Below are 57,671 nucleotides of genomic sequence, written 5' to 3' on the forward strand. Positions count from 1 at the left end.
ATCGAAACCTCGGTCGGCCGACGTCGGATGGTGCCCACCTCGGAGGTGGGCGCGTTCGGTGGCGCCGAAGCAGCGGGCCGTCAGCGCTTGCGCACCGCGCCGAACTTCTGCAGTCGCAGGCTGTTGGTGACGACGAACAGTGACGAGAGGGCCATGGCCGCACCGGCGATCAGCGGGTTGAGCACACCGAGTGCGGCGATCGGGATCGCCGCCACGTTGTAGCCGAAGGCCCACACCAGATTCGTGCGGATGGTGCGCTGGGTGGCGCCGGCCAGGCTCAGTGCGGCGGGCACCGACCGCAGGTCGTCGCGGACCAGGATGACGTCGGCGGCGCCGATCGCCACATCGGTACCCCGACCGATCGCCAGCCCCAGATCGGCGGTGGCCAGTGCCGGACCGTCGTTGATGCCGTCACCGACCATGCCGACCGAATGGCCCTCGTCCTGCAGCCGCCGGATGGTCTCGACCTTCTCGTCGGGCAGCACCTCGGCGATCACCTCGTCCACACCGACCTCGGCGGCGACGGTGCGCGCGGCACCCTCGTTGTCGCCGGTCAGCAGGATCGTGCGCAGGCCCGCCGCCTTCAGCCCGGCGATCGCCGGCGCCGCGGAATCCTTGATGGTGTCGGCGACGGCGATCATCGCCGCCGGGGTGCCGTCGACGGTCACGTACACGACGGTGTCACCGCGCTCCTCGGCCTGCTTGCGGGCCCGGGCGATGTCGGCGGGGATCACCGAGGCGCGCCGCGCCCAGCGCGGGGACCCGACGGTCACCGTGCGCCCGTCGACCACACCGGTCACACCCCGGCCGGCCTCGGCGACGAAGTCGGCGACCTCGAGATGGTGCTGTTCGTCGACCGCACCGGCGATCGCGGCACCCACCGCATGCTCGGAGGCCGCCTCGACGGCCGCGGCCAGCCCCAGGATCTCGTCGGCGTCGAAACCGTCGGTCGCGAGTACCTGCGACACCGACAGCGAGCCCTCGGTCACGGTGCCGGTCTTGTCGAAGACGATGGTGTCGACCATCCGGGAGGTGTCGAGGGTCTGATAGCCCTTCAGGAAGATGCCCAGCTGTGCGCCACGGCCGGTGGCGACCATCACCGCGATCGGCGTCGCCAGACCCAGCGCACACGGGCAGGCGATGATCAGCACGGCCAGCGCCGCCGACACCGCACGGTCGGCCGGTTCACCGATCAGCAGCCACACCGCCAGCGTGATCAGCGACAACGCGACCACCACCGGGACGAAGACACCGGCGATCCGGTCGGCCAGCCGCTGTGCGCGCGCCTTACCGGTCTGCGCCTCCTCGACCAGCCGCATCATCGCGGCGAAGCGGGTGTCGGCGCCCACCGCGGCGGCCTCCACGATCAGCCGGCCGTCGAGCACGGTGGTGCCGCCGATGACGGCCTCGCCCGGCTCGGCGTCCACCGGCCGCGACTCGCCGGTCATCGCCGACATGTCGATGGCCGCGGTGCCCTCGATGACCAGGCCATCGGTGGCGATGGTCTCACCCGGGCGCACGACGAACCGCTGCTGCTCCTTGAGTTCTTCGGTGGGGATGCGCATCTCGCGGCCGTCCTTCAGCAGCACCGCCACATCCTTGGCGCCGAGCGCGGCCAGCGCCCGCAACGCACCGCCGGCGCGCGACCGCGCCCGCGCCTCGAAGTAGCGTCCGGCCAGCACCAGCACCGTCACACCCGTCGCGACCTCGAGGTAGATCGAGTCGCTGCTCCAGATCGCATCCCACACGCCGTGGGGTTCGGCGGTGTCGGGGTCGGTGGTGAACATCGAGTACAACGACCATCCGGTCGCCGCCAGCACACCCAGGGTGACCAGGGTTTCCATGGTGGCCGCGCCGGTCCGCAGGTTCTTGAACGCCACCCGGTAGAACGGCCACGCACACCACGTGAGGATGGGGGCGGCCATCGCCAGCAGCAGCCACTGCCAGCCGGTGAACCGCATCGACGGGACGACGGCGAAGACGATCGACAGATCGGCCAGCGGGACGAACAGCACCACGGCCACCGCGAGACGACGGAACAGGCGGGTGGCCTCGACGGCATCGGTGTCGGGCAGGGCCTGCGGCACGTTCGACCGCGGGGTGGCCCCGTATCCGGCGCCGTCGACGACGGCACACAACTCGTCGGTGCCGATCCCGGGGGCGGCGTCGATGGTGGCGACGCGGGTGGCGTAGTTCACCGACGCCTTCACCCCGTCGACCTTGTTGAGTTTGCGTTCCACCCGGGCGGCACAGGCACCACAGGTCATGCCGGTGACGTCGAGCTGGAGCCGGTGATCGGCGTCGGCTCCATCACCGGCGGTCCCGGCTGCGGTACCGGCGGGGTCGAGTCCGGCACGGTCGGTAACGCTGGTCACATCAACCTCGATCTCTCACGGCGAAAGCCGCGTACACATGCTTCCCCAGGATAGGTCGTCGGGCGTGCCGACCCGGTTCCCGATTGTGACCCGGATCTCGATTCGCGATAGGCCGATCGGTCAGCGGATGTGACGACGCTGCGCGGCGGCTGCGTCGATCAGCGACTCCCGGGCACGGGCCACACGCGAGCGGACGGTGCCGATCGGGCAGCCGGTGACCTCGGCGGCCTCCTGATATGACAGCCCCAGCACCTGGGTCAGGACCAGCGCCTCACGCCGTTCGGCGGGCAGTCCCTCGAGCAGCAGGTTGATCTCCACCAGGTCCTCCCAGCGGGCGCCGGCCCGCTGCGAGCGGTGGGCGTCGGCGGCGCTGACCCAGTCGACGTCGGCAGAGACACGGGGCCGTGACCGTGCGTAGCGGACCTCGTCGGCACAGACGCGCCGTGCGATCGACAGCAGCCACGTCTTGGCGCTGGACTCGGCGCGGAAGCGGTGGATGGACTTCACCGCACGCAGGTAGGTCTCCTGGGTGAGGTCGTCGGCGGTGCCGGAATGCCCGAGGTGGGCGACGAACCGCCACACGTCCTTCTGGGTGGCGCGGATGAACCGGCTCAACGCGGCGCGGTCGCCCTCGGCCGCCAGCAGGGCGGCGTGGGTGACCTCGGCGTCGTGGTCGGCAGCGCTGTCCATGGGACCCAACCCTAGCGGTCTGACCCGACGAGGCCGCGCCCAGGTCGGACCGGGCGCGGCCTCGTCGTGCGGTCGCATAGGGGGATTCAGTGCTGGTCGGACGATCGTGACGGCATGCCGCCGCCGAGCCCGAAGCCGCCCAGGACGCCGCTGTAGGTCTTGGCCGGCGGGCGGGCGAACTCGCCCGACGACGTGCCGGTGCGCAGCCCCATCGCCGCCATCGCGGCCAGCATGCCCACCCCGGCGGCCACCCCGTCGATCACCGGGGCCCCGATCTCGGCCGACATCCGCCGGGCCAGGTCGGCCATCCCGGCGCAGCCGAGCACGATGGCGTCCGAACCGTCGGCCACCAGTGCCTCGGCGCACGCCTTGGCCAGGACGTCGGCGGTGTCGGGGCGGGACTCGAGTTCCAGGACCGGGATCTCGCAGGCATGGATGCCCAGGCACTGGCGGCCGAAACCGTAGTGGCCCACCAGGTCGTGGGCCCGGCCGATGGTCCGCGACAGCGTGGTCACCACCGAGAACCCCCGCCCCAGCGGGGCGGCGAGATGCATCGCCGCCTCGGCGATACCCAGCACCGGCGCGGCCGCGAGTTCGCGGGCGGCGTCGAGGCCGGGATCACCGAAGCAGGCGAGCAGGTAACCGTCGGCATCGGGATGCGCGGCGATCGCGTCGAGCACTCCCGGGACCGCGAGCGCCTCGTCGTAGTGACTCTCGATCGATGCCGGACCCATCGACGAGGTGACCGCGACGACCTCGGCGCCGGACGGGGCGACCGATCGTGCGGCGGTGGCGATCACCGCGGTCATCTCGTCGGTGGTGTTCGGGTTGATGACGACCAGTTTCATGAATCCGAGGATGCTCCGGCGTTGTCGAGGGTCGCCTCGACGGGGGTGGTGGTGGTGCCGTCGGCGGAGACCGCGATGTCACTGGTCGAGGTGGCGGTGGCCTTGCCGTGGACGAACGACGCCGGTGCGAGTCGCATGCCCAGGTAGTAGAGGACCAGGCCGGCGGCGGCACCCATGAACCAGGTGAAGCTCGCCTGGAACGACGTGCCCCAGATGACGAACGAGATCGGCAGCAGGGAGGCCAGGATCACCGAGATCACCGCCACCGGGTTCCAGCCGTTGCGGTAGAAGTAGGCACCCTCCGGCTTGATGCTGAACAGGTCGTCGACGACGATCTTCTGCTTCTTGACCAGGTAGTAGTCGGCGATCAGGATGCCGAACAGCGGGCCGATCACCGCACCGAGGGTGTCCATCGTGTAGTGGATGGCCGACGGATTGTTGAACAGATTCCATGGGGTGATGACCACCGAGCCGACCGCGGCGATCATGCCGCCCATCCGCCAACTGATCTTGGTGGGTGCGACATTGGAGAAGTCGAAGGCAGGGGAGACGAAGTTGGCGACGATGTTGATGCCGATGGTCGCGATCGCGAAGGTCAGGACACCGAGCACGGCGGCGGTGGTGTTGTCGATCTGGTCGACGATGTGCACCGGGTCGGTGATGATGTTGCCGTCGGCGTCGCGACCGATCACGGTGGCACCGGCAGAGACGGTGCACACCACCAGGATCGAGAAGAAGAGGAAGTTCACCGGCAGGCCCCAGAAGTTGCCCTTCCTGACCTCGCCGAACGTGCGGCCGTAGCGGGAGAAGTCACCGAAGTTGAGCATCGGACCGGAGAAGTACGAGACCACCAGGGCGAAGGCGGAGATCATCGCGGTGACCGAACCCCAACCGACAGTGGGGGTTCCGGCGGACAGGTCGAAGCTGACGTTGTCCCAGCCCGCCTTGTAGATGAGGTACCCGGCCAGCAGGATCATCACGACGTACACTGCGGGACCACAGAAGTCGATGAACTTGCGGATGGTGTCCATACCGTTCCAGAACACCAGTGCCTGCAGCACCCACATCAGGACGAAGCCACCCCAGCCGACCCATGACAGACCGAGGAAGAAGTGGGAGCCGTCCTCACCGTACTGCGCCAGCGACGGCCAGAACTTCAGGGCGAGTAGACCGAAGGCCACCGACGCCAGGTAGGTCTGGATGCCGTACCAGACCACCGCGATCAGGCCGCGGATGATGGCCGGGATGTTGGCGCCCTTCACGCCGAAGCAGATCCGGGTGGTCACCGGGTAGGGGACACCGGCCTGCTGGCTGGGCTTGGCGACCAGATTGCACAGCAGGTTGACCGCGACGATGCCGACGATCAGTGCCACCAGCACCTGCCAGGCGGCGATCCCGAGTGCGAACAGGCTGCCGGCGAAGACGTAGCCGCCCACACTGTGCACATCGGACATCCAGAACGCGAAGATGTTGTACCAGGTCCACTTCTGCTCTTTGAGCGGCGCGAGGTCCTCATTGGTCAAGGACGGGTCGTAGCCGGGTTTGATGACGCTCTCACCGGCCGCGCTGTGGTGCGCGGTCGCGGCGGCCGAGTTGGCCGATGCGGTCATTGCTGTTCTCCTCGGGAAGGGTGATGAGACTGAGAACAACGTAAGGACGTCGTGTTTCCGGTTGATTAATCGCCGAGTATATTTTCGGTGACCGGCACGGCCTCGGATGCGGTCAGGGTGTTCAATTCACGCATGAGGATCGCGTACCCCGACGGGACCGAGCTGCGCCGCCCCCACGCGCTGGTGGTGTATCTGGTCGTCACCTTCCTGGTGACGTGGGCCGTGTGGCTGCCGCTGGTGGTGCGGGCGCAGACAGGCGGTCCCGATCGCGTCCCGTGGACGTTCTTCCTCGCCTCGGCAGGCCCGATCTGTGGTGCCGTCGTCGCCTCGTTGTGGGAGGGCGGTGCGTCAGGTCTGCGTGCGTGGGCGCGGCGCACCTTCGGGGTGCGGTTCCGGCCGATCTGGTGGGTGGCCGCCATCGGCATGCCCATCGCCTACTACCTGATCGCCTTCGGCGCGGCCGCCGTCGTCGAGGGATCGTGGCCCGACACCGCACAGTTCGGCATGACCGACAAACTGCCTGGTCTGGCCTGGCCGCTCGTGGCGGTGGTGTGGGTGCTCACGTTCGGTCTGGGCGAGGAGGCCGGGTGGCGCGGCTGGCTGCTTCCCGCACTCTCGCAACATATGTCGGTGTTCTGGGCGGCCCTCGTCGTCGCGGCGGTGTGGATCACCTGGCACATCCCGGCGTTCTTCTTCAACCCGGCATATCGGGACATGGGGGCCGGGATCATCGGCTGGATGCTCGCCCTGGTCTGCGGGTCCTATCTGCTGGCCTGGATGGCCTACGGGGCGGCGTGGAGCATCATCCCCGTGCTGCTCTGGCATGCGGGATTCGACCTGCTCACCGCCGCAGACCAATCCGCCGGGGTCATCGCCGCCACGGTCAGTGCCCTGGTCATGGTCCAGGGCGTCGTCTGTGCCTGGCTGCTGTGGCGCCGACGTCACGTCGCCGCGGCACCCGCCGGGTTCGGGTGACGCCCGGTTCGGTTGACGCCCAAGTTGATCCGGAACGGTGACGGCGACGTCCGGCGCCGCGCCGATCACCAGTCGTCGACGGCGTCGGTGCGGTGGGCCACCGACTCCAGGATCGCCGCCTGCAACCGCGAGTGGTGCACCTTGGCGATCTCGAGAATCAGTGCGGTGTCGCGCTGTCCGAAGGCGTCGAGCAGGGCTGCGTGGTCGTCGTTGAGTGCCTGCTGGGTGGCCTCGCCGACATCGCGCATGATCTGGGACGGTTCGGTCAGATTCCACGTCGAATCCAGCATCGACAGCAGGCGGGGCATCGCGCACGGGGTGGTCAGTGACGAGTGGAATCGCCGCGTCAGATCGTGAAAGGACTTGCCGTCGTGGAACTTCGTCGCCGTCAACAGCTGCTCGTGACACTCGCGGGCGGAAGCGATGGCGTCATCGTCGATCAGCTCCACCGCGCGTGCCAGGGCGGCCTGCTCGAGTACCCCGCGGACGAAGTAGATCTCCGTGAGTTCCTCGGCCGAGAGTGTGCTCACCCGATAGCCCGCATTGCGCTGGTGGACGACGAGGCCCTCGCCGACGAGGGTCTTCAGCGCCTCCCGGACCGGGATCGGACTCACCTTGAACACGTCGGCGACCTCGCCCGGCGGGATCTGGGTGCCCGGCGGTGCATCGCCGGAGAGGATGAGGCGCCGCAGTTCCTCCTCCACGTTCGGGTGTCCGCTGTGCGATCGCACTTGCGCCAGCCGGGTGACGAGGCGGTTGGGCATCCGCCGGCTCATGCGGTCTCCGATCCATCAGTGTCGGTCCCGTTCGGGTACACACCCTCGGTGACGATCCCTTGGTGGACGATCTCCTGGTGGACAAACCCTTGGGGGGCAGGGGCTTCGGCGGACATGCCGAGGTGTGCATGTGCCTCACGCGCCGACGGGTGGGCCCGAATCCAGTCCGCGATCGCCGCGGTCATCTGCTGCTGGTTGGCGCGGCGGACGATCTCGTGACCCTCGTCGCCGAACATCAGCATCTCCGCGGTCCGGCCGCGCGCCCGCAGCTCGTGGACGATCTGTTGCGACTCGCTCACCGGCACATTGGTGTCGTGGGCGCCGTGGATCACCAGCAGCGGGGCGCACACCTCGTCGATGCGGTGGATCGGTGAGAGATCTTGCAACAGTTCGCGATCGGACTCCGGGTGGCCGTACTTCGTGTAGGCGGCCACCGCGATCCACGGCTCGGTGTTGCGGAAGAACGACTCGAGATCGCTCATCCCGCAGATCGCGATGCCGGCGGCGAAGAGTCGCGGATGGAAGGTCAGACACGCCAGGGTGAGATATCCGCCATAGGACCGGCCGCTGACATACAGGGTGTCGGGATCGGCGATCCGGTTGTCGCACAGATAGTCCGCGCAATCGGCGGCGTCGTCGATCCCCGCGTACCGGCCGTACCGGTCATCGGCGTGCGAGAACAGGCGACCGTACCCCGACGAGCCGCGGACATTGGGGGCGAAGACCCCGATCCCGGCGTCGACGAGGGGCCCGAACAGGAACTGGTAGTCCGGGCGGGTCTGCGATTCCGGGCCGCCGTGGAAGTACAGCAGATACGGCGCCGGCCGGTCGGGTACGGTGGTGGACGGCCGGAACAGCCACCCCGACAACGGCATTCCGTCCCTGGCCGAGAAGTGGTGCAGTTCCGGGTGCAGCGCATGCGACGGCCCGGTGCCGGTCACGACATCGTCGGTCACCGGGGTCACCTCGCGGGTGGCGGTGTTGACCAGATGGACCAGCGGGGAATGCTGGGGACTCGAGACGGTCAGCGCGATCAGCGATCCCGCGGCCGAGATCGACAACTCCGAGGCCACCTCGCCGGCCAGCGGGATCGGCGGATGCAGCGTCTGGTCGGGAAGGGTCAGGATCTGCAGTTCACTGCGGCCACCGACGTTCCACAGCAAGGCGATGGTCGACTGGTCGTGGGAGACGGCGAATGCGTCCAGTCCGCTGTCGGGCCGCTCGGCGAGCACCCGGAAGCGGGTACCGTTCTGGCCCACCTCCACGCCGAGCAGGCGCGGATACTTGGCGTCGAAGTCGCTGCGCAACACCGCCTGTACTGAGTCGAGGTCGCGATCGGCGTCCTGCGGCGGGCCGACGAACACCAGCGACGCGTGATCGAAGCCCTGGTCGAGGATGTACCCGTCGTCGGTGACCGAGCCGGGGTCGTTCGGCAGCAGCGTCGACATCTCGATCTCGACGTCGGGGAGGCCGTCGGCGCGTTCACCGGCCGGGCGGCGCCGCAACAGCAACATGTCCTGGTAGCCGCGTGGACCCACCCGCAGCAGGGTGGCGCCCTTCCAGGAGTCGATCAGGGCGCCGCCGACGCGGATGTCGAGGGTCTCCACGGTGCCGGTACCCGGGTGTACGCGCAGCGAATGTGCGGTGCCGTCGGGTTCGGTGGCGCTGATCAGCACCCAGTCGGTGTCCCAGCCGACCAGGGTGACGGTGCCGAACGATCGGGCCGCGGGGGTGGGGCGTCGCAACGGGCCGCTCGGTTCGGCGTCGGGCAGGGTGGCGCCGACCCGGTGGGCGGTGTCGTCGTCGGGGTCGGTGGTGACCACCCACACCTGATGGTGCTCACCGCCGCCGGGTGCGATCTCCACGGCCAGCCACTGACCGTCGCTGGAGTGCACCAGTTTTCGGACCGGACCGCTCGACGGGACCCGCACCCACCGCAGCTCGCCGATCGAACCAGGGGACAGGACACGCTGTGCCGCACGCGGATACCCGGTTCCGTCGTCGACGATGTAGGCGAAGGCCGAGCCGTCCGGCGACACCGACGCCCCATAGGTGTGCCAACCGGTCTCGTCGAACCGGATCTCCGGATGGGTGAGGGGTGCCGCCGTCACCGCGATCCGGCCGTTCGTCCCGAACCCGCACCGGCCGAGATCGATTCCATGGACTGCAGCCACATCTCGAGGACGGCGACCTGCCAGAGCTCGTTGCCGTCGAGGGTGGTACGGATGCCGTTGGGATCGGCGAACAGCCGGTCGAGTGCCTCGGGGCGGTAGAGCGCGCGGTCGCGCGCCGACTGCGCGCCGAGGGTGTCGGTGACCAGGTCGAGCACGCCGCCTTCCAGATGCCGGATGCCCGGCACCGGGAAGTATCCCTTGGTGCGGTCGATCACCGCCGAGGGAAGCAGTGAGCGTGCACCCTCCTTGAGTACGCCCTTGCCGCCGTGGGCGAGTTTGAACTCGGCCGGGCAGCTCGCGGCGAGTTCGACGAACTCGTGGTCGAGGAACGGCACCCGCGCCTCGAGTCCCCACGCCATGGTCATGGTGTCGACCCGCTTGACCGGATCGTCCACCAGCATCACGGTGGTGTCGAGTCGCAGGGCGGCGTCGACGGAGGTGGCCGCGCCCGGTGCGGACTGGTGGGCGAGCGCGAATTCCCAACTGGGATCGTAATCCTGGTCGCCGGGCAGGTAGTCGTCGTTGAGGATGCCGGTGATGTCGGCGTGCGAGCGGTCGAAGAACACGTCCCGATAGGCGGCGGTGGTCTGCGAGCGCGGCACCCCGGCCAGCGGCGGGTACCACGAGTAGCCGCCGAGGATCTCGTCGGCGCCCTGCCCCGACTGCACCACCTTGATCGAGCGGCTGACCTCCTGGGAGAGCAGGTAGAAGGCGACGCAGTCGTGGCTGACCATGGGTTCGGCCATCGCCGCGACGGTGTCGGGGACGGCGGGCAGGAGACGTTCGGTGCCGATGTGGATCTTGTGGTGATCGGTGGCGAAGGTCTCGGCGATCAGATCGGAGTAGGCGTACTCGTCTCCGGATTCTCCTGCAGCGGAGTCGAATCCGATGCTGAAGGTGGCGAGGTCGTGTTGTCCCTGCTCGGCCAGGAGGGCGACGACCAGGGAGGAGTCGACGCCGCCGGACAGCAGGACGCCCACCGGGACGTCGGCCACCATGCGCCGCCGCACGGAGGTGCGCAGCGACCCGATGATCTCGTGCTGCCATCGCTGCGCATCCCAGTCGAGACGGTCGGGGTGCGGTTCGAAAGACGGTGACCAGTACCGTCGTTCGGTGCTGCGGCCGTCGCGGGTGATGGTGCGGACCGTCGCCGGCGGCAGTTTGCGGATGCCGTTGTACATGGTGTGCGGGGCGGGTACCACCGCGTGGAAGCTGAAGTAGTGGTGCAGCGCGACCCGGTCGATGGAGGTGTCGACGTCCCCGCCGGCGAGCAGTGCCTGCACCGACGAGGCGAACCGGAGCCGTCCCGGCGTCTCGGCGAGATACAGGGGTTTGATGCCGAGGCGGTCGCGGGCCAGGGTGACGGTGCCCGAGTCGGTGTCGGCGATCGCGAAGGCGAACATGCCGATCAGGTGGTCGACGCAGTCCGATCCCCATGCGTGATAGGCCTTGAGGATCACCTCGCTGTCGGCGTGGGAGAAGAAGCGGTAGCCCATCGACTCGAGCTCGTCGCGCAGTTCTTCGTGGTTGTAGACACAGCCGTTGAAGACCAGGGCGAGTCCGAGTTCGGCGTCGATCATGGGTTGTGCGCCACGCTCGGAGAGGTCGATGATCTTGAGCCGCCGGTGCCCCAGCGCGACATGGTTTTTCACGAACAGACCGGAGGCGTCGGGGCCGCGGGGCGTCATCGCCCGGGTCATCGCGTCCACCGCGGCGGTGTCCGGTGCCGTCCCGTCGAGTCGGATCTCGCCGCAGACTCCACACATGTGTTCGGTCCTCCTCCGTGTCGACGTCCCCTCAGGGTAGGAGGTTCGCGGGCGATTCGCGGGGTAGCCGCGTGCGCGGGTCGCCGATGCGACCGGTGTCACCGCGGCGGATGCCCGTCGGCGGGCGTCTGGCCGCCGGGGCAGCCGGACACCGCCGGGACGCCCCGCAACCGGGCATCGAGCCAGGTGAGCGCCTCGGGATAGCCGGTGACCGCGGCGACGAGGTGCTCACCGAAGACCTCGCGGTAGGTGGCGTTGGCCCCGAGCCGGCATTGCTCGGCGAACAGATTGCGCGTGCCGGCCGCGGGAATCCAGAACTCCTGCGCACCCTGATAGATGTACAGCGGTGTCCCGGATCGGCGGTCGGACGTCTGTGTGACGCGGTAGATCTGCTCGGCGACGGGGGAGTGGAACGGATCGGGATCGGTGCTCAGCAGCTGCATGGGCAGGAAGGTGCCGCCGGCCAGCGCCTCGGGGAGGGTGCAGACGTTCTTGAGCGGAGAGGTGGCGATCCACTGGGCGGGGTTGTTCGCCAGCGACAGGATCTCCGGGCGTTCCCGGGCGATACCGAAGGTGGCCGCGTGGAACAGGCCGGTGGCGAGGTTCGCGTTCATGCTGCCGACCAGCATCCGGAAGTCGGCGGGGACGCCGCCGATCGCCGCGCCGGCTATCCGCGGGGCCAGCTCCGGTGCATAGGAGTCGATCAGCTTGGCCGCACCGAGCGTGGCGATCGCGCCGCCGGAGTACCCGGTCATCGCGACCGGTCCGGCACCGAGGCCGACCGGGTCGAGTGCGGCCGGGTCGAGTGCGGCCGCGGCGCGCAGGGAGTCGAGGACGATGTGGCCGGCGGTGGTGGGTTCGGCATAGGCCATCCGCGGGCCCTCGTGGTCGGGCACGATCACGGTGTAGCCGCGGGCCAGGGCGAGTTGGACGGTCGGCGGGATCACGTCGGAGATCCCGGAGTTGGGTCCGATGCCGTGGACGAAGTCGAACCCGGGGGTGCAGGCGGCACCGAGCGAGTCGATCGGCTGGTTCACCACCAGGACGGGTCGCGGTCCGGTGACCGGCGCCGGGGTGCGGGGCACGAGGACGGTGGCGGTGCCGAAGGACGGGCGGTCGACGGCGTCCCGGGTGGCGAACTTGATCTGGGTGGCGCGGGTGATCGGCGCGACCGCCAGGATCGCGGCGGGCCAGGACAGTTCACGCCGGGCGAGTAGCTCACCCGGATGGCGCCGGTCGAGGTCGGGTGCCCAGCGGTCGAAGAACGGGTCGCCGACGGGGTCGGGCAGGGTGGCCTCGCGCAACTCCTGCATGCGATGACTCGCCCCGGGCGTCACCGCCCGTTGCGGGATGGTCTGCAGATGGGGGAACGGTGGCGGTCCGACCACCGCGTCGATCGCGTCGGGGATCTGCGCGGGGATCGGCCACATGGCGAACGGCTCGGTGGCCGACGGCCCGGGTGGTGATGCCGGCGCCGAGGTGCCGGGACCGGGTGCGGCGGCGGCCGGTGCGCAGACCGAGAGGGCCGCAGCCAGCAGCGTCGATGCGAGTACTGCGACCTGCCGACGGCGCATGGATCGGACCGTACGCCCGGGTGATGGAGATCATGTGGAGCGAGGGTGTCGGGATGGGTGTCACTCGGACGGTGTGGGATCAGCGCGGTGGGGTCAGCGCGGGGTCACCCAGGTGGTGATGTCGCAGTGCACCACCTCGGTGCCGTGGGTGTCGACGATGCGGATCGACACCACGACGTCGGTTCCGTCGGTGATCGTCGAGACGTCGAGCGGTTCGACGAAGGTCGCCTCGGCGGTCATCCGGGTGGTGGCCTTGGCGAGGTACTGCGCCGACATGGCCTTCGGCAGCCACCGGTGCGTGGCCGGGAGGCTGGCCTCCATCAGCATCCCCATCGCGGTCTCGGCGAGGTTGCAGGCGGCGATCGCATGGAAGGTGCCGATGTGGTTGTGGACGCCGAACCACTTGGGTGCCACCACCCGGCAGAAGCCGGGGCGCATCTCGTCGACCAGCGGCAGGATGGTCGCGAAGTAGGGGACCCGCGCCACCATGCCCACCGAGAACAGCAGGTGGCCGACGAGGTTGTCGGGCAGGCGGCGGCGCAGGGCGTAGGTGGCGGTGCGTTCGCTGCGGTCGGAGCTCATGGGAGCCGACGATACTACTCGGCGGTAAGGTGGCGATGGACCGTCCGTGTGCGCAGGTCAGTCGGCCTTGCGGCGGAATGCGAACCGGATCGCCTCACGGTTGACGCCGGCCACCGCGTCGAGGCCGATCCCGGCCGGGCACACCGTCGCGCACTCGCCGTAGGTGGAGCACGGCCCGAAGTCGCGGTCGAGTTGGCCGGTGATCGCCCGGGCCCGCCTGCCCCGCTCGGCGCGGCCTGCGGTGAGGGCCGCCAGGTGGAGCAGCTTGGCGCCGGCGAACAGATGCGCGGCCCCGTTGGGGCACGCCGCGACGCAGGCACCGCAACCGATACACGCCGCGAAGTCCAGGGCGGTCTCGGCGACGTCGTGGCCGACCGGAACCGCATCGGCATCGGGGGCCTGACCCGCGTCCAGGCCGACGTGTCCGCCGGCCTCGATCACCCGGTCGAGGGCCGAGCGATCCACAACCAGGTCCCGGACGACAGGAAAGGCGTTGGCGCGCAGGGGTTCCAGTTTGAGATGTGTGATGTCGCCGAACTGTCGCAGATGCTGGCGGCACGACGGGGTGTTGGGGGTGGGGCCGTGCGGCCGGTCGTTGACCATCACCCCGCACGAACCACACACGCCCTCACGGCAATCCGAGTCGAAGGCCACGGGTTCGGCACCCTCGGCGACGAGCCGGTCGTTGAGGCGGTCGAGGACGTCGAGCAGCGACATCTCCGGGGTCGCGTCGTCGAGGGTGTAGCTCTCGAAGTGGCCGGGGGACGACGGATCCGACTGTCGCCAGGCCTTGATGGTGATCCGCATCTGATCGCCTCACTGATAGTTTCTGGTCTGCAGGGGAACCGCGTCGAAGGCGAGGGGCTCCCGGTGCCGGATGTGGCGGCCGTCGGCGGTGGTCTCCCACGCCGACACGGCGCACCAGTGGTCGTCGTCGCGGCGCGCCTCGCCCTGTGCGGTCTGGTGGTCCACCCGGAAGTGGGCCCCACAGGACTCGTCACGATCGAGGGCGTCGACACACATCAACTCGGCGAGTTCGAGGAAGTCGGCGACCCGTCCGGCCCGTTCGAGTTCCTGGTTGAACTCCGACGCCGAGCCGACGACGCGCACATCCGACCAGAATTGTTCACGCAGCGAACGGATCTCGCCGATCGCCGAGGTCAGGCCCGCGGGACTGCGTGCGACCCCGCACCCGGCATAGAGGATCTCGCCGAGGCGGCGATGGAAACGGTCCGGGCCGGTGCGTCCGCCCACGTCGAGCAGGTCGGTGATGCGACCGGTCACCGCGCCCACCGCGGCCCGCACCGCGTCGTGGTCGAGGGGCAGCCGACCCTCACCCAGAAGCGGTGCGAGGTAGTTCGGGATCGAGTACGGGAGGGTGAACCAGCCGTCCACACATGCCGACAACAACGAGTTGGCCCCGAGCCGATTGGCGCCGTGGTATCCCCAGCCCGCCTCACCGCCGACGAAAAGACCTGGGATGGAGGTCATCTGGTCGTAGTCCGACCACAGTCCGCCCATCGTGAAATGTGCGGCCGGGGCGATGCGCATCGGCACCTCGTAGGGATTCTCGCCGGTTGCGTCGTGATACATCGAGAACAGGTTGCCGTAGCGTTCGGCGATGGTGGCCCGGCCCAGCCGGGCCAGGGCGTCGGCGAAGTCGAGATACACCGAGTTGCGGAGCGGACCGACCCCGTGGCCGGCCTCGATCTGTTCGCGGGCGGCACGTGAGGCCACATCGCGCGGGGTCAGGTTGCCGTAGGCGGGGTACTTCCGTTCCAGGTAGTAGTCGCGGTCGGCGTCGGGGATGTCGTTCGCCGCACGCTCGTCGCCGGCGGTCCGCGGCACCCAGATCCGGCCGTCGTTGCGCAGCGACTCGCTCATCAGGGTCGTCTTGGTCTGCCACGGCGCACTCACCGGCAGTGCGGTGGGATGGAACTGGATGAACGACGGCGACGCCATCAACGCCCCGCGGCGATGCGCACGCCAGGCGGCGGTCGCATTGCTGTTGCGGGCCAGGGTGGACTGGAAGAACACCGTCCCGTAGCCGCCGGTGGCCAGCACCACCGCATGCGCGGTGCGGGCGCCGATCCGCCCGGTGACCAGGTCGCGGACGACGATGCCCTGCGCGCGACCGTCGGCGACGATCAGGTCGAGCATCTCGCTGCGGGTGTGTAGGGTGACGCTGCCGGCCGCGACCTGGCGCAGCAGTGCCTGCGACGCCGCGACCTGCAACTGCTGGCCGGTCTGCCCGCGCGTGTAATAGGTACGCGAGACCTGCACCCCGCCGAAGGACCGTGTGGCCAGCGAACCCCCGTACTCCCGCGCGAACGGCGCCCCGATCGCATCGAGGTGGTCGATCACCCGGATCGACTCCTCGGCGAGCCGGAACGCGTCGGCCTCACGTGCCCGGAAGTCACCGCCCTTGACGGTGTCGACGACGAACCGGCGGATCGAGTCGTTGTCCACCTTGCGGGCCCGTGCCGCGTTGATCCCACCCTGTGCGGCGACGCTGTGTGCCCGCCGCGGTGCGTCGTGGAAGGTGAATGCGTGTACGTCGTAACCGAGTTCGCCGAGCGCGGCGGCACACCCGGCCCCGGCGAGACCGGTACCGACCACGATCACGGTGAACTTGCCGCGGTTGAGCGGGCCCACCAGCCGGTAGGCGTCCCGGCGCCGCTGCCATGCGGTGGCCGGATCACCTTCGGGGACACCGGAATCCAGAAGCTGCTCGATGGTCGGTCCGATGCTCATCAACCCACCGCCCCGGCCAGCACCGCGATCGGGATGCTGATGTTCCCGATCATCACCGCCGCGGCCACCACCAGCGCGATCACCGCACCGGCCTGCCGCACCCGCCGGCCGGTGGCGCCGAGATCGTTGACCACACTCCAGAGGCCGTGCACCAGATGGAGTCCGAGCAATCCCATCACCACGATGTAGAACAAGGCCATCGGCCAGCGCTGAAGACTCTCCACCAGATTGTGGTGGGCGGATGAGGCGTCGGCGGTGGCGGACTCGAACGACGACGACGCCACCGGGCGGGTCCCGGTGGTCAGGTCGAGGATGTGCACCACGATGAACACCAGCAGCACGAGCCCGGTGTAGGGCATCAGCGTGGCGGGCAGCCGCCGCAGCCCCATACCCCTGCGGCGGAACCGGCCCCGCGCCCGATGCGCCCGCCCGATCAGCATCACCGACGCCCCGACGTGGGCGATCAGGCAGGCGAGCAGGACGACGCGGAAGATCCACAGCGCACCCTCGTACGGCAGCAGCGGCTCGAGCAGGGTCCGCAGCCAGTGGGCATAGGCGTCGAAGTGTTCGGCACCGGTGTAGACCTTCAGGTTGCCGATCATGTGGACCAGGACGAACAGTGCGAAGACGGTGCCGGTCAGCGCCATCGTCACCTTGAGTGTCACCGTCGACGGGAGCGGTGGCCGGGTGGTGGGCATGGGGGCGACGGCGGCCGGGACGCCGATGGGTGTCCCGTCGATCGGCGGGCCGTCGATCGGTGCCGATCGGCTCGGGACCTCGGTGGGGGAGGATGCGGACGGCGACGGGGATCGCGAACTCATTCCAGGCCTTCTGGTCGGCTCGGGGGCCGGCGAGCCGGGGGTCGGTACCCGAGACCCACGGTATTGCCTGACACGCCGGAATGCCGGGCAACCGACGCGGCCCGGTCGTCGAGAAATACGGTGATCGCGAGCAATCACGTGAGGGAAGGACTCGGCGGCGTGACATACGACAACCAGGGGTGGGGCGGTCCAGGCCCCGGATCCGGTGGATACGGTGCGGGTGGACCGGCCGGCGGCGGATACGGAGGCGGTGTCCCCGGTGGGCAGCCACCGGGCCACGGGTCGCAGGGCTTCGGTGAACCGGCAGCGGGATACGGCGCACAGGGATATGGCTCACAGGGGTACGGCGCAGGCGGGTACGGAACCCCGGGGCCGGGTGCTCCGGTGACGCCGTCGGGCGATTCGGTGATGTCCCGCCTGGGTGCGGACCGGCCGAGCCGGCCGCAGCAGACGATGATCGCCGGCGGCGTGCTGGCCCTGCTCGGTGTGATCCTCGTGATCTTCAGCTGTGTGACCTGGGCATCGGTGTCGCAGAGCCAGACCATCCCGGGAGGGCTCGGCACCATCACCAGTTCGGTGACGGTCAGCGGTCTCGGTTCGGTGGACGCCGAGGTGAGCGGACTGCCGCAGGGCATCCCCGGCCTCGACCAGGACGCGCTCGACGCGGCCGCGGCCGGCGATGACGGAACCTCGGCACCGGGTGGCTGGACGATCGCGTTCGGCATCCTGCTGGTCCTCGCGGCGGTGCCGCTGATCCTTCGGCGATTCGCGTCGTGGGCGGCCATCGCGGCGACCGTGATCGGGTTCGCCACGCTGATCGCGACGATCGTCTTCCTCGCCGATCCGGCCGCCGCGGTGTCCGATGGCGATCCGGGTGCGGGGTCCGACCAGGTGGGCGCCGGCTACGGTCTCTGGATCGTCTTCCTCGCCTCCCTGGCCGCGTTCGCCGTGGCCGCCGCGACAGTGGTGCTGCAACTGCTTCCCGGTGGGACGCCACCGGGTGCGACGGCAGCCGGTGTGACGCCCTTCGGCGCACCCGGGGCCGGATACGGGAGTCAGCCCGGGTTCGGGAGTCGGCCCGGATATGTGGGCGGTCCGGGATACGGGAGTCAGCCGGGGGGTGGGTACCCGCAACAACCGGGGTACGGAACCTCGCCCGCAGGCGATCAGCAGCCCTACGGTCAGGCGTCCCCGGGGCAGTGGCAGCCGGGATACGGTCAGCAGCCCGGTCAGCCCGGGTACGGACAACAGCCCGGGTACGGACAACAGCCCGGGTACGGTCAACAGCCCGGACAGCCGGGATACGGTCAGCCGCCGCAGGCCTGACGGCCTCGATCATCCGGGGGTACCGCGGTACCCCCGGGATACTCCGGTAACGCGAATCCGGGAGCAACGGTGACACCGGCGGCTCCCGGATTCGTCGCTTCCCGGGCCGGATTTGGCCTGAGCTCCCGGCATGGTGCATACTTGTCGGGTTGCCTGATCGGCGGCGCGGATTTCTGCGGCATCGGTCAGGTGAATGACTCCCAGGCCCGGTTGACGGGGATGGGCGTGTACCGGGTGACCCTCGAGCGGTTCGCCGCACCGGGTTCACCGTCACGACACGCCCGACCGCGGGTGCCGGAGCAAAACGGTTCGTCCCAGTGGCGAGCCAACGTACAACGACAGATGAACAGCGTCGATCCCGCGAATCTCACGCGTGGTGATCATGTGCCCGCCGGCGGCGAAGTCGGCCCAGGTACGCGGTGTTTGTCTGTCGAGAACAACTGACGGAAGAGGACACAGCGTGGCGGGACAGAAGATCCGCATCAGGCTCAAGGCCTATGACCACGAGGCGATCGACGCTTCGGCGCGCAAGATCGTGGAAACCGTGACCCGTACCGGGGCACGTGTGGTCGGCCCGGTGCCGTTGCCCACAGAGAAGAACGTCTACTGCGTCATCCGTTCGCCGCACAAGTACAAGGACAGCCGCGAACACTTCGAGATGCGCACCCACAAGCGACTCATCGACATCCTCGACCCGACGCCGAAGACGGTCGACGCGCTGATGCGCATCGACCTCCCGGCCAGCGTCGACGTCAACATCCAGTAGGCGGGGGGCGAAGAGAAACATGAGCAATCAGAGTTCGACCAGCAATCAAAGTGCCACACGGGGCATCCTGGGCACCAAGCTCGGCATGACCCAGGTCTTCGACGAGAACAACCGTGTCGTTCCGGTCACCGTCATCCAGGCAGGCCCGAACGTCATCACCCAGCTGCGCACCGCGGAGCGCGACGGCTACACCGCCGTCCAGCTCGCCTACGGCGCCATCGATCCGCGCAAGGTCTCCAAGCCGGTCACCGGTCAGTTCAGCAAGGCCGGGGTCACCCCGCGCCGGCACCTGGCCGAGATCCGTCTGGCCGACGTCAGCGAGTACGAGATCGGTCAGGAACTGACCGCCGAGATCTTCGCCGACGGTGCGCTGGTGGACGTCACCGGCACCTCCAAGGGCAAGGGCTTCGCCGGCGTCATGAAGCGCCACGGCTTCGCCGGTCTGGGCGCCAGCCACGGTGCACACCGCGTGCACCGCGCACCGGGCTCGATCGGTGGCTGTGCCACCCCGGGTCGCGTGTTCAAGGGCATGCGCATGGCCGGACGTATGGGTAACGACAAGGTGACCACGCAGAACCTCACCGTCCACAAGGTGGACGCCGAGGCCGGCCTGCTGCTGATCAAGGGAGCGATCCCGGGTCGCAAGGGCGGCGTCGTGGTGGTTCGCGACGCAGTGAAGGGTGGTGCGAAGTAATGAGCACCGAGACCGCAACCAAGCTGACGCTGGACGTCAAGACCGCCGACGGCAAGACCAACGGAACCGTTGACCTGCCCGGCGAGATCTTCGACGCACCGGCCAACATCGCGCTGATGCACCAGGTCGTGGTGGCCCAGCTGGCCGCCGCTCGCCAGGGCACGCACGCCACCAAGACCCGCGGCGACGTCCGCGGTGGTGGTGCCAAGCCGTACCGCCAGAAGGGCACCGGTCGCGCCCGCCAGGGTTCGACCCGCGCACCGCAGTTCACCGGTGGTGGCGTCGTGCACGGTCCGCAGCCGCGTGACTACTCCCAGCGCACCCCCAAGAAGATGAAGGCGGCCGCCCTGCGCGGCGCGCTGAGCGATCGTGCTCGCAACGAGCGCATCCACGTCATCACCGAGCTCGTCTCCGGACAGGTGCCGTCGACCAAGTCGGCGCGTCAGTTCCTGGAGGCCCTGTCGGAGCGCCGCAAGTTCCTGGTCGTGCTGGGTCGTGAGGACCTGACCGCCTGGAAGAGCGTGGCGAACCTGGGCAACGTGCTGCCGATCGCTCCCGATCAGCTCAACACCTACGACGTCCTCGACGCCGATGAGGTGGTGTTCAGCGTGGAGACGCTCAACGCGTTCATCGCTGCCAATTCCAAGACTGACGCGAAGGAGGCGTGAGCATGGCTACGCAGGCCGACCCGCGCGACATCATCCTGGCGCCGGTGATCTCGGAGAAGTCCTACGGGCTCATGGAGGAGAACGTGTACACCTTCCTGGTGCACCCGGACTCCAACAAGACGCAGATCAAGATCGCCATCGAGGCGATCTTCGACGTGACCGTCGACAGCGTCAACACCGCGAACCGGCAGGGCAAGCGCAAGCGGACCCGCTTCGGCTACGGCCAGCGCCGCTCCACCAAGCGCGCGTTCGTGACGCTGACCGCCGACAGCAAGCCCATCGAGATCTTCGGAGGCTCGGTCAACTGACCGGGGCTCTTGGAATAGAGGGACTTTCACATGGCTATTCGTAAATACAAGCCGACGACCCCGGGTCGTCGCGGGGCCAGTGGTTCGGACTTCGCCGAGATCACCCGTGATCATCCGGAGAAGTCGCTGGTCCGCCCGCTGCACGGCCGTGGTGGCCGTAACGCGCACGGTCGCATCACCACCCGTCACAAGGGTGGCGGTCACAAGCGCGCCTACCGTCTGATCGACTTCCGTCGTAACGACAAGGACGGCGTGAACGCCAAGGTCGCACACATCGAGTACGACCCGAACCGCACCGCACGCATCGCACTGCTGCACTTCATCGACGGCGAGAAGCGCTACATCATCGCGCCGAAGGGTCTGAAGCAGGGCGACATCGTCGAGACCGGCGCGACCGCCGACATCAAGCCCGGCAACAACCTGCCGCTGCGCAACATCCCGACCGGTACCCAGGTCCACGCCGTGGAGCTGCGTCCGGGTGGTGGCGCCAAGATGGCCCGCTCGGCCGGCGCATCGATCCAGCTGCTCGGCAAGGAGGGCGCCTACGCGACCCTGCGTATGCCGTCCGGCGAGATCCGTCGCGTCGACGTGCGCTGCCGCGCCACCGTCGGCGAGGTCGGCAACGCCGAGCAGTCGAACATCAACTGGGGCAAGGCCGGCCGTATGCGCTGGAAGGGCAAGCGCCCGACCGTCCGTGGTGTCGTGATGAACCCGGTCGACCACCCGCACGGTGGTGGCGAGGGCAAGACCTCCGGTGGTCGCCACCCGGTCAGCCCGTGGGGCAAGCCCGAGGGCCGCACCCGCAAGAACAAGGCGAGCGACAAGCTCATCGTCCGCCGCCGCCGCACCGGCAAGAACAAGCGATAAGAATCAGGAGGAGGTAGAAGAATGCCACGCAGCCTCAAGAAGGGCCCATTCGTCGACGACCATCTCCTGAAGAAGGTCGATGTTCAGAATGAGAAGGGCACGAAACAGGTCATCAAGACCTGGTCGCGTCGTTCGACCATCATCCCCGACTTCATCGGTCACACCTTCGCCGTCCACGACGGCCGCAAGCACGTGCCGGTGTTCGTCTCGGACAACATGGTCGGGCACAAGCTGGGCGAGTTCGCCCCCACCCGCACGTTCAAGGGTCACATCAAGGATGACCGGAAAGCGAAGCGCCGGTAAACCATGACTACTCAGACCGAGAACCCCACCGCGAAGGCGACCGCACGTTTCGTGCGCGTCACCCCGATGAAGGCACGTCGTGTGATCGACCTGATCCGCGGCAAGAACGTCGACGAGGCCCTCGACATCCTGCGGTTCGCCCCGCAGTCGGCGTCGGAGCCCGTGTACAAGGTGCTGGCCAGCGCCGTCGCGAACGCGGAGAACAACCTGGATCTGGATCGCCGGACCCTGGTCGTCGCCACCGCCTTCGCCGACGAGGGCCCCACCATGAAGCGGTTCCAGCCGCGTGCGCAGGGGCGGGCCTTCCGTATCCGTAAGCGCACCAGCCACATCACCGTGGTCGTGGAGAGCTTGCCGGAGAAGGCGACCGCCGGTCGCGGCCGGTCGCGTCAGCCGAAGCAGAAGGGAGCCTGACAGTGGGCCAGAAAATCAACCCGCACGGCTTCCGTCTGGGCATCACCACCGACTGGAACAGCCGTTGGTACGCCGACAAGCAGTACGCGGACTACGTGAAAGAGGATGTCGCCATCCGCAAGCTCCTCTCTCAGGGGCTCGAGCGCGCCGGCATCGCCAAGGTGGAGATCGAGCGCACCCGTGACCGGGTTCGCGTCGACATCCACACCGCCCGCCCGGGCATCGTCATCGGTCGTCGCGGCGCCGAGGCCGATCGCATCCGCGGCGAGCTGGAGAAGCTGACCGGCAAGCAGGTCCAGCTGAACATCCTCGAGGTCAAGAACCCTGAGTCCGAGGCCCAGCTGGTGGCCCAGGGTGTCGCCGAGCAGCTGAGCAACCGTGTGGCGTTCCGCCGCGCGATGCGCAAGGCCATCCAGTCGGCGATGCGTCAGCCGAACGTCAAGGGCATCCGGGTGCAGTGCTCGGGTCGTCTGGGCGGCGCAGAGATGAGCCGTAGCGAGTTCTACCGCGAGGGTCGTGTGCCGCTGCACACGCTGCGCGCCGACATCGACTACGGCCTGCACGAGGCCAAGACCACCTTCGGCCGGATCGGCGTGAAGGTGTGGATCTACAAGGGCGACATCGTCGGTGGCCGTCGCGAGCTGTCCGCAGCCGCGCCGTCCGGCGATGACCGTCGTCCGCGCCGGCCCAGCCGTCCTCGCCGCAGCGGTGCCTCGGGCACCACTGCCACGAGCACCGACGCCGCACGTGCGGCCGAGGCCGCTCCCGCCGAGGCCACCGCTGGTGCGGGTGCAGAGAAGCAGGAGGGCTAGCCAATGTTGATCCCACGGCGGGTCAAGCACCGCAAGCAGCACCACCCGAGCCTGAAGGGTCAGGCCAAGGGCGGCACCAAGGTCACGTTCGGTGATTACGGCATCCAGGCTCTGGAGAGCGCCTACATCACCAACCGGCAGATCGAGTCCGCTCGTATCGCCATCAACCGGCACATCAAGCGTGGCGGCAAGGTCTGGATCAACATCTTCCCGGACCGCCCGCTCACCAAGAAGCCGGCCGAGACCCGCATGGGTTCCGGTAAGGGTTCGCCCGAGTGGTGGGTCGCCCCGGTCAAGCCGGGTCGCGTGCTGTTCGAGATGACCTACCCCAACGAGGAGATCGCTCGCGAGGCCCTGCGTCGCGCGCAGCACAAGCTCCCGATCAAGACCCGGATCGTGACCAGAGAGGAGCAGTTCTGATGGGACTGGGCGTTGCTGCAGCCGAGCTGCGTGAACTCAATGACACCGATCTGGTCGACCGTTTGAAGGAATCGAAGGAAGAGCTGTTCAACCTTCGCTTCCAGATGGCCACCGGCCAGCTCGACAACAACCGCCGCCTGCGGACCGTGCGTCGCGAGATCGCTCGTATCTACACCGTGATGCGCGAGCGCGAGCTGGGTCTGGCGTCGGGACCGGAAGGTGATGACGCATGAGTGAGGATGCGAAGGTGAGCGAAACCGCTGCCGAGACGCGTGCCAGCCGCAAGGAGCGGATCGGCTACGTCGTCAGCGACAAGATGCAGAAGACCATCGTGGTCGAGCTGGAGGATCGTAAGCGTCACGCGCTCTACGGCAAGATCATCCGGACCACGTCCAAGGTCAAGGCACACGACGAGAACGGCGATGCCGGCGTCGGTGACCGCGTGCGGATCATGGAGACCCGCCCGCTGTCGGCGACCAAGCACTGGCGCCTCGTGGAGGTGCTGGAGAAGGCCAAGTAGGCCTGCTCCGACTCTCGTGACCGAAAGGCCCGTTCCCCACACCGGGGAGCGGGCCTTTCGGCGTCGGATGGTGTTTCAATGTCGGGGTGAATGCCGCCGAGCAGCCCGTGGGGCGCGATCTGGAACGCGTCCGGCGGATCGGGGCGCGCTTCCTCGGTGCCGGCCTGCTCGCCTATCTGATGGTGTCGTGGCCGGTGATGGTGTCGGCGTCGGTGCAGACCGCGCCCTGGTGGACACCGGTCAGCGTTCTCCTGGCGGTCGGCCCGGGGGCATTGCTGGTGGTGGCCAGTTTCCGGCCCGGGACCGACTGGCTGGGTCCGCTGGTGGTGGCGTGTTCGCTCGGGTACCTCGCCGCCGTCGGACTGTGGTTCGTGGCCTGGACCGGGACACCGCTGGCCGACCCCGACCAGTCGGCGATATGGCTGAGCACCTTCCCCGGGATGGCGAGCATGGTGGCGATGCTCGTCTATCCGCGATTCGGGGTGGTGCACCTGGTGGTCGCGAGCTTCGTGGTGAACTGCGCCCAGCAGATGGGCCGATTCGGCCATCTCGACACCGATCTGGTCTACGAGGTCTGCTGGGCGGTCGGGTTCACCGGGGTGTTCCTGGCGATCGCCCGGGTTGCGGTCCGGACGGCCGAACTGCTCGACCGGACCCGCGCCGACGCCCACCGGGTGGCGGCCGAGGCCGCCGCCGCCACGGCGCGGCAGGCCGAACAGGCGCGGTTCGACGCCGTGATCCACGACCGTGCGATCGCGAGTCTGCTCGCGATCGGGGTAGGCCGGCCCGATCCCGCACTCGCCGTGCAGGCGGAGTCGGCCCTCGACGCGATGGACAGGCTCGCGGCCGGGGTGATCGCGACCGGTCCGCCGATGATCACGGCACCTGTCGCATTGCGCCGGATCCGTGCGGCGGCACGTGACTTCGGCGAGGACATCGACATCGACATCGAGTCCGTCACCGCCGACGACACGCGCTATCCGGCCGAGAGCGTCGGCGCCCTGATCGAGGCGATGGGCGAGGCGCTGCGCAATGTGGGCCGGCATGCCGGTGCCGGTGCGTCGTCGGCGGTGCTGTGCCGGGCCGCCGACGACTCGATCAGCATGGCCGTGGTGGACGACGGCGCCGGCTTCGACCCCGAGCGCATCGCCGACGGACGGCTCGGCATCGCGGCCGGCATCCGCGGACGGATGGATGCCGTTCCGGGCGGGTCGTCGGTCCTGCGCAGCAGCGTCGGGCGTGGTACCACGGTCGGATTGCAGTGGGTGCGGCCGTGAGCGCAGGAGACGTGAGCGCAGGAGACGTGAGCGCAGGAGAGATGAACACACACGGATCGGATGCCAGCGGAACCGACACCACCGGGACGGACGGCGGGCCGATGCACACGGGAACGTCGGATACCGGGACACCGGGCACGGGGACACCGGGCACGGGGACACCGGATGTGACGGCGACCGCTGCCGGGGGACGGGGCGGCGTGACCGAGACGGCCGCTGTCGCCGACATCTTCGGTATCCGGTCACCGGCGGTACGCGTGGCGATGGGATTCTTCGGTGTGGTCGCCCTCGCGGTGACGATCCATTCCACCTCGGACGACTCACCGGTGTGGGGGTGGGTCCTGCTCGCGGTGGCCGCGCTGCTGCTGGGGGCCGCCTGCCACGGTGTGATCGCGGTGCGGGCCGATCCGATGCCCGTGGGTCCCGCGGCGTTGATCGCGGCCGCGACACTCCTCGGTGTGGGCGCCGGGCTGGCCCGGATCACCGACGCAGGGGCCGATGTCATGCAGAGCGGTCCGCCGATCGGGGCATCGGTGATCGTGCTCGCCTATCTCGCGGTACGCGGGCGGGTGGTGGCGGCGTGGGCGGTGAGCGCGGCGATCACGGTGGTCGCCGGGGTGTGGGCGGCGATGGTCGGGATGGGTGCGGTCTACGGTGTGCTGCTGACGGTCCCGGGCTACGCCATCATGATCATGGGGTCGTTGTTCGCGCTGATGCTGCGCCCGATGGCGGCCAACATCATCGCGCTGCGGGCCAGCGGGTCCCGCCAGATCGCGACCGAAGCCGCGGTGCGTGCCGCCGAAGATGTTCGACGGCAACAGATCTCCGGTTTCTCGCGGCAGGCGAGACCGCTGCTCGAGGCGGTCGCGGCGCGGCACGAGTTCACCGCCGAGGACGTGGTCCGTGCCCGGCTGGTGGAAGCCTCACTGCGCGACGGGATTCGGGCCCGCGGCCTCGACCGGGCGGAGGTGCGTGATGCGGTGTGGGCGGCACGTGCGGCAGGTGTGACGGTCACGCTGCTCGACGACGGGGGAGTCGACGCCCTGGACGCCACCGACCGCGAGATCGTGCGGGATCGGCTCGTCGCGGCTCTGGTCGCCGAACTCGACGGCCGGACCGACGGCCGGGTGGTGGCACGTATCCTGCCACCGGGCAGGCGGACCGTCGCGGTGATCTCGGTGTCAGGAGAGGGCCGGCGGGAATTCGACGCCCACGGCCGGGACGTCGGATCGGTCAGCTTCCCGAACTGAGGCTGCCGATGAAGCCGATCAGCAGCAGGATGCTCCACAGCAGCGTGATGATGCCGATGACGAGTCCGCTGATCGCCATCCCGCGGTGGGTGGGCTCGGCACCCGGTCCGGCGGGTCCATCGCTGGTGAGTCGCAGGTTGGCGATGGCGAAGTAGATGCCCACGCCACTCAGCACGATGCCGCCCACGCCGAACAGGCAGGAGCCCGGAATGGCGGCGAGCGACAGCACCAGGGCCAGGATCGCATTGCGGCGGGCCGGGGAATTCGACGGCGTCGGTGCCGGCGGTGGCGGATAGGCGCCGGGGGAGTACGGGGCCGGGGAGTACGGGGACGGGGAGTACGGGGACGGGGAGTGGGCCGATGGTGCGGGGGTGTGCTGGGTCTGGGGCGTGTACGGGCGAGCCGAGGTGGGCTGGGCTGCGGCCGATCCGGGGTGCACGCTTGGCCGGAACGGCTGTGGGGTCGACGACTGCCGGAACGGCTGTGGGGTGGATGACTGCCGGAACGGCTGTGGGGTGGACGACTGCCGGAACGGCTGTGGGGTCGGCGAGGGGGCGGGGTGTGCGGTACCCCGGCCGTCGGACGACGGCTGCTTGGTGAGGTCGGGCCGAGGGGGCAGGGTGGCAGCGGACGGGCGGTCCGAGGAGCCCGGGCCGGTCAGTGCGGCGGCGAGGTCGGTCGCGAACGCGGTGCAGGACGGATATCGCCGGCGCGGGTCCTTGTCGAGGGCACGGAAGAGGACCTGGTCGACCTGCGTCGAGAGTTCGGGGCGTCGTGTGGTGATCGGCGGCGGTGGTGACGACAGGTGCCGGCGGATCATGGCCGCGGCATTGCTGCTGTCGAACGGGGTGCTGCCGCTGAGCAGCTGGTAGGCGGTGCAGGCCAGCGAGTACTGGTCGGTGCGGCCGTCGAGGGTCTCCCCGGCGAGTTGCTCGGGCGAGGAGTAGGCGAAGGAGCCGACGGTGAAATTGGTTGCGGTGAGCCGGGTGTCGTCGACCATCGGCCGGGCGATACCGAAGTCGGCCAGCAGCACCCGCCGCCGGCCGCCGGGGCCGGCGGCGTCGGTCAGCAGGATGTTCGCGGGCTTGACGTCGCGGTGCAGCAGCTTCTGGGCGTGCGCGTGGTCGAGTGCGTCGGCCACCGCGGTGACGATCTCCTCGACGTCGGACACCGGGAGTCCTCGCGGATGGGCGAGCAGTGCGTCGGCGGCGTCGCGGCCCTCGACGTAGCGCATGGTGATCCACAACTGGCCGTCGTGTTCGCCGCGGTCGTACACACCGACGATGTTGGGGTGGTCGAGGCCTGCGGCGAGGTCTGCCTCTCGGATGAACCGGCGCCGGAAGTTCTCGTCGGCCGACATCGTCGCCGACAGCACCTTGAGTGCGTCCTGGCGGGGCAGTCGCGGGTGTGCGGCCAGATAGACCTCACCCATCCCGCCGGCGCCGAGCTTGCCGACGATGCGGTATCCCGCGAACTCCTGACCATCCACCAACGTCACGCCGAGAATTCTAGTGGCCGGGGCCGACAGGGTCGGGCGCGGAAACGAATCGGCCCGTCCGGCGGCGACGCCGGACGGGCCGTGATCGGTTGCGGTTCCACGCCCGGAGAGGTGGCCGGCGGGTCTACCCAACCGTCGCGGTGAGCGGTCGTCCACCCCCGCTCACATCAACAACGTTATTGGGCGAGCAGGGATGGGACCAGGGACCAAGGACCCGCCTTGGTGGGACATTCGGTGCCCCGGGGTCGCCGACGTCGCCGGATTTGTCGCCATCGCCGGCCGGGATCAGGATGCGGTGGCGGCCTTGCGGTAGCCGTGCAGCGCCGGATAGAGGCACACCGCCAGGGTGCCGACCGTCCACAGGGTGACCTTGATCAGGTTCTCGGTGAGCGGCCCGCCCGCCGCGAGCGCGCGCATCACCTCGATCGCCGGACTCATCGGCTGGTTGGCGACGATCGGTTCGAGCCACCCCGGGTATTCCGAGGCCGGGGCGAATCCGGTGTTGAAGAACATCAGCACGCTCGACACCAGCGAGAGCAACGGCACCAGGGGGGCGCCGGGGGAGAAGTTCACCGCGAGCGCGAGGACGATCGAGGCAAAGGCGATACCGAAGCCGACGGCGACCGCGTAGATGCCCAGGATCGCCCACGGGTCGGGGTTCATCCGGAAGCCCACGAGCCAGCCGACGACGATGAGCACGGTGGTGGTCAGCACCATGCGGACGATCTCGCAGACCAGCCGGGAGCTCAGATCGGCCGCGCGGTTGATCGGCAGGACGTACAGGCGGGACAGCAGCCCGGACGTGCGTTCCAGGTTGAGCCGGACACCGGCCACCACCGAACCGAACATGGCGCTGACGACGATCACCAGGGGGACGGTGCCGTAGGCCGCGTCCTGGCCGGTGGCCCGTCCGATGGCCTCACCGAGGACCACCTTGAGCATCACCATGGTGAGCACCGGCATCAGGAACACCTGCAGGAAGGTGCTCTTCTCGTGGAAGATCACCCACAGCTGCCGGGCGCTCAGGGCCCGCGTCTGGGCGAACCATGCGGCGAACGACGACTCGGCCGACGCCCCCTGAGCGGTCGGGCCGGTCTCGGGCAGCGTGATGTCGGACATCCGGTTCGTGGTGGTCATCGGTGCACCTTCCGGGTCCCGAGGTAGGTGAGGACGGCGCCGCCGACGATGAGGGCCACGCACCACCACACCGCGGGCGCCACGTAGCTCCAGGTCGCCGTCCCGTCGTCGAAGGCCCGCATGGCCTTGGCGAACTGCGACACCGGCTGGTTGCGTGCGAACGGGGCGATCCAGTCGGGGAACAGGATCGCGGGCATGAATCCGGTCGAGAGCATGCCCAGGATCAGCAGGGGCAGGCCGATCGCCTGGCTGGTGGTCTCGGGGCTGTCGGCGAGCAGTCCGATGGCGTCGGAGAGCACCGCGACGCCGATCCCGACCGTCAGGACCAGCGCGTAGAGCCCGATCGTGCCGCCGAGACCGCCGCCGGGCCGCCAGCCGGTGAGCAGGCTCGCGATCGCCGCACAGACGACCGAGATCACCAGCAGCACGAGGTTGGCGCTGAATCGGGCCAGGATCGGGGCGGCCGACCAGACCGGCATGGTGCGGAAGCGGGTGGTGATCCCGGTGGTGGCGTCCAGGCACGAGCGCATCGCCGCCGACGACGCGACGAAGCCCACCGACTGCAGGGCGATGATCGGCATCAGGAACTTCGCGTAGTCGATGTCGGCGTACTGGGACATGATGCTGCGCAGCGGCACGTAGAACGCGACGGCGAGGAAGGCCGGCGACACGAACGCGAAGATCACCTCGCCGTTGCGCATGATCGAGCCGAGGCCGCGCATCGTGAGCGTCCACCACTGGCGCACGGCCTCGATCCGCGCGCCGTCGCCCCCGGCCTGTTCCCGGGGCAGGGTCAGCTGCGTCATCGGCCGGTCCGGGTGGTGGGCGGTGCCGCGGCGGGCATGGCGTCGGTGTCCGGCTCGGTCCCGGTGGTGACGACGGGGGTGTCGGTGGTCCGGGACACGATCGGCGGGTGCTCGCGTGCCGGGTCGGTGAGGGTCAGGAAGACCTCGTCGAGGGACGGACGTTGCAGCGAGACGTCGGCGAGCCGGATGCGGCCGTCGGTGGCCCGCGCGACGATGGTGACCAGGGTGTCGGCGCCCTCGGTGGTCGGTACCACCAGTGCGGTGTCGGGTGACTGCTCGTCGTCGACGATGTCGCCGAGGACCGACCGGAGCCGGTGGAGGTCGGCCGGGTTGGCCGGGGTGACCAGATAGTGGGCGGAGCCGGTGAGGGCCTTGAGCTCGTCGGCGGTCCCGTCGGCGATCACCTGTCCACGATCGATGACGACGATCCGGTCGGACAGGGCGTCGGCCTCCTCGAGGTACTGCGTGGTGAGCATGATGGTGACCCCCTCCGCGCGCAGGTCCTCGACCAGCGTCCAGACCTCCTGGCGGCTGCGCGGGTCGAGTCCGGTCGTCGGTTCGTCGAGGAAGACCACGTCCGGACGGGTGACCAGACCGCAGGCGATGTCCACTCGCCGGCGCATACCGCCCGAGTAGTCGCCGACGCGGCGATCGGCGGCCTCGGTGAGGCCGAAACCGTCGAGGAGTTCGGTGGCCCGGGCCTTGGCCGCAGACTTCGACAACCCCATCAACCGACCGAACAGCACGAGGTTCGCCCGCCCCGACAGCGCTTCGTCGAGGGCCGCGAACTGACCGGTCAGCATGATCGACCGCCGGACCCCGGACGGGTCGTTCGCGACGTCGTGGCCCGCCACCGTCGCGGTACCACCATCGGGCTTAAGCAGGGTGCAGAGCATGTTCACGATCGTGGTCTTCCCGGCGCCGTTGGGGCCGAGGAGGGCGAGGATCGATCCGCGGGGAACGGAGAAGTCGACACCGGCGACGGCGGTCTTGTCGCCGAATTTCTTCTCCAGGCCGGAGACGGATATCGCGAGATCTGTGCTGTTCGGCGCGGGAATTGCGGTGGAGTGTAGTTCGAGTTGCAAATTATCTAGATCATTCGATCTAGTTAGTTGATCAAATGATCTGTCGAACTGGAATGATTGATCAAATTCGGCCGGGGGATTTTCCGGTGTCGGCCGGTGGCGATGATCGTCGTCGATCCGGCCGGTCGGGGGAGTCGCGGGCGGCGCCGGCCTGGTGTCCGTCGAATGTATGACCGGGGGTGGGCCGGGTATGCCGGTCGTGGGGGTGTCGATGCCGGGTGAATCCGGCAATCCGCCGATGTCAGATCCCGGATCCGCGCTTTCTTCCGGCGGGTTCACGGGAGCACGGTGGCGGGCGTGGCGACCGCCGGCGGCGGTCGGGGGCGGCGGGGCGGGGGTGTCGGAGGCGGCCTGATCGGTGCTCGCGGCGGGGGTCAGGGAGTCCCAGATGCTGGCGGTGTCCGGTGTGTCGAGTGCGATGAGATCGGCTGGGGAGAGTGGATCGCTCAGGGGATCCGGCTTCGGTCCTCGTCCCGCCCCAGAATTCGAGTTACACTGCTGTACAGGCATTTTGTCGCCTGGGTGCGGCTCCGGCGCCTTCTCGGCGCGTGGTTCTCCGTGCCCTGCTGATGTCATCGGCCGGTCGGGATGGGCGCCGTTCGGATGATGACGGGGCGTGGCGGGCAGGGGTGCGAGGCGTGGCGATGCCGACCGCCTGGTGGCTCCCTCTGTCATGCGGTGGTCCCTTCGCAGCTCCGAGGCGGATTCTTTACGAAAGCGAATCCGGCGTCGTCAACGTTACCCATTGTCTGGTTGATCGCGGGTTGACTTGATCGGGTTACAGATCGGTCGGGTAGTCGCCGGCCGGCCGAGTACCCCGATCGCACCCGTCCGGGTATGACGCTACGCGGGAGCCCGTCGTCGGCATTTGCGAGCCTTTGAATGAATATGTCTGAATTGGATCGGGAATAGCCGATCGAGGTCATGTCGGCCTTGTAACGTTTTCGGTGTGCCGATCGACGGCATTGAATGGGTGGCGTCCACCACCCCTGGTGATACGAGGTGATCATTGATGGCAGGAAGAGGGTCCGGCCCGAACGGCTGAGAGGTGTTTCTCCAGGGCGAGGTATCACGGGTATCGAAGATGAGCGAGAGTGGGACATGACCGATCTGATGGCGCAGGCGCAGGCTGCCGAGGTGCGAGAGCGCCGGCTGCTGCCCCTGACCGCCGCACAGCGGGGATTGTGGTTCGCCGAGACGCTCTCGCCCGACTACTCGGTCAACATCGCCCAGTACGTCGACATCCGGCACGAGCCGGGCGGTCTCGACATCGACCTGCTGGTGCAGTGCTGCTACGACGTGGGCAAGCTCGTCGAATCGCCGTACATCCGGCTCGTCGAGGTCGACGGTGTCCCGATGCAGTACGTCGACGTCGACTACGACCAGCGCGTCGACGTCGTCGACCTGCGCGATGCCGACGACCCGGTCGCCACGGCCCAGGACTGGATGCGCCGTGAGTACCGTCGGCCCGTCGATCTGCTGAACGACCAGCTCATCGTGACCACGATGCTGCTCGTCGGCGAGGACCGGACCTTCTGGTACGGCCGCGCTCACCACATCATCGTCGACGGTTACGCCGCGCTCGGGATCGTGCGCCGCACCGTCGACCGGTACAACGCCCTGCGGCGGGGCGACGAGCCCACCGAGAAGGCCCCGGCGGGGATGGCCGAGATCGTCGAGTACGAGGACGCCTACCGCACCAGCGCACGCCGCGTGTCCGACCGCGAACACTGGCTCGAGCGGGTCGCCGACCTCCCCGAGGGCGTGACCCTGGCCCGGCACAAGGTCAAGGCACCGCTGTCGTTCGACAACATCGTCGCCGGTCACGAGCTCGACGCCACCCTGCAGACGCGGATCGACGAGCTGGCCCGCGAGGCCAACAGCTCGATCGCGGTGGTGCTGACCGCCGCCTTCGGCGCATTCCTGGCCAGGATGAGCGATGCCGACGACATCGTGATGAGCCTGCCGGTCACCGGCCGGGCCACCGCCCGCATCCGGACCGCGGGCGGGATGGTGTCCAATGCGCTCCCGGTCCGACTCCGCCGGGTGCGTGAGCAGACCGGGCGCGAGCTGGTCGCCGCCGCCCAGCTCGAGCTCATGGGGGCGCTGCGGCATCAGCGCTACCGCTCCGACGACATCCGGCGCGATGCGGGATTCGACGCCTCGTCGGTCACCTTCGGTCCGACCATCAACATGGTGTTCTTCGACGACGAGGTCGCGATCGACGGCACCACCATGGAGTACCGCATCCTCACCTCGGGAATCCTCGAGGATCTGCTGATCAACCTGTACCAGGCGAGCCCCGGTGCGCCGGTGGTGGTCGACCTCCACGGCAACCCGCATCTGTACTCGTCGACGCAGATGCACGATCACCTCGAGCGGTTCCTGATCTTCGTCGAGCGGTTCGTCGCCGACCTCGATGTCCGGGTCGACGACGTGGACGTCCTGCGGCCGGTCGAGCACACGGCACTGGCAGACCTCGAGACCGGTGGGCCGGGCCCGGTGTTCGCCCCCGACGCCGACCTGCTCGACGGTTTCACCGGCCAGGTGCGCGACCATCCGGACCGCATCGCGATCATCGAGGGCGAGCGGCACTGGACCTACGGTGAGTTCGATCTGCTCCGGCGCGTACTCGCCACATGGATCGCCAGGAACGGCGTCGTGGCAGGCGATCGGGTCGCGGTGGTGTTGCCGCGCGGGATCGACCAGGTCGCGGCCATCTATGCGACCCTGACCCTCGGCGCCGCCTACGTCCCGGTCGATCCGGACCAGCCCGCCGCCCGCCGACGGTCGGTACTGGACACCGCGGCCCCCCGCCTGGTGGTCGACGCCGCCTTCCTCGAGACCGTGTTCGGCGAGGACCCGAGGTTCGACGCCGTCGACCCGCAGGAGGTCGACGCGCCCGACCGGTTCCGCCGGTACCCGTCGGGCCATGCCGCCTATGTCCTGTTCACCTCCGGCTCGACCGGTGTCCCCAAGGGGGTCGAGGTCTCCCACGAGGCGGTGCTGAACCGGCTCGCCTGGGTGCAGGAGCACTTTCCGTTCACCGCCGACGACGCGTTCCTGTACAAGACGCCGACCACCTTCGACGTGTCGGTGCCCGAACTGTTCTGGCCGCTGCAGGTCGGTGCGCGGATGGTCATCGCCCGACCGGGCGGGCATCGGGACCCCGACCATCTGCGGCAGCTCATCGAGTCCGAGTCGATCACGGCCGTGCACTTCGTCCCGTCGATGCTCGAGGTCTTCGTCGACGCGGTCGAGGAGTCCACGGCGCTGGTCCCGCCGACCCTGCGCCGGATCATCACGTCCGGGGAGGCGCTCTCGCCGGCCCTCGCGCAGCGGGTACTCGACCGCGCCGACATCACCCTGATCAACCTGTACGGCCCCACCGAGGCCGCCGTCGACGTCACCGAGTACGTGGTGGAGCGTGACGTCCCGATCATCCCGATCGGGCGCCCCGTGCCGGGCACCGAGTTGCGCGTCCTCGATGCCAACCTGCGCCGGGTTCCGGTGGGTGTGCCCGGCGAGCTCTACCTGTCCGGCGTGCAGCTGGCCCACGGCTACCTCGGCGCCCCCGCACGCACCGCCGAGCGGTTCGTCGCCGACCCGTTCGCGACCGGCCGGCGGATGTACCGTACCGGCGACCTGGCCCGATGGGATGCCGACGGCCGCCTCGACTACCTGGGCCGCACCGACTTCCAGGTCAAGATCCGTGGCCAGCGCGTGGAACCGGGCGAGATCGAGGCCGTCCTGCTCGGCGATCCGTGCATCGACCACGCGGTGGTGGTGGTCCGCGCCGACGGCCCCTCCCCGGCGGTCATCGGCTACGTCAAATGCGCCGGCGCGCCGTCGGATTCGGCGACCCCCCACACCGATTCCCCCGGCACCGATTTCCCCCACACCGATGTCCCCCACACCGAGGCGCTGGTCGACCGGCTGTTGCGGGCCTGCCGCAAACAGCTGCCCTCGCACATGGTCCCCGCATCGATCGTGGTACTCGAGAAGTTCCCCACCACGGTCACCGGCAAGCTCGACCGTACGGCGCTTCCGGCCCCGGCGGCCCGCTCGCACACCTCGGTCTACCAGGCACCCCGCACGGCCGCCGAGGTCGCGGTGGTGCGGCTGCTCGAGGATCTACTCGGAGTCGGTCGGATCAGCTTGTCGGACAACATCTTCGCGCTCGGTGCGGACTCGCTCACCGCGGCCCGGCTGGTCGCCCGGGCACGGTCGGGTCCGGGTCTGGCGATCACGCTGGCCGATGTGTTCGACAGTGCGACCGTCGCCGATCTGGCGAGCACCGCGACACCACGGGGCGCCGACGAGCACCCGCCGCTCACCCCGATGCCGCGGCCGGAACGAATCCCGTTGTCGCACCCGCAGACCCGACTCTGGCTGATCAACCGGATGGACCCGTCCTCGGGCGTCTACAACATGCCCGGTGCCCTGCGGCTCGGTCCCGCCGTCGACACCGCGGCGGTCCGCGCCGCGCTGCGCGACGTCCTCGACCGCCACGAGGCGCTGCGGACGATCTTCCCCGAGGGCTCCGGCGAGCCCCATCAGCTGATCACCCCGACCGCGCAGGTCGACCTCGACGCCGACCAGGTCTTCGCGGTGACCGACGTCGCCCCCGATGCGCTGGCCGCGACGATCGGCGACGCTGCCGCAGCGGGTTTCGATCTCGTCGCCGACCACCCGACCCGGGTCCGGCTGCTGCGGGTCGTCGACGCCGCAGGGACCGTCACCGATCACGTCCTGGTGGTGGTGCTGCACCACATCGTCGGGGACGGGGCGTCGCTGGCGCCGCTGATCGCCGACCTCTCGACGGCCTACGCGGCGCGCTCGGCAGGACATGCGCCGCAGTGGCGGCCGTTGCCGGTCCAGTACGCCGATTACGCACTGTGGCACCGGGATCTGCTCGGTGACATCACCGACGAGCAGTCCCTGCTCCGCCGTCAGCTGACGTTCTGGCAGGACGAGCTCGACGGGCTGCCCGCCTTCGTGTCGCTGCCGACCGACCGCCCGCGTCCGGCCACCGGCAGCGGGCGCGGGGCGCATCTCGACGTCGATCTCGACCTCGAGACGTCGTCGGCGATCCGCGCACTCGCATCCGTCCAGGGGGTCACGACCTTCGCGGTGTTCCAGTCGGCCCTCGCCGCGGTGATGTCGCGGTTCGTGGGCAGCGGCGAGGTCCCCATCGGCACCGCCGTGTCCGGTCGCGACGATCCGCGGCTGGCCGACCTGGTGGGCATGTTCGTCAACACGGTGATCCTGCGTACCACCGTCGACCCCGCCGACACCGTGGGCGGCCTGCTGCGCCGGGCGCACCGGGTCCGCGCTCGTGCACTCGGCAATGCCGACGTCCCGTTCGAACAGGTCGTCACCGCACTCGGCGTGCGCACCTCGCGGTCACACGCCCCGCTGTTCGGCGTCGAGCTGGTGATGCAGGGCGATCACCTCGGTCGCCTGCTCGGCGGCCGTCCGACCGGGGCCCGACCCGCCGGGGACCGCGGACCGGCCGACGCCGTCATCGACGCCCGGGTGCCCGCAGCCAAATACGACCTCTCGGTGCATGTCGCCGACCCCCGCGGCTCCGCTGCGGCCACCCCGATCAGCATCGAGTTCACCTATGCGTCGGACCTTTTCGAGGAAGCGACGATCGCCAGATTCGCCGACGGTCTGATCGCGGTGCTGCGCGGGATGGCGCAGGCCGACGTCGATGCGGTCGGCGTCGCCGACCTGCTCCGGTGCTCGGCCGACGAGCTCGCACCGATCCGCGAATGGTCGCACGGTGCCGCCACCGACATGCCGGCCACCACCCTGCCCGACCTGATCGCCGCGGCCGTCGCCGCAGCCGGCGACCGGCCCGCGCTGATCGCCGGGGACCGCGTCGTCGACTACGCCGAATTCGGTTCCCGCGTCAACGGTCTCGCCCGCGACCTGATCGCCGCGGGGATCGGCCCCGACGACACCGTCGCCGTCGCCATCGACCGGTCGGCCGAACTGCTCGTCGCGATCCACGCGGTGGTCGCCGCCGGTGGCGCCTACCTGCCGGTGGCGGTCGACACGCCGGTCGAACGCGCGCAGTACATGGTGCGCACCGGTGGTGTGCGGCACCTGCTCGTCGCCGCCGGGCACACCCCGGGCTTCGCGGACGCTCTCGGACCGGCGGTGGCGGTGACCCCGGTCGACACCGCGATCCCGATCGAGACCGTCACCGCCCGCGGTGCGGCGCCGGTGACCGACGCGGACCGGCACGCCCCGCTGCGCACCGACGACGCCGCCTACACCCTGTTCACCTCCGGCTCCACCGGCCGGCCCAAGGGCGTGACCGTGAGCCATGCGGCGATCGGCAACCGGCTGCGGTGGATGCAGGACGCCCACCGGCTGACCGCCGACGACGTCGTGCTGCAGAAGACGCCGGTCACCTTCGACGTCTCGCTGTGGGAACTGTTCTGGCCCTTGATGACCGGGTCGACCCTGGTGATCGCCGAACCGAACCGGCACGGCGACCCGTCCTATCTGCGTCAGGTGATCAACCGTCACCGGGTGTCGGTGGTGCACTTCGTGCCGTCGATGCTCTCGGCCTTCCTCGACGCGCTCGACACCGTCGAGTTCGCGTCGATGGAATCGGTGCGGCTGATGTTCACCTCGGGGGAGGCGCTGCCCGCTCGGGTCGCCGCCGCGGTGCTCCGCGGACTCCCGACCACCCGCCTGCACAACCTGTACGGCCCCACCGAGGCGGCCGTGGACGTCACCGCCCACGAGGTGGTGGCGGGTGAGACGGTGGTGCCGATCGGCCGTCCCGTCGCCAACACCACCACCCATGTGCTCGGACCCCGGCTCGAACCGGTCCCGCAGGGTGTGCCCGGCGAGCTGTACCTCGGCGGGGTCCAACTCGCCCGCGGGTACGCCGCACAGGGCGGGCTCACCGCCGAGCGTTTCGTGGCCGATCCGTTCGGTTCGGACGGGGCCCGGCTGTACCGGACCGGCGACCTCGTGCGGTGGAACTCGGCCGGGGAGCTGGAATACCTGGGACGCAACGACTTCCAGGTGAAGCTGCGCGGCCGCCGGCTCGAGCTCGGCGAGATCGAGGCGGCGCTGGTGGCCGTTCCCGGGGTGGTGCACGCCGCGGCGACGGTCGTCGACCTGTCGGCGGGCCAGTCGCTGGTCGCCTACTACGCACCCGATACGACACCACCGGCGACGGTCGCGCGGACACTCGCCGAGCACCTGCCGGACTTCATGGTGCCGACCATCTGGATGCCGCTGCCGGCGATCCCGCTGAACGCGGCGGGCAAGGTCGACCGCAAGGCCCTGCCGGAGCCGGTGATCACCGTCGCGGAGACGGTCGCGCCGAGCACCGACACCGAGCAGATCGTGGCCCGGGTGTACGCGGAGGTCCTCGGTGCCGATCACGTGAGTGTCACCGAGTCGTTCTTCGATCTCGGCGGGAACTCGCTCAGTGCAACCAAACTCGCGGCACGGTTGTCGGCGGAACTCGAATACGACATCACCGTCGCCGCGATCTTCGCCGCCCCGTCGGTGCGGGAGCTGTGTGATCATGCGGCCCGGCTGCACCGGCACCGCCGGCGCCGGCTCGAACCCGCCGACCATGACGGCGTCGCCCCGCTGTCGACGGTGCAGCGCGGGATGTGGCTGATCAACCATGCCGACCCGGACTCGCCGGCCTACAACGTCGCGATGGCCCTGCACCTGTCGGGAGCGCTCGACCGGGACGCGATCTCGGCCGCGGTCGAGGACGTGATCGCCCGGCACCATGCCCTGCGCACCCACTATCCGATGGTCGACGGCGACCCGATCCAGACGGTGCTCGACACCGCCACCGCGCTCGAGCGGATCGAGCGACGGATGGACGAGCAGGGTCACGGCGACCCGGCCGCGGCGATCGCGGCCTTCACCGGCCGGGGATTCGACGTCACCGCGTCACCGCCGGTGCGGGTCCTGTTGCTGGCCACCGGCTCCGACGAGCACGTGCTGGTCGCGGTGGTCCACCACATCGCCGCCGACGGCATCTCGATGGGTCCGCTGGCCCGAGATCTCATGTCGGCCTACGCATCACGTGTCGGGGGAGTGCCGCCGAACTGGTCGGACATGCCCGTCGACTACCTCGACTTCACCCTGTGGCAGCAGGAGATCCTCGCCGGCACCGACGACGACGGGAACTCCGAGGCCCAGCGTCAGCTGGCCTACTGGACCCAGCGGCTCGCCGGCACCCCGGCCCGGCTGGAACTGCCCACCGACCGGCCGCGGCCCCGCACCCCGAGCTTCACCGGCGGTGCGGTCGACTTCGATCTCGACCCGGACCTGGTGGCCGGCCTCGAGGTGGTGGCGCGCGGGCACAATGCGACGCTGTTCATGGTGATGCAGGCCGCCTTCGCGCTGTTGCTGAGCCGGTTGACCACGCAGCGCGACATCGTCATCGGCACCCCGCACGCCGGCCGGGGCGAGGCCGAACTCGATGACGTCGTCGGCATGTTCGTCAACACCCTCGCCCTGCGTACCCAGATCCGTGACGACGAGAAGTTCGCCGAGATGCTGCACCGGGTGCGCGAGGACGATCTGGCCGACATGGCCTGTGCGGACATCGCTTTCGACACAATCGCCGATGCGGTGCTGACCTCGAGGCCGACCAGTCACAATCCGATCTACCAGGTCATGTTCGCCTTCCAGAACTTCACCTTCCCCACGGTGACCCTCGACGGCCTGACGGTCACGCCGCTGTCGGAGGAACTGACCGCGGCGAAGGTGGACCTGCAGCTGACGCTCTACCCACCGCAACCGGCCCCCCGTGCGGTGCAGGACGAGATCCCCCAGGAGGAACCGGCGATGAAGGCCCAGATGATCTATGCGGCCGATCTCTTCCGCCGCGAGACCGTCGAGCTCTACACCCGCCGCTACCTCCGGGTGCTCGAGGACATCGCCGAGAACCCGCAGGTCCTCGTCGGCGACATCTCGGTGACCACCGCCGAGGAGGACGCCGCAGCGGGCGAGGGGTCCGACGACATCGCCGCGCTGCCACTGCCGCAACTGGTCGACCTCGCCGCCCAGGTGGCGCCCGAGTCCGGTGCCGTCGGCCGCGACGCCGTCCCGGTCACGTTCACCGCGATCGCGGCGATGACCACCGCGATGGCGGCGGTGCTGCCGGACCGGGATTCGGCGCTGACCACCGCGCTGATGAGTTTGATCCCGACGCTCGCCGCCGATGGACCGGCGGCGCTCGGCGAGGTGCTCGAAGCCATCCGGTCCACCGCGACGGAGGTCGTCGCCGGCGGGAACCGTACACAGGTGAGGGAAGGAACGACTCAGACGTGACCGATGTCGATGCAGGAGCCACGGACATCTCTCGTGCCTGGGGCTCCCAGGCTACGACTCTTCACCTGATCGCCTTCGCCGCCGCGGCATCACCCGACACGGTTGCGGTGCAGGCGCCGTCGGGACCGGTCACGTTCGGCCGGCTGCACACCCAGGTCTCGGTGACCGCCGGGGTCCTCGCCGCCCAGGGACTCGACGACGCCGCGGCGGTGGGTGCCGCCCTGGCCGGTCTGCTCCCGACGGCCGGTCTCGAGCCCGCCCGCATCGCGGCGGCGACCCGGGAGGCGATCGCCGACATCCGCGCGCGCGCAGCCCGTCTCGCCGGAACCGACGATCTGTGTTCGCTGCCGGGCCTGTTCCGGTCGAGCGTCGCCCGCTTCGGTGATCGGGTGGCCGTCACCGACCTGTCGGGACGCAGCCTGACCTACCGGGAACTCGACGAGCGGTCGGCCGAACTCGCCGGGGCCCTGCTCGCCGCCGGCGCCGGGCCCGAGACGCTGATCGGCGTCGCCGTCGGCCGCACCACCGACCTGGTCGTCGCCCTGCTCGGGGTCCTGCGCTCCGGCGCAGGCTATCTGCCGCTGGACCGATCGCAGCCGATCGCCCGCATCCGCACCATCGTCGACGACGCGGCACCGCTGCTCGTGCTGACCGACACCGACTGGGCCGACGGCGGAGAAGATCTCGGTGTGCGGCTGACCACCGTCGGCCGCCTCGTCGGCGACGAGCAGGCGGCGGGGCCGGCCGCGACCGCCGAGTGGCGCGCCCCGGCGATCGACGACCGCACACCCGCCTACGTCATCTACACCTCCGGATCGACCGGCACACCCAAGGGCGTGGTGGTCACCCACGCCGATGTGGTCGCGCTGATGGCCGCCGCCGCAACCGAATTCGACTTCTCCCACACCGACGTGTGGACCATGTTCCACTCCTATTCCTTCGACTTCTCGGTGTGGGAACTGTGGGGACCGCTGCTGACCGGCGCCCGACTGCTGATCCTGGGCGAGGACGTCACCCGCGACCCCCGGCGATGCCTGGAGGTGCTTGCCGAACAGCACGTCACCGTACTCAGCCAGACACCGTCGGCGTTCTATCAGCTCGGTGACGCCCGCCGCCGCAACCCGGTCCCGCTGGACCTGCGCTACATCGTGTTCGGCGGCGAGGCATTGAGTTTCGAGCAGGTCCGCCGCTGGTACGACACCGAACCCGCGGGTGAGGCCGTGCTGGTCAACATGTACGGCATCACCGAGACCACCGTGCACGTCTCGCACCGTGCGCTCGACCCGGCGGTCGTCACCGCCGAGGACGCGTCGTTCATCGGCCATCCGCTGCCGTCGCTGCGCCTGCACCTCCTGGACTCGCGACTGCGGCCGGTACCGACCGGAGTCGTCGGCGAGATGTATGTCGCGGGTTCACAACTCGCACGCGGATACCTCGACCGCCACGGGCTCACCGCCGGCCGGTTCGTGGCCGACCCGTTCGCCGCGGACGGATCACGGATGTATCGCACCGGCGACCTCGCGCGCCGCGTGGGCGACGACATCGAGTACCTCGGGCGGGGAGACGCCCAGGTGCAGTTGCGTGGCTTCCGGATCGAGTACGGCGAGATCGAGGCCGCGATGCTCCGCGTCAGCGGGGTCGTGGCCGCGGCGGCGGCCGTCGTCGACCAGCAGGATCGGGGCGGCCTGCTCGCCGGATATGTGGTCGCCGCCGAGGGCGCCGACGTCGACGGTGCCGAGGTGCGCCGCTTCGTCGCGCGTGCGGTACCCGAGTACATGGTCCCCGACGTCGTCACGGTGATCGATCGGCTGCCCCTGACCGGCAACGGCAAACTCGACCGACAGGCGTTGCCGCGCCCGGTGATCGGGTCGTCGGGTGAGTCGGTCGAGCCGGCCACCGACACCGAACGCCGGCTGGCGGTGATCTTCGCCGACGTGCTGGGTCTCGACCGCGTCGGCGTCACCGAGTCCATCTTCGACATCGGCGGCAACTCCCTGCTCGCCGCACGGATCGTGGGACGCGCCACCGAGGAACTCGGCGTCGACCTCACCGTCCGTGATCTGTTCGAGGCGCCGAGTGTGCGCGAGCTGGCCGAGCGGTCGGCCGAGAGCGGTGCGGCGCTGCCGCCGATCGTCGCCGGTGACCGGCCCGAACGCATCCCGCTGTCGCTGGCGCAGCAACGGATGTGGTTCCTCAACCGCCTCGACCCCACCGCACCCACCTACAACGTCCCGGCCATCCTGGAGCTGACCGGCGATCTCGACGTCGCGGCCCTGCGGCGGGCGCTGGCCGACGTGATCACCCGACACGAGGTCCTGCGCACCACCTATCCGTCGGTCGACGGGGTGGCCCACCAGCATGTCCACGGGGTCGACGAGATCGCCTCCGCGATGGACTGGGCGGCCGTCGGCGACGATGCCGCGCTGCGTGCCGCGGCGACCACGGGTTTCGACGTCACCGCACAATGGCCGGTGCGCGTGCGTCTCCTGCGGCGGTCCGCATCCGAACACGTGGTGGCATTGGTGTTGCACCACATCGCCTGCGACGGCGAGTCGCTGCAGCCGCTGGTCGCCGATCTGCTGACCGCCTATCGCGCCCGGATCAGCGGCGCAGAACCCGATCTCGTCCCGCTCGCGGTGCAGGTGGCCGACCACGCCGTCTGGCAGCAGCAGGTCCTCGGCGACACCGCCGACCCCGATTCGCCGATCGGTGCGCAGCTGTCCTACTGGGCCGACCGGCTCGACGGCGTCGCCGAGGTCATCGAGATCCCCACCGACCGTCCCCGGCCGGCGGTTGCCTCGCACCGCGGAGCACGTGTGGAATTCACCGTGCCGCAGTCGGTCTCGGAGCGCGCCGAGCGACTGGCGCGCACTCATGACGCCTCGGGTTTCATGGTCGCCCATGCCGCCCTCGCCGTCCTGCTGGCACGGTTGTCGGCGTCCACCGACATCGTCGTCGGCACCCCGATCGCCGGACGCGGCCAGTCGGTGCTCGACCCGGTGGTCGGCATGTTCGTCAACACTCTGGCCCTGCGCACCGACGTTCGCCCAGATATTTTGTTTGCCGAACTCATCAGTGCCACACGCGATGTCGACCTCGCCGCGCTCGCCAACGCCGACGTCCCGTTCGAGGCGGTGGTGGACCGGGTCGATCCCATCCGCTCGGCGGCATTCGCCCCGCTCGCCCAGGTGTGGCTGGCCTTCGACCAGTCCGCCACAACAGATCTCACCACGGTGACACTCGAGGTCGGCGACGTCGGCGGCTTGCGGATCCGGGCCGCCGAACCCGACGACCTGCCCAGCAAGGTGGACCTCACGCTGGGTATCGCGGTGGGGGAGAACCGATGGCGGGGAACGATCGGCTATGCCACCGACCTGTTCGACGAGGCGACCGCGCGGCAGTTCGGTGAGCGGTTCGTCCGGGTGCTCGACGCCCTGACCGCCCATCCCGAGCTGCCGGTGGGTGCCGCCGACATCCTGTCCGCCGCCGAGCACGACGCACTGGAGGCCGCCGCGGCCGGTCCGCGGCCCACCCTGCCCGAATTCGATGTCCCCCGGTCGGATGTGACCGAGCTGATCGGTGCCGGTCTGCGAGACGGTGATCCGGGGCGGACCGTCGTGACCGCCGCGGGCCGCACCCTCACCGCCGCCGGGTTCGGTGCGCGGGTGGCCGCCCTGGCCCATCGGCTGATCGCCGCCGGTATCGGTCCGGATGATGCGGTGGGCGTGTGTATCCCGCGGTCGCCGGAACTGCTCGTGGCGATCCATGCGGTGGTGTGTGCCGGTGGTGCCTATGTGCCGATGGACCCCGACGCCCCGGCCGCCCGGATCGCCCACATGGTGGCCGCCACCGGCGCGGGACACATCCTGGTGGGCCCCGACGGTGCGCCGCCGGCCGTGCGCGCCCTGGTCGGCGATGTCCCGGGGACGCGGGTGCTCTCCGTAGACCCCGAGACCCCGATCGCCCCCGACATGGCGCTGCCGACCGCGGCGGAGCGGCGCGGGACGATCCGCCCCGACACCGCCGCCTACATCCTGTTCACCTCCGGCTCCACCGGTCAGCCCAAGGGCGTCACCGTCAGCCACCGGTCGCTGGCCAACCTGCTCAGCTGGTTCGGCACCCTGAGTGACGATCCGCGCACCGAACGCGTCCTGGTCAAGACCCCGGCCACCTTCGACGCCTCGGTGTGGGAGCTGTTCTGGCCCGTGATCTCCGGTGCCACCGCGGTTCTCGCCGGACCCGATGCCCATCGCGACCCCCGCGCGCTGCGTGCGGTGATAGCTGCCGAGCAGGTCACGATGGCCCAGTTCGTCCCGTCGATGCTGGCGGTCTTCCTCGACGACGCGGTGGCACAGTCGGATCCCGATGGCATGTCCTCGATCCGTACCGTGTTCACCGGCGGCGAACTCCTCGCCCCGGCCGTGGCACGACGTGCGCTGGACACGATCCCCGGCGCACGCCTGATCGACCAGTACGGGCCCACCGAGGCCACCGTCGACGCCACGATCGCCGAGGTCGCCTCGGACACAACCCATCCGGGTATCGGCCGCCCGGTCGCCGGTATCACCGCTCGGGTCCTCGACACCTACCTGCATCCGGTCCCGGTCGGCGTCACCGGTGAGCTCTATCTCGGTGGCGTACAGGTCGCCCGCGGCTATGCCGGGCAGCCGGGACTCACCGCCGAGCGATTCGTCGCCGATCCCTTCGGTACCGATCCCTTCGGTACCGATTCCGCGGGAGATTCCGGCGGGCGCCTCTATCGCACCGGCGATCTCGTCCGGCGACGCGCCGACGGATCGCTGGAGTACGTCGGGCGCAGCGACTTCCAGGTCAAACTCCACGGCCAGCGGATCGAGCTCGAAGAGGTCGAGTCCGTCCTGGCCGGTGCCCCCGGGGTGGCGGCGGTGGCCGCGGCCGTGGTGGCCGGTCCGGCCGGTGACGTGCTGGTCGCGCACGTGGCCGGCGTCGCCGGTGGCGCGGTGGACGTGGACTCCCTGCGGTCCTTCGCCGCCGAGAACCTCGTCGAGTTCCTCCGCCCGTCGATCTGGCAGCTCCAGGACAGCCTGCCCCGCAACGCCTCGGGCAAGGTCGACCGCTCCGCGCTACCCGCACCGGAGTTCACCGTCGACGACGTCGTGGCACCGGCGAGTACCGCGGAGCAGGCTGTCGAGGCGGTGGTCGCATCGGTGCTCGGGGTGGCGCAGGTGTCCGTGACCGCCTCGTTCTTCGATCTCGGCGGCAACTCGCTGGCCGCCACCCGGGTCGCCGCGCGGACCGCGGCCGCCCTCGGCGTGGACGTGTCCGTCCGCGACGTCTTCGATGCGCCGTCGGTGCGGGAACTGGTCGCCCTCGTCGCATCCCGAGGGGCGGGTCTGCCCCCGGTGCGGCGCGTCGACCCGCGCCCGGCGCAGGTGCCACTGTCGTTCGCGCAGCGCCGGATCTGGTTCATCAACCAGTTCGACACCTCGTCACCGGCCTACAACCTGCCGATCGGCCTGCGGCTGCGTGGTGCGGTCGATCTCGATGCCCTGCGCCAGGCGGTCGGCGATGTCGTCGAGCGCCACGAGGTGCTGCGCACCACCTTCCCGTCGGTCGACGGGCGTCCGGTGCAGCAGATCACCGATCCCGCCACCGCCCGCGCCCGGCTCGACTGGGCGGTCGTCGACGACGTCGACGCCCTGCATGCCTCGGCAGCCACCGGTTTCGACGTCGCCACCACACACCCGCTGCGCGTGCGGGTCGCGCCGGTCGCCGATCCCGGGTCGGGAGACCGAAAGCCCGACGACCGGGAGTGCGTACTCCTGCTGGTGATCCACCACATCGCCGGTGACGGCCAGTCGATGCGGCCGCTCGTGACCGACATGGTCGGCGCCTACCACGCGCGGGCCAGGGGAGTGGCTCCCGAGTTCACCGACCTGCCACTGCAATTCGCCGACCACGCGCTGTGGCAGCACGAGGTGCTCGGCGCCCCGGACGATCCGGCATCGCTCGTTGCGGCACAACTGGACTTCTGGCGTGCGAGTCTGGCCGGGCTGCCCGACCTGCTGCCCCTGCCCACCGACCGTCGCCGCCCGCCGGTCGCCTCACAGCGCGGCGCCGAGGCACACTTCGCCATCCCCGCGGAGGTGGGTGCACTCGTGCGCGGTGTCGCGGCCGCGCACGGGGTCACCGAGTTCATGGTGATCCACGCCGCGCTCGCGGTGTTCCTGTCGCGGATGAGTGCCACCGACGACATCGCCATCGGCACCCCGATCGCCGGACGCGGTCAGGCCGAACTCGACGATCTCGTCGGTATGTTCGTCAACACCTTGGTGCTGCGCACCGTCGTGGACCCGGCTGCGACGTTCGCCGGGCTGCTCGGCTCGGTCCGCAGCACCGATCTCGATGCGTTCGCCCACGCCGACGTCACCTTCGAGGCCGTCGTCGACGCCCTCGACCCGACGCGGTCGGAGGCATTCGCGCCGCTGACCCAGGTCCTGCTGACCTACCAGCCGGAGCCGCCGGACGTCGACACCGTCGCCGCCCGCCTCGACGGGCTGGAGGTGGAGATCCTCGACATCGAGGAGACCACCGCCAAGGTCGACCTGACGATCGGGATCGGCGCCGCACCCGACGGGCCGTGGTCCGGTGTGGTCAACTATGCGACCGATCTCTTCACCGCCGACGGGATCTCGGTGCTGTGCAACCGCTTCGTCATGGTGCTCGGTGAGCTCGTGGCCGCGCCGGAGCGCGCGGTCGGCGATGTCGCGGTGACCACCGCCGGCGAGACCCCGGCACTGACCCCGGTGGGCGGTCGTGCGGGTACCGATCCGGTCCTGCTCGCCGACATCTTCACCGACGCCGCGCGACGGCACCCCGATCATCCGGCCGTCACCGACGCATCCGGCACGCTCTCCTATCGTGAGCTCGACGAGGCGTCGAATGCGCTGGCGCGCATGCTGATCGACCGTGGCGCGGGACCAGAGAGCCTGGTCGCCCTCGGCATCGGCCGGTCGACGACGCTGATGACCGCGATCTGGGCGGTCGCCAAGACCGGTGCCGGGTACGTGCCGATCGACCCCGACTATCCGGCCGACCGTGTCGCGTCGATGATCGAGGACTCGGGTGCGGCGATCGGCCTCACCGTGTCCGCGGCAGGCGAGCTTCCCGGACACGACATCGACTGGATCACCCTGGATTCCGATCCGGTGACCGCAGAGGTCGCCACCCGGTCGAGGGCGCCGATCACCGACGCCGACCGCCTCGGTTCGGTCGGCATCGACTCACTCGCCTACGTCATCTACACCTCCGGCTCCACCGGCCGCCCGAAGGGCGTGGCCGTGACCCATCGGGGGCTGCTCAACTTCGCCACCGAGGAGATCCGGCGGGCGGACTCGGCCACCGGAGCCCGGGTCCTCGGCTTCGCGTCCCCGAGCTTCGACGCCTCGGTACTCGAATACCTCCTCGCCTTCGTCGGCGGCGGCACACTGATCTACCGGGCCGCCGACGTCGTCGTCGGCCATGACCTCGCGGAGTTCATCGGGGCCCGACGGATCACCCACACCTTCCTGACCCCCACCGTCCTCGCCTCGCTCGACCCCGCGACCCTGACCACCCTGCGCACCGTCTACGCCGGCGGCGAGGCCGTCCCGGACTCCCTCGTCGAGGCCTGGGCGCCCCACATCCGCATCCAGAACCTGTACGGCCCCACCGAGACCACCATCGGCATCACCATCGGCGCACCCCTGCGGTCCGGTGCCCCGGTCACCCTCGGCGGACCACTGGACGGCGTGGGACTGACGATCCTCGATTCCCGACTGCACCCGGTACCGGTGGGTGTGCTCGGCGAGCTGTACGTGACGGGACTGCCGCTGTCCCGCGGCTACCTCGCCCGGCCGGGTCTCACCGCGGAGCGATTCGTCGCCACACCGTTCGGGGCGCCCGGCGAACGGATGTACCGCACCGGTGACGTGGTGCGCTGGGTGCGCGATGCCGACGGCGACCTGACCGTCGCCTACGGTGGCCGCAGCGACGACCAGATCAAGTTGCGCGGGTTGCGGATCGAGCTCGGCGAGATCGAGAGCATCCTCGCCCGCCACGACGCGGTCGAGACCGCCGTCGTGGTCGGCATCACCGCCGAGGGTGCCGTCGCCGACAGCGGCGAGTCCGTGGTCGCCGCGCTCGCCGCCTATGTGGTGGCACCCCGGGGAACCGATGTCACCGATCTGCGCGGACATCTCGAACGCGACCTGCCGGTGTTCATGGTGCCGTCGAGTTTCACCGTGCTCGAAGCCCTTCCGCTCACCCCGGTCGGCAAACTCGATCGCCGCGCACTGCCGCGTCCGGTCCTCGACCTCGGTGAGGGGTACGTGGCGCCGGCCGGACGGATCGAGCAGACCCTCGCCGGGATCGTCGCCGGTCTGCTCGGCCTGGACCGGGTCGGGGCCACCGACTCGTTCTTCGCCCTCGGCGGCGACTCGATCATGTCGATCCAGTTCGCGTCGGCGGCGCGCTCGGCAGGCGTCGATCTCACCCCGCGTCAGGTGTTCGAGCATCGCACGATCCGGTCGATCGCGGTGGCCGTCGCGCGTGCGGACAACCTCCTCGACACCGTCGCAGAACCCGCCACCGACGCTCCGGTTCCGTTGCCGCCCATCGTGTCCTGGATGCTCGAGCATTCCGACACCCCGGACGACCACGCCGACTTCTCCCAGTCGATGGTGCTCGTCGCACCCGACGGACTCACCGGCGACGACCTCGCCCGCACGCTGTCGGCGGTCGTCACCGCACACCCCATGATGTCGGCGGCGCTGCTGGACACCCACCCCCACGAGACCACCGGGGTGGCCACCCCGGTGCTGGTGCCCGGACGTCGGTTCGACGCCGGCCACGCCGTCACCACCGTCGACGTGGCGGCCGCCGTCGCCGACGCCGGGTTCGCCACCGCGGTCGTCGCCGCCTTCCGGACGGCCTCGGCCGCACTCGACCCGACCACGGGCCGGCTCGTGTCGGCGGTGCTGGTGCGCGGTACCGACGGTGCCCGAATCGTTCTGGTGATCCACCACATCGGCATCGATGCCGTGTCGTGGCGGACCGTCATCACCGACCTGGTCACCGTCTGGGCGGGCGGGCCGGGCACCGAACCGGCCGGCGAGGTGACCTCCGCGCGCGCCTGGACCGCCGCACTCGCCGAACGCGTCGGAGACCGCACGGCGGAACTGGGGTACTGGCTGGACCGCACCCCGCAGTCGCCCACCGACCTCGGTGCGCGACCGGACCGGCGACGCGACCGGATGAACACGCTGCGTCCGGTGGTGCGACGCGTGGCCACCGAGATCACCGAACCCCTGCTCGGCACCGTCCCCGCCGCATTCGGCGGCACCGTCAACGATGCACTGCTCGCCGCCCTCGGCCGCGCGGTCCGGTCCTGGCAGGCCGCACACGGCATCCCCGACCGCCGCCCGGTGTCGGTGCTGGTGGAGCGCCACGGCCGCGAAGAGGGTGTCCTCGAACAGGGGACGCATCCGGTCCGGGCCGACCTCGCCCGCACCGTCGGCTGGTTCACCACCGTCGCCCCGGTACGCCTGCCCGTCACCGACGATGTGGCCCACACGGTGAAGGCGGTCAAGGAAGAACTCGCCGGAACACCCGACGCCGGAATCGGATTCGGCCTCCTGCGTCACCTCGCCGACACCGAGCTCACCGGTCGCCCGCTGCCGTCGATCGCGTTCAACTACCTCGGAAACGTGGCGGGCACCCCGGCCGCGACCACCGGCGCGGACGGCGCCCAGCCGGCCACCGGCCCGTTCCTGCCCGACCCGACGGCACCCCGACTCCCGGCCACCGCCACCGGCGCGATGGCATCGACCGGCCTGACCGTCACCGTCGGAACCGTGATGGGTGCCGCGGGCCGCGAGTTCAGTGCCGAGTTCGCCGCACCCGCCGGGATGCTCGACGACACACTCGTGTCCGACCTCGCCGACCGGTGGTCGGCGGAGCTGGCCACGATCGTCGCCTACGTCGAGGAGGTCGGCGATCCCGGTCTGTCGCCGTCGGACGTCGTGGGCGTCACGGTGTCCCAACCGGATCTGGACGATCTGGCGGCACGGTACCCGGGTGCGGCGGTGTGGTCGTTGTCGCCGTTGCAGCGCGGCCTGTACTTCCAGTCGGAGCTGGCGGCCGGCGGACGCGCCACCGGTGCCGTGGATGTCTATGTGGCACAAGCGGTCCTGTCGTTCACCGGTGCGGTGGACGTGGTGCGGTTGCACGCCGCGGCACAGGAACTGCTCGCCGCCCACCGGGCGCTGCGGTCGGGGTATGTGCGCACCGGTTCCGGTGCGGTCGTCGCGGTGGTGCCGGAGGCGGTGGAGGTTCCGTGGCAACTGATCGAACTCGACACGCCCGCCACCGAACTCGACACCACCGATCTCGACTCCACCGATCTCGATGCGACGGTCGCCGGGCTGGCGACGGCACAGCGGGTCGAGCCGTTCGATCTGAGCGCGCCGCCGCTGATCCGGTTCGCCGTCGTCCGCGCGGGTGACCGGACCCGGCTGGTGGTGACCAGCCACCACATCCTGCTCGACGGGTGGTCGTCACCGCTGATGCTGGCGGACCTGATGGCGCTGTACGCGACCGGGCAGACCTACACCGGAACCCTCGGTGCCGGCCGCGGAGGCGGGGCCGGTGGCGACTACGCCGACTTCCTGTCCCATGTGGCGCGGTCGGACACCGCGGCCGGTCTGACCGCATGGCGGGAGGTGCTCGCCCCGGTCGAGGCGCCGACGCTGGTCGCCCCGGGACACGAGGCGACCCTCGACGAGCTGCCGCGCGATCATCTCCGGAGCCTCACACCGGAGCTGACCGCATCGATCGAGGCCACCGCCCGCGAACAGGGCGTGACGGTGTCGACGGTGCTGCAGTTCGCGTGGGCGGTGCTGCTGTCCCGGGTGACCGGTCGGCGGGTGGTGTCCTTCGGCGAGACGGTCTCGGGCCGACCGGCCGATCTCGACGGTGTCGAGTCAATGGTGGGGCTGTTCATCAACACCCTGCCGTCGGTGGTCGACGTCGACCCGGCGGCGTCGGCGGCGCAGGTGCTCGCCGCGATGCAGACGGCCAAGGTGTCGGTACTCGACCACCAGCAGATCCCGCTGCCGGAACTGATGGCGGCGGCCGGACACGGGCAGTTGTTCGACACGCTGGCGGTGCACGAGTCGTACCCGGTGAACACCGACTCGCTCGCCTCGGCGGCCGTGGGCGGACTGCAGATCGGTGAGATCACCGCCACCGATGCGACGCACTACCCGCTGTCGATGGTCACCGGCATGGCCGGTGACCACCTCGAGGTGAAGCTGAAGTACCTGCCCGCGGCCTTCGGAGACCGCCAGGTCGAGGTGTTCACCGATGCGCTGGTCCGCATCCTCGAGACCGTGGTCGCGGCTCCCGATGCGCCGACCGCCGCGATCGCCCTCGCCGACCCGCAACGGTACCGGCGGTCACTGCGCACCCCGGTGACCGACACCGTGAACTCCGGTGCATCCCTGGTGGATCTGTTCACCCGGTCGCCGGCCGCAGGGACCACCGCGATCGCCGTCTCCGACGGTGTTCGCAGCCTCACCCACACCGAGCTCGACCGGCGATCGTCGGCCGTCGCCGACGCGCTCACCGTCCGTGGCGTCCGGCCCGGTGATCTCGTCGCCGTCGCCCCGGCCCGCACCGTCGATCTGGTGGTCGCGATCCTCGGCGTGCTGAAGGCCGGCGCAGCCTATCTGCCGCTGGACATGACCAATCCGCCGGAACGGCTGGCCTACATCCTCTCCGATGCGGCACCGCGGATGGTCCTGACCGACGCCTCGACCGCAGATGCCGAGCTGTGGACCCGGGTACCCGATGCCGTCACCGTCGCACGGATCGCCGATCTCGAGGCCGAGACCGAAACCGGCGCCACGGCAACGCTTCCCGCACGAACGATCCCCGCCGACGGTCGGGCATACGTCATCTACACCTCCGGTTCCACCGGCCGCCCCAAGGGCGTCGAGGTGACCCACCGTGATGTGGTGACCCTGATGGACACCGCCGCAGGCGACTTCGACTTCCGTGCCGACGACGTGTGGACGCTGTTCCACTCGTATGCCTTCGACTTCTCGGTCTGGGAACTGTGGGGACCGTTGTCCACCGGCGCCCGGATGGTGCTGGTCGACCGGGACCTCGCGCGCGATCCGGCACTGTTCCTCGATCTCCTCGACCGCGAACGGGTGACGGTGCTCAGCCAGACCCCGTCGGCGTTCTACCAGCTCGCCGACGCACGCCGGCGCGATCCGCGGCCGCTGCCGCTGCGCTATGTGGTGTTCGGCGGCGAACAGCTCGGCTTCGACCACGTCCGACGCTGGTTCGACGACAACCCGTCCGACACCGCCGTCCTGGTGAACATGTACGGCATCACCGAGACCACCGTGCACGTCAGCTTCCGCGAACTCGATCCGGCCACGGTGTCGGCCGGCGACGCGAGCTTCATCGGGCGTCCGCTGGCATCGCTCGGCATCCACCTCCTCGATACCCGGCTGAACCCGGTCCCCGAGGGCGTGATCGGCGAGATGTACGTCACCGGTGGGCAACTCGCACAGGGCTACCTCGGCCGCAGCGACCTCACCGCCACCCGGTTCGTCGCCGCACCGTTCGGTACCGGCGAACGCATGTACCGCACCGGCGATCTCGCCCGGCGCATCGGCGACGACATCGAGTACCTCGGCCGCGCCGACGCCCAGATCCAGTTGCGGGGCTACCGGATCGAATACGGCGAGGTGGAGTCGGCGCTGCTGTCGGCACCCGGTGTCGCCGCGGCCGCCGCAGCGGTCGTCACCCTGCCCGAGCGCGGCGACGTCCTGGTCGGCTATGTCGTGGCCGAACCCGGCTCTGCTGCTGCCGAACCCGGCTCGGCCGCGGACCGGGCAGAACCTCTCGACGCCCAGGAGATCCGCCGATCGGCGGCCGCCCATGTGCCGGGATACATGGTGCCCGACCTCGTCGTCACCGTGGACGCCCTGCCGTTGACCGCCAACGGCAAACTCGATCGTGGCGCGCTCCCCACGCCGGGATCGGGCTCGGCCGCAACCGAGTTCGTCGAGCCCGGGACCGCCGCGGAGCAGGCGGTGGCCGCGGTCTTCGCCGAGGTCCTCGGCGTGGAACGGGTCGGTGCCACCGACTCCTTCTTCGACCTCGGCGGCAACTCGCTGTCGGCCACCCGGGTGGCCGCACGCACCGCCGAGGCACTCGGCGTGGACGTCTCGGTGCGCGACCTGTTCGAGGCGCCGTCGGTGCGCGCGCTGGCCGAGACACTCGGCGGCCGGGGCGATGCACTCGCCCCCATCGTCGCGGTATCGCCTCGACCGCAGCAGATCCCGCTGACCTTCGCACAGCAGCGCATGTGGTTCCTCAACCGGTTCGACCCGATGGCGGCCACCTACAACATCCCTGCCGTGCTGCGCCTGACCGGTGCCGTGGACCTCGACGCCCTGCGGGCGGCGGTGGTCGACGTCGTCACCCGGCACGAGATCCTGCGCACCACCTTCCCCGCCGTGGACGGGGTCGCATGCCAGTACATCCACCCGGCCGGCGAGATCTCCGAGCGCCTGGACTGGCAGGTGGTCGACTCGCCCGCCGAGATCGAGACGGCCGTCGCCGCCGGATTCGACGTCACCGCCGATCCGGCGTTGCGGGTGCGCGTCGCGGTACTCGGCGACGACGAGTACGTGCTGGCCCTCGTGGTGCATCACATCCTCGCCGACGGCGAGTCGATGGCACCGCTGATCACCGACCTCGTCACCGCCTATGCCGCCCGGAAGGACGGGCGCACACCACGATTCGAGCCGCTGGCGGTGCAGGTGGCCGACGTCGCGATCTGGCAGCATTCGACGCTGGGCGATCCCGCCGACGCCACCTCGGTGCTCGGCCGGCAGCTCGACCACTGGGCGCGGCAGCTCGACGGGCTGCCCGACGTCCTCGAACTCCCCGCCGACCGGCCTCGACCGGCGCTCGCCTCACACCGCGGTGGTCGTGCCGAGACCCGGATCCCGGCCGAGGTGGGCAGGGGAGTCGTCGAGTTGGCCCACGAGCGGGGTGTCACCCCGTTCATGGTGGTCCATGCCGCCCTCGCGGTGGTGCTCGCCCGGATGTCGGCGACCGACGACATCGCCGTCGGCACCCCGATCGCCGGCCGCGGCCGGTCGGTGCTCGACCCACTGGTCGGCATGTTCGTCAACACCCTGGTGCTGCGCACCGGAATTCGGCCCGAGGCGACCTTCGCCGCGGTACTCGACGACGTCCGCGCCGGCGATCTCGATGCCTTCGCCAACGCCGACGTCCCGTTCGAGCTGCTCGTCGAACGACTGAATCCCACCCGGTCGGAGGCATTCTCGCCGCTGGCCCAGGTGATGCTCTCCTTCGATCCGGCCGCCTCCGCCGACGACGTCCTCGCCGCCATCACCGAGCCGGTGATCACGCCGGTGGTCTCGGAGGCACCGCCGGCACAGGTGGATCTCTACATCACGGTGTCGAGTGCGGCCGCGGGAACCGACTGGCCGCTGTCGGTGGTCTATGCCACCGATCTGTTCGACGAGCCGACCGCACATCGGCTGGCCGACCGATTCGCCGAGGTGCTCGGCGCACTCGTCGCCGACCCGGCGACCTGCGTCGGCGACGTGGAGATCATGAGCCCGGCGGAGACGGCCACCGAGGCCGGCCGTGAGTCCGGCGGTGAGATCGCACTCCCCGCCTTCGGTTCGGTGGCCGATGCCGTCGCCGCACAGATGACGGCGACACCGGATGCCACCGCGCTGCTGGTCGGTGACCGTCGGATCACCTACGCGGAGTTCTCCGCCCGCGTCGCCGTCCTGGCCCGGCAGTTGCGCCGGCTCGGCGTCGGCCCGGATGACGCCGTAGGTCTGTGCATCCCGAGATCGGCGGAGATGGTGGTGGCCATCCACGCGGTGATCGCCGCAGGCGGCCAGTACGTCCCGATCGACACCGGTGCACCGGCCGATCGCGTCGAGTACATGGTGTCGACCGCACGCGTCGGTGTCGTCATCGTCGCCGGGACGGTGCCGCCGTCGATCGCCGCACTCGAGCGCATCCGGTGTGTCGAGGTCGATTGTGACGGTCCGTTCGACCCGGCCACTCCCGCCCTCACCGACGCCGACCGTGTCCGCACCGTCCGGCCCGACGACGCCGTCTACACCCTGTTCACCTCGGGCTCCACCGGGCGCCCGAAGGGTGTCACCCTGACCCACGCCGCGGTCCTCAACCGCTTGTGGTGGGGCCTCGACGAACTGCCGATCGACGCCACCGACCGGGTGATGCTGAAGACGCCGTACACCTTCGACGTGTCGGTCCCGGAGCTGTTCGCGCCGTTGATGGTCGGTGCCACGATGGTGGTGCTGCGTGCCGGCGGGCACCTCGACCCGATCCACGTCGCCGACGAACTCGCCCGCACCCGCACCACGATGGTCCACTTCGTGCCGTCGATGCTGGCGGTCTTCCTCGACGTGGCGGGGGAGGATCGGGTGCGATCGCTGAGGTCGGTCCGGATCGTGTCCACCACCGGTGAGGCGCTGCCGCCGTCGGTGGCCGCGCGGCTGCGTGCCTGGATGCCGCAGGTTCGGTTCTACAACCTGTACGGCCCCACCGAGGCGGCGGTCGAGATCACCTACGAGTCGATCGAGACCGTCGAGGCGGGCGCGTCGTCGGTGGCCATCGGTGTGCCGGTGTGGAACTCGTCGGCGGTCGTCCTCGACGGACGTCTGCGGCGGGTGCCGCCCGGAGTGCCGGGCGAACTGTATCTGGGCGGCGTCCAGCTGGCCCGGTGTTATGCCGGACGCCCCGACCTGACCTCCGAGCGGTTCGTCGCCGATCCGTTCGGAGCCGGCGGGACGCGGCTCTACCGCACCGGTGACCTCGTCCGCCGTCGGCCCGACGGGGTCCTGGAGTACCTGGGCCGCACCGACTTCCAGGTGAAGCTGCGCGGCCAGCGCATCGAACTCGGCGAGATCGAGGCCGTGATGGCATCGGCACCCGGCGTGGTGCACGCCGCGGCGACGGTGGTGGACTCACCGCACGGCGGGCAGCACCTCGTCGGCTACGTCGCCGCACCCGGCGGTCGCCCGGTGGACCTGGAAGCCGTGAAACAGGCGGTGGCACAGTCGCTACCGGAGTACATGCGTCCGACCACCTGGATGGTGCTGACCGAGGTCACCCTCAACAGCGCGGGCAAGCTGGACCGGAAGTCGTTGCCGGTGCCCGAGTTCTCCGCCGTGGAGTACATCGGGCCCGCCACCCCGGCGGAGGAGATGATCGCCGATGTCTTCGCCGAGTTGCTCGGCGTCGATCGGGTCGGTGTCACCGACGACTTCTTCGCGCTCGGCGGCAACTCGCTGTCGGCGATGCGCCTGGCCGCCCGGGTCGCCGACGTCGTCGGCTCGCAGGTGTCGGTCCGCGATCTCTTCGAGGCCCCCACCGTGCGGACCCTGGCCGCACACGTCGCCCACGGGGCGGGAGGCTCGGAGCCGATCACCGCCGTCATCCCACGGCCGGACCGGATCCCGCTGTCCTTTGCGCAGCAGCGCATGTGGTTCATCAACCAGTTCGACCCCTCGGCGCCGACGTACAACATCCCCGTCGTCCTCGAACTGTCCGGCGCGCTCGACGTCGACGCCCTCGGGCATGCGCTCGTCGACGTCGTGATCCGGCACGAGATCCTGCGGACCACCTTCCCGTCCGTCGACGGGGCACCGGTCCAGCAGGTCGACGATGCCGCGACGGTGGCCGCTCGCCTGGACTGGCAGGTCGTCGGCTCACGTGCGGAACTGGAGGCCGCGCTGACCGCCGGCTTCGACGTGAGCACGCGATGGCCGGTGCGGGCACGCCTGTGGCGCAACGCCGCCGGCGCACACCTGCTCGGCGTGGTGGCCCACCACATCGCCGCCGACGGACAGTCGATGGCCCCGCTGATGACCGATCTGATCGTCGCCTACGCCGCGCGGATCGCCGGTGAGGCACCACGATTCGAGGCGCTACCGGTGCAGTTCGCCGATGTGGCGCTGTGGCAGCACCGGGTGCTCGGCCGGCCCGACGATCCGGACTCGGTGGTCGGTGCGCAGCTGGCCTACTGGCTCGACCGGCTGTCCGGGGTGCCCGACGTACTCGACCTGCCCACCGACCGCCCGCGGCCCCCGGTGGCCTCGGGCCGTGGTGCGCGCGTCACCTTCGAGAT

At 69.9% G+C, this 57,671-nt stretch carries 33 protein-coding genes (1 of these 33 running past the window's edge); 17 read left to right on the forward strand and 16 right to left on the reverse strand.

The genetic code is table 11. The features are described 5' to 3' along the window. Positions 1–80: 80 nt before the first annotated feature. The 4 genes from GD1_RS01855 to GD1_RS01870 form a co-directional block, all read right to left on the reverse strand. Positions 81–2,375: a heavy metal translocating P-type ATPase gene (locus tag GD1_RS01855; protein WP_059035301.1), complete on the reverse strand. Its 2,295-nt coding sequence runs from the start codon at positions 2,373–2,375 to the stop codon at positions 81–83. A gap of 120 nt (positions 2,376–2,495) precedes the next feature. After that, a complete protein-coding gene (locus GD1_RS01860) occupies positions 2,496–3,065 on the reverse strand; it encodes a sigma-70 family RNA polymerase sigma factor (protein WP_053777927.1) in 570 nt (189 codons plus the stop codon). 86 nt (positions 3,066–3,151) lie between these two features. Next, the gene (locus GD1_RS01865; protein ID WP_059035303.1) at positions 3,152–3,913 is read right to left on the reverse strand and encodes an aspartate/glutamate racemase family protein; all 762 of its coding nucleotides are present in this window, start codon (positions 3,911–3,913) and stop codon (positions 3,152–3,154) included. Beyond that, positions 3,910–5,523: an NCS1 family nucleobase:cation symporter-1 gene (locus GD1_RS01870; protein WP_059035304.1), complete on the reverse strand. Its 1,614-nt coding sequence runs from the start codon at positions 5,521–5,523 to the stop codon at positions 3,910–3,912. Before GD1_RS01870 ends, GD1_RS01865 begins: the two co-directional genes overlap by 4 nt. A 132-nt stretch (positions 5,524–5,655) precedes the next feature. Between GD1_RS01870 and GD1_RS01875 the strand changes: the two genes are divergently transcribed. Continuing rightward, entirely contained in the window at positions 5,656–6,498 is an 843-nt protein-coding gene (locus tag GD1_RS01875) for a CPBP family intramembrane glutamic endopeptidase (RefSeq protein WP_059035363.1), read from the forward strand. A 65-nt stretch (positions 6,499–6,563) separates the two neighbouring features. Here the strand turns inward: GD1_RS01875 and GD1_RS01880 are convergent, their stop codons facing one another. From GD1_RS01880 to GD1_RS01915, 8 genes are all read right to left on the reverse strand, one after another. After that, positions 6,564–7,274, reverse strand: a complete 711-nt coding sequence (locus tag GD1_RS01880; protein WP_083533789.1) for a GntR family transcriptional regulator — start codon at positions 7,272–7,274, stop codon at positions 6,564–6,566. After that, entirely contained in the window at positions 7,271–9,385 is a 2,115-nt protein-coding gene (locus GD1_RS01885; protein ID WP_244882450.1) for an alpha/beta hydrolase family protein, read from the reverse strand. The genes GD1_RS01880 and GD1_RS01885 overlap by 4 nt, the downstream gene beginning before the upstream one ends. Further along, positions 9,382–11,214 (reverse strand): N-acetylglutaminylglutamine amidotransferase, encoded by a 1,833-nt coding sequence (locus tag GD1_RS01890; protein WP_059035308.1) that lies wholly within the window; start codon positions 11,212–11,214, stop codon positions 9,382–9,384. The genes GD1_RS01885 and GD1_RS01890 overlap by 4 nt, the downstream gene beginning before the upstream one ends. A gap of 98 nt (positions 11,215–11,312) precedes the next feature. Next, on the reverse strand, positions 11,313–12,788 hold the full coding sequence (locus GD1_RS01895; RefSeq protein ID WP_059035310.1) for a lipase family protein: 1,476 nt from the start codon (positions 12,786–12,788) through the stop codon (positions 11,313–11,315). Positions 12,789–12,881: 93 nt separating this feature from the next. Next, complete coding sequence (locus GD1_RS01900; protein ID WP_059035311.1) at positions 12,882–13,370, reverse strand: hotdog fold domain-containing protein; 489 nt, start codon at positions 13,368–13,370, stop codon at positions 12,882–12,884. A 57-nt stretch (positions 13,371–13,427) separates the two neighbouring features. Beyond that, positions 13,428–14,177, reverse strand: a complete 750-nt coding sequence (locus GD1_RS01905) for a succinate dehydrogenase/fumarate reductase iron-sulfur subunit (protein WP_059035313.1) — start codon at positions 14,175–14,177, stop codon at positions 13,428–13,430. A gap of 9 nt (positions 14,178–14,186) precedes the next feature. Next, complete coding sequence (locus GD1_RS01910; RefSeq protein WP_059035316.1) at positions 14,187–16,124, reverse strand: fumarate reductase/succinate dehydrogenase flavoprotein subunit; 1,938 nt, start codon at positions 16,122–16,124, stop codon at positions 14,187–14,189. Continuing rightward, positions 16,124–16,822, reverse strand: coding sequence for a succinate dehydrogenase cytochrome b subunit (locus GD1_RS01915; protein WP_174518997.1), 699 nt, complete (start codon positions 16,820–16,822; stop codon positions 16,124–16,126). The genes GD1_RS01910 and GD1_RS01915 overlap by 1 nt, the downstream gene beginning before the upstream one ends. Before the next feature lie 282 nt (positions 16,823–17,104). On the opposite strand from GD1_RS01915, the gene GD1_RS01920 reads away from it, so the two are divergent. The 14 genes from GD1_RS01920 (at position 17,105) to GD1_RS24590 (ending at position 26,570) form a co-directional block, all read left to right on the forward strand. Next, positions 17,105–18,271: a hypothetical protein gene (locus GD1_RS01920; protein ID WP_157079344.1), complete on the forward strand. Its 1,167-nt coding sequence runs from the start codon at positions 17,105–17,107 to the stop codon at positions 18,269–18,271. Positions 18,272–18,731: 460 nt separating this feature from the next. Then, positions 18,732–19,037: a 30S ribosomal protein S10 gene (gene rpsJ / locus GD1_RS01925; RefSeq protein WP_003938093.1), complete on the forward strand. Its 306-nt coding sequence runs from the start codon at positions 18,732–18,734 to the stop codon at positions 19,035–19,037. 19 nt (positions 19,038–19,056) lie between these two features. Then, positions 19,057–19,731 carry a 50S ribosomal protein L3 gene (gene rplC / locus GD1_RS01930; protein WP_020791555.1) on the forward strand — a complete coding sequence of 225 codons (675 nt, stop codon included), beginning with the start codon at positions 19,057–19,059 and terminating at the stop codon, positions 19,729–19,731. After that, a complete protein-coding gene (rplD, locus tag GD1_RS01935) occupies positions 19,731–20,399 on the forward strand; it encodes a 50S ribosomal protein L4 (RefSeq protein ID WP_020791556.1) in 669 nt (222 codons plus the stop codon). Before rplC ends, rplD begins: the two co-directional genes overlap by 1 nt. 2 nt (positions 20,400–20,401) lie before the next feature. Then, positions 20,402–20,707 carry a 50S ribosomal protein L23 gene (rplW, locus tag GD1_RS01940; protein WP_059035320.1) on the forward strand — a complete coding sequence of 102 codons (306 nt, stop codon included), beginning with the start codon at positions 20,402–20,404 and terminating at the stop codon, positions 20,705–20,707. Between the two features lie 30 nt (positions 20,708–20,737). Further along, on the forward strand, positions 20,738–21,574 hold the full coding sequence (rplB, locus tag GD1_RS01945) for a 50S ribosomal protein L2 (RefSeq protein ID WP_020791558.1): 837 nt from the start codon (positions 20,738–20,740) through the stop codon (positions 21,572–21,574). A gap of 21 nt (positions 21,575–21,595) precedes the next feature. Then, positions 21,596–21,877: a 30S ribosomal protein S19 gene (gene rpsS / locus GD1_RS01950; RefSeq protein ID WP_006332376.1), complete on the forward strand. Its 282-nt coding sequence runs from the start codon at positions 21,596–21,598 to the stop codon at positions 21,875–21,877. Positions 21,878–21,880: 3 nt separating this feature from the next. Further along, a complete protein-coding gene (gene rplV, locus GD1_RS01955) occupies positions 21,881–22,291 on the forward strand; it encodes a 50S ribosomal protein L22 (protein WP_020791561.1) in 411 nt (136 codons plus the stop codon). Between the two features lie 2 nt (positions 22,292–22,293). Beyond that, positions 22,294–23,103, forward strand: coding sequence for a 30S ribosomal protein S3 (gene rpsC / locus GD1_RS01960; RefSeq protein ID WP_053777921.1), 810 nt, complete (start codon positions 22,294–22,296; stop codon positions 23,101–23,103). Positions 23,104–23,106: 3 nt separating this feature from the next. Next, positions 23,107–23,523, forward strand: coding sequence for a 50S ribosomal protein L16 (gene rplP, locus GD1_RS01965; protein WP_020793368.1), 417 nt, complete (start codon positions 23,107–23,109; stop codon positions 23,521–23,523). Continuing rightward, positions 23,523–23,756: a 50S ribosomal protein L29 gene (gene rpmC, locus GD1_RS01970; RefSeq protein WP_020793369.1), complete on the forward strand. Its 234-nt coding sequence runs from the start codon at positions 23,523–23,525 to the stop codon at positions 23,754–23,756. The genes rplP and rpmC overlap by 1 nt, the downstream gene beginning before the upstream one ends. Then, positions 23,753–24,043, forward strand: a complete 291-nt coding sequence (gene rpsQ / locus GD1_RS01975) for a 30S ribosomal protein S17 (protein ID WP_053777920.1) — start codon at positions 23,753–23,755, stop codon at positions 24,041–24,043. Before rpmC ends, rpsQ begins: the two co-directional genes overlap by 4 nt. 86 nt (positions 24,044–24,129) lie before the next feature. Beyond that, the gene (locus tag GD1_RS01980) at positions 24,130–25,320 is read left to right on the forward strand and encodes a sensor histidine kinase (RefSeq protein WP_244882451.1); all 1,191 of its coding nucleotides are present in this window, start codon (positions 24,130–24,132) and stop codon (positions 25,318–25,320) included. 200 nt (positions 25,321–25,520) lie between these two features. After that, positions 25,521–26,570, forward strand: a complete 1,050-nt coding sequence (locus tag GD1_RS24590) for a DUF8320 family protein (protein ID WP_157079345.1) — start codon at positions 25,521–25,523, stop codon at positions 26,568–26,570. On the opposite strand, the gene GD1_RS01990 is transcribed toward GD1_RS24590, so the two are convergent. The 4 genes from GD1_RS01990 to GD1_RS24125 all read right to left on the reverse strand — a co-directional run bounded on the left by GD1_RS01990 (position 26,554) and on the right by GD1_RS24125 (position 31,375). Next, positions 26,554–28,068, reverse strand: coding sequence for a protein kinase domain-containing protein (locus GD1_RS01990; RefSeq protein ID WP_059035323.1), 1,515 nt, complete (start codon positions 28,066–28,068; stop codon positions 26,554–26,556). The two genes, GD1_RS24590 and GD1_RS01990, sit on opposite strands and share 17 nt — an antisense overlap. 285 nt (positions 28,069–28,353) lie before the next feature. Beyond that, a complete protein-coding gene (locus GD1_RS01995) occupies positions 28,354–29,205 on the reverse strand; it encodes an ABC transporter permease (protein WP_059035324.1) in 852 nt (283 codons plus the stop codon). Further along, entirely contained in the window at positions 29,202–30,011 is an 810-nt protein-coding gene (locus GD1_RS02000; RefSeq protein ID WP_059035326.1) for an ABC transporter permease, read from the reverse strand. The genes GD1_RS01995 and GD1_RS02000 overlap by 4 nt, the downstream gene beginning before the upstream one ends. Continuing rightward, the gene (locus GD1_RS24125) at positions 30,008–31,375 is read right to left on the reverse strand and encodes an ATP-binding cassette domain-containing protein (protein WP_152972819.1); all 1,368 of its coding nucleotides are present in this window, start codon (positions 31,373–31,375) and stop codon (positions 30,008–30,010) included. The genes GD1_RS02000 and GD1_RS24125 overlap by 4 nt, the downstream gene beginning before the upstream one ends. Before the next feature lie 822 nt (positions 31,376–32,197). Here GD1_RS24125 and GD1_RS02010 point away from each other — a divergent pair. After that, entirely contained in the window at positions 32,198–40,429 is an 8,232-nt protein-coding gene (locus GD1_RS02010; RefSeq protein ID WP_083533790.1) for a non-ribosomal peptide synthetase, read from the forward strand. Then, a protein-coding gene (locus GD1_RS02015; protein WP_059035328.1) for a non-ribosomal peptide synthase/polyketide synthase crosses the window boundary here: on the forward strand, positions 40,426–57,671 show its start. It continues 23,146 nt past the right edge of the window; only the first 17,246 of its 40,392 coding nucleotides appear in the window; it begins with the start codon at positions 40,426–40,428; its stop codon lies beyond the right edge, outside the window. The genes GD1_RS02010 and GD1_RS02015 overlap by 4 nt, the downstream gene beginning before the upstream one ends.

This window comes from Gordonia desulfuricans NBRC 100010 (assembly GCF_001485495.1).
GTDB lineage: Bacteria > Actinomycetota > Actinomycetes > Mycobacteriales > Mycobacteriaceae > Gordonia > Gordonia desulfuricans.

Coding starts and splice junctions, on each gene's coding strand:
- GD1_RS01860 (WP_053777927.1), bottom strand. CDS start 3,065: ATGGACAGCGCTGCCGACCACGACGCCGAGGTCACCCACGCCGCCCTG.
- GD1_RS01865 (WP_059035303.1), bottom strand. CDS start 3,913: ATGAAACTGGTCGTCATCAACCCGAACACCACCGACGAGATGACCGCG.
- GD1_RS01870 (WP_059035304.1), bottom strand. CDS start 5,523: ATGACCGCATCGGCCAACTCGGCCGCCGCGACCGCGCACCACAGCGCG.
- GD1_RS01875 (WP_059035363.1), top strand. CDS start 5,656: ATGAGGATCGCGTACCCCGACGGGACCGAGCTGCGCCGCCCCCACGCG.
- GD1_RS01880 (WP_083533789.1), bottom strand. CDS start 7,274: ATGAGCCGGCGGATGCCCAACCGCCTCGTCACCCGGCTGGCGCAAGTG.
- GD1_RS01890 (WP_059035308.1), bottom strand. CDS start 11,214: ATGTGTGGAGTCTGCGGCGAGATCCGACTCGACGGGACGGCACCGGAC.
- GD1_RS01895 (WP_059035310.1), bottom strand. CDS start 12,788: ATGCGCCGTCGGCAGGTCGCAGTACTCGCATCGACGCTGCTGGCTGCG.
- GD1_RS01900 (WP_059035311.1), bottom strand. CDS start 13,370: ATGAGCTCCGACCGCAGCGAACGCACCGCCACCTACGCCCTGCGCCGC.
- GD1_RS01905 (WP_059035313.1), bottom strand. CDS start 14,177: ATGCGGATCACCATCAAGGCCTGGCGACAGTCGGATCCGTCGTCCCCC.
- GD1_RS01910 (WP_059035316.1), bottom strand. CDS start 16,124: ATGAGCATCGGACCGACCATCGAGCAGCTTCTGGATTCCGGTGTCCCC.
- GD1_RS01915 (WP_174518997.1), bottom strand. CDS start 16,822: ATGCCCACCACCCGGCCACCGCTCCCGTCGACGGTGACACTCAAGGTG.
- rplC (WP_020791555.1), top strand. CDS start 19,057: ATGAGCAATCAGAGTTCGACCAGCAATCAAAGTGCCACACGGGGCATC.
- rplD (WP_020791556.1), top strand. CDS start 19,731: ATGAGCACCGAGACCGCAACCAAGCTGACGCTGGACGTCAAGACCGCC.
- rplW (WP_059035320.1), top strand. CDS start 20,402: ATGGCTACGCAGGCCGACCCGCGCGACATCATCCTGGCGCCGGTGATC.
- rplB (WP_020791558.1), top strand. CDS start 20,738: ATGGCTATTCGTAAATACAAGCCGACGACCCCGGGTCGTCGCGGGGCC.
- rpsS (WP_006332376.1), top strand. CDS start 21,596: ATGCCACGCAGCCTCAAGAAGGGCCCATTCGTCGACGACCATCTCCTG.
- rplV (WP_020791561.1), top strand. CDS start 21,881: ATGACTACTCAGACCGAGAACCCCACCGCGAAGGCGACCGCACGTTTC.
- rplP (WP_020793368.1), top strand. CDS start 23,107: ATGTTGATCCCACGGCGGGTCAAGCACCGCAAGCAGCACCACCCGAGC.
- rpmC (WP_020793369.1), top strand. CDS start 23,523: ATGGGACTGGGCGTTGCTGCAGCCGAGCTGCGTGAACTCAATGACACC.
- rpsQ (WP_053777920.1), top strand. CDS start 23,753: ATGAGTGAGGATGCGAAGGTGAGCGAAACCGCTGCCGAGACGCGTGCC.
- GD1_RS01995 (WP_059035324.1), bottom strand. CDS start 29,205: ATGACCACCACGAACCGGATGTCCGACATCACGCTGCCCGAGACCGGC.
- GD1_RS02000 (WP_059035326.1), bottom strand. CDS start 30,011: ATGACGCAGCTGACCCTGCCCCGGGAACAGGCCGGGGGCGACGGCGCG.
- GD1_RS02010 (WP_083533790.1), top strand. CDS start 32,198: ATGACCGATCTGATGGCGCAGGCGCAGGCTGCCGAGGTGCGAGAGCGC.